This is a genomic window from Acidiferrobacter sp. (assembly GCF_054609335.1).
Window position 1 is genome coordinate 1 of sequence record NZ_JBTRWP010000016.1, and the last position, 55,297, is coordinate 55,297.

Annotated in this window: 59 protein-coding genes, 1 tRNA gene and 1 pseudogene (1 of these 61 cut by a window edge); 16 read left to right on the plus strand and 45 right to left on the minus strand. The window is 63.0% G+C overall.

Translation table 11 applies throughout. The features are described from left to right. Positions 1-115: 115 nt before the first annotated feature. The 21 genes from ACYCTF_RS05860 to ACYCTF_RS05960 all read right to left on the minus strand — a co-directional run bounded on the left by ACYCTF_RS05860 (position 116) and on the right by ACYCTF_RS05960 (position 19,862). On the minus strand, positions 116-676 hold the full coding sequence (locus tag ACYCTF_RS05860) for an NUDIX hydrolase (RefSeq protein ID WP_461283637.1): 561 nt from the start codon (positions 674-676) through the stop codon (positions 116-118). 3 nt (positions 677-679) lie between these two features. Further along, on the minus strand, positions 680-1,294 hold the full coding sequence (locus ACYCTF_RS05865; protein WP_461283638.1) for a BMC domain-containing protein: 615 nt from the start codon (positions 1,292-1,294) through the stop codon (positions 680-682). 122 nt (positions 1,295-1,416) lie between these two features. After that, complete coding sequence (locus ACYCTF_RS05870) at positions 1,417-2,220, minus strand: CbbQ/NirQ/NorQ domain-containing protein (RefSeq protein WP_461283639.1); 804 nt, start codon at positions 2,218-2,220, stop codon at positions 1,417-1,419. A gap of 39 nt (positions 2,221-2,259) precedes the next feature. Then, the gene (locus ACYCTF_RS05875; RefSeq protein WP_461283640.1) at positions 2,260-2,586 is read right to left on the minus strand and encodes a P-II family nitrogen regulator; all 327 of its coding nucleotides are present in this window, start codon (positions 2,584-2,586) and stop codon (positions 2,260-2,262) included. A 2-nt stretch (positions 2,587-2,588) separates the two neighbouring features. Further along, the gene (locus ACYCTF_RS05880; RefSeq protein WP_461283641.1) at positions 2,589-5,738 is read right to left on the minus strand and encodes a DUF2309 domain-containing protein; all 3,150 of its coding nucleotides are present in this window, start codon (positions 5,736-5,738) and stop codon (positions 2,589-2,591) included. Continuing rightward, positions 5,735-6,502, minus strand: a complete 768-nt coding sequence (locus tag ACYCTF_RS05885; protein ID WP_461284652.1) for a hypothetical protein — start codon at positions 6,500-6,502, stop codon at positions 5,735-5,737. The genes ACYCTF_RS05880 and ACYCTF_RS05885 overlap by 4 nt, the downstream gene beginning before the upstream one ends. Before the next feature lies 1 nt (position 6,503). After that, the gene (locus tag ACYCTF_RS05890; protein WP_461284653.1) at positions 6,504-8,195 is read right to left on the minus strand and encodes an NADH-quinone oxidoreductase subunit 5 family protein; all 1,692 of its coding nucleotides are present in this window, start codon (positions 8,193-8,195) and stop codon (positions 6,504-6,506) included. Between the two features lie 15 nt (positions 8,196-8,210). Further along, on the minus strand, positions 8,211-10,565 hold the full coding sequence (locus ACYCTF_RS05895) for a nitric oxide reductase activation protein NorD (RefSeq protein ID WP_461283645.1): 2,355 nt from the start codon (positions 10,563-10,565) through the stop codon (positions 8,211-8,213). An 80-nt stretch (positions 10,566-10,645) separates the two neighbouring features. Continuing rightward, the gene (locus ACYCTF_RS05900) at positions 10,646-10,849 is read right to left on the minus strand and encodes a hypothetical protein (protein WP_461283646.1); all 204 of its coding nucleotides are present in this window, start codon (positions 10,847-10,849) and stop codon (positions 10,646-10,648) included. Next, positions 10,846-11,469, minus strand: coding sequence for an AAA family ATPase (locus ACYCTF_RS05905; protein WP_461283647.1), 624 nt, complete (start codon positions 11,467-11,469; stop codon positions 10,846-10,848). Before ACYCTF_RS05905 ends, ACYCTF_RS05900 begins: the two co-directional genes overlap by 4 nt. 8 nt (positions 11,470-11,477) lie before the next feature. Continuing rightward, a complete protein-coding gene (locus ACYCTF_RS05910) occupies positions 11,478-11,753 on the minus strand; it encodes a hypothetical protein (RefSeq protein ID WP_461284654.1) in 276 nt (91 codons plus the stop codon). Positions 11,754-11,765: 12 nt separating this feature from the next. Then, on the minus strand, positions 11,766-12,203 hold the full coding sequence (locus ACYCTF_RS05915) for a ferritin-like domain-containing protein (protein ID WP_461283649.1): 438 nt from the start codon (positions 12,201-12,203) through the stop codon (positions 11,766-11,768). A 13-nt stretch (positions 12,204-12,216) separates the two neighbouring features. Next, a complete protein-coding gene (locus ACYCTF_RS05920) occupies positions 12,217-12,552 on the minus strand; it encodes a BMC domain-containing protein (protein WP_461283650.1) in 336 nt (111 codons plus the stop codon). Between the two features lie 106 nt (positions 12,553-12,658). Beyond that, positions 12,659-12,955: a BMC domain-containing protein gene (locus ACYCTF_RS05925; protein WP_461283651.1), complete on the minus strand. Its 297-nt coding sequence runs from the start codon at positions 12,953-12,955 to the stop codon at positions 12,659-12,661. A gap of 52 nt (positions 12,956-13,007) precedes the next feature. Further along, positions 13,008-13,304, minus strand: coding sequence for a BMC domain-containing protein (locus ACYCTF_RS05930; protein WP_461284655.1), 297 nt, complete (start codon positions 13,302-13,304; stop codon positions 13,008-13,010). Positions 13,305-13,343: 39 nt separating this feature from the next. After that, positions 13,344-13,589 carry a carboxysome peptide B gene (locus ACYCTF_RS05935; RefSeq protein WP_461284656.1) on the minus strand — a complete coding sequence of 82 codons (246 nt, stop codon included), beginning with the start codon at positions 13,587-13,589 and terminating at the stop codon, positions 13,344-13,346. A 1-nt stretch (position 13,590) separates the two neighbouring features. Further along, positions 13,591-13,842: a carboxysome peptide A gene (locus tag ACYCTF_RS05940; protein ID WP_065972137.1), complete on the minus strand. Its 252-nt coding sequence runs from the start codon at positions 13,840-13,842 to the stop codon at positions 13,591-13,593. Next, positions 13,839-15,413: a carboxysome shell carbonic anhydrase gene (locus tag ACYCTF_RS05945; protein WP_461284657.1), complete on the minus strand. Its 1,575-nt coding sequence runs from the start codon at positions 15,411-15,413 to the stop codon at positions 13,839-13,841. Before ACYCTF_RS05945 ends, ACYCTF_RS05940 begins: the two co-directional genes overlap by 4 nt. A gap of 54 nt (positions 15,414-15,467) precedes the next feature. Beyond that, positions 15,468-18,005, minus strand: coding sequence for a CsoS2 family carboxysome shell protein (locus ACYCTF_RS05950; RefSeq protein ID WP_461284658.1), 2,538 nt, complete (start codon positions 18,003-18,005; stop codon positions 15,468-15,470). A gap of 66 nt (positions 18,006-18,071) precedes the next feature. Beyond that, a complete protein-coding gene (locus ACYCTF_RS05955; RefSeq protein ID WP_461284659.1) occupies positions 18,072-18,404 on the minus strand; it encodes a ribulose bisphosphate carboxylase small subunit in 333 nt (110 codons plus the stop codon). Positions 18,405-18,443: 39 nt separating this feature from the next. Beyond that, positions 18,444-19,862: a form I ribulose bisphosphate carboxylase large subunit gene (locus tag ACYCTF_RS05960; RefSeq protein WP_461284660.1), complete on the minus strand. Its 1,419-nt coding sequence runs from the start codon at positions 19,860-19,862 to the stop codon at positions 18,444-18,446. 411 nt (positions 19,863-20,273) lie between these two features. On the opposite strand from ACYCTF_RS05960, the gene ACYCTF_RS05965 reads away from it, so the two are divergent. The 3 genes from ACYCTF_RS05965 to ACYCTF_RS05975 all read left to right on the plus strand — a co-directional run bounded on the left by ACYCTF_RS05965 (position 20,274) and on the right by ACYCTF_RS05975 (position 23,325). Continuing rightward, positions 20,274-21,194, plus strand: coding sequence for a LysR substrate-binding domain-containing protein (locus ACYCTF_RS05965; RefSeq protein WP_461284661.1), 921 nt, complete (start codon positions 20,274-20,276; stop codon positions 21,192-21,194). Between the two features lie 289 nt (positions 21,195-21,483). Beyond that, a complete protein-coding gene (locus ACYCTF_RS05970) occupies positions 21,484-22,983 on the plus strand; it encodes an outer membrane protein assembly factor BamB family protein (RefSeq protein ID WP_461284662.1) in 1,500 nt (499 codons plus the stop codon). 78 nt (positions 22,984-23,061) lie between these two features. Continuing rightward, on the plus strand, positions 23,062-23,325 hold the full coding sequence (locus tag ACYCTF_RS05975) for a hypothetical protein (RefSeq protein WP_461284663.1): 264 nt from the start codon (positions 23,062-23,064) through the stop codon (positions 23,323-23,325). Positions 23,326-23,455: 130 nt separating this feature from the next. Here the strand turns inward: ACYCTF_RS05975 and hflX are convergent. From hflX to ACYCTF_RS06005, 6 genes and pseudogenes are all read right to left on the minus strand, one after another. After that, positions 23,456-24,739 (minus strand): annotated as a pseudogene (hflX, locus tag ACYCTF_RS05980) (ribosome rescue GTPase HflX); the annotation flags it as partial. A 40-nt stretch (positions 24,740-24,779) separates the two neighbouring features. After that, the gene (hfq, locus tag ACYCTF_RS05985) at positions 24,780-25,046 is read right to left on the minus strand and encodes an RNA chaperone Hfq (RefSeq protein WP_461284664.1); all 267 of its coding nucleotides are present in this window, start codon (positions 25,044-25,046) and stop codon (positions 24,780-24,782) included. Between the two features lie 53 nt (positions 25,047-25,099). Then, positions 25,100-26,035 carry a tRNA (adenosine(37)-N6)-dimethylallyltransferase MiaA gene (miaA, locus tag ACYCTF_RS05990; RefSeq protein WP_461284665.1) on the minus strand — a complete coding sequence of 312 codons (936 nt, stop codon included), beginning with the start codon at positions 26,033-26,035 and terminating at the stop codon, positions 25,100-25,102. Further along, complete coding sequence (gene lysS / locus ACYCTF_RS05995; protein WP_461284666.1) at positions 26,032-27,537, minus strand: lysine--tRNA ligase; 1,506 nt, start codon at positions 27,535-27,537, stop codon at positions 26,032-26,034. Before lysS ends, miaA begins: the two co-directional genes overlap by 4 nt. Positions 27,538-27,547: 10 nt before the next feature. Then, positions 27,548-28,646, minus strand: a protein-coding gene (gene prfB, locus ACYCTF_RS06000) for a peptide chain release factor 2 (RefSeq protein WP_461284667.1) whose coding sequence is annotated in 2 segments (ribosomal slippage) — positions 27,548-28,570 and positions 28,572-28,646 — 1,098 coding nt in all. Because the reading frame shifts where the segments join, the coding sequence is not laid out codon by codon here. A 118-nt stretch (positions 28,647-28,764) separates the two neighbouring features. Continuing rightward, the gene (locus ACYCTF_RS06005) at positions 28,765-29,343 is read right to left on the minus strand and encodes a cytochrome P460 family protein (protein WP_461284668.1); all 579 of its coding nucleotides are present in this window, start codon (positions 29,341-29,343) and stop codon (positions 28,765-28,767) included. A 308-nt stretch (positions 29,344-29,651) separates the two neighbouring features. On the opposite strand from ACYCTF_RS06005, the gene glnK reads away from it, so the two are divergent. Both glnK and ACYCTF_RS06015 read left to right on the plus strand, forming a co-directional pair. Continuing rightward, positions 29,652-29,990 carry a P-II family nitrogen regulator gene (gene glnK, locus ACYCTF_RS06010; protein ID WP_461284669.1) on the plus strand — a complete coding sequence of 113 codons (339 nt, stop codon included), beginning with the start codon at positions 29,652-29,654 and terminating at the stop codon, positions 29,988-29,990. A gap of 63 nt (positions 29,991-30,053) precedes the next feature. Next, entirely contained in the window at positions 30,054-31,382 is a 1,329-nt protein-coding gene (locus ACYCTF_RS06015) for an ammonium transporter (protein ID WP_461284693.1), read from the plus strand. Here ACYCTF_RS06015 and ACYCTF_RS06020 read toward each other — a convergent pair. After that, entirely contained in the window at positions 31,370-31,642 is a 273-nt protein-coding gene (locus ACYCTF_RS06020; protein WP_461284670.1) for a hypothetical protein, read from the minus strand. The genes ACYCTF_RS06015 and ACYCTF_RS06020 overlap by 13 nt on opposite strands. Positions 31,643-32,097: 455 nt before the next feature. After that, positions 32,098-32,679, minus strand: coding sequence for a DUF4337 domain-containing protein (locus tag ACYCTF_RS06025; protein ID WP_461284671.1), 582 nt, complete (start codon positions 32,677-32,679; stop codon positions 32,098-32,100). A gap of 405 nt (positions 32,680-33,084) precedes the next feature. Between ACYCTF_RS06025 and ACYCTF_RS06030 the strand changes: the two genes are divergently transcribed. Genes ACYCTF_RS06030 through ACYCTF_RS06040 form a run of 3 tightly spaced genes read left to right on the plus strand, consistent with a single transcriptional unit; the run spans position 33,085 to position 35,527 of the window. Further along, the gene (locus ACYCTF_RS06030) at positions 33,085-33,990 is read left to right on the plus strand and encodes a hypothetical protein (protein ID WP_461284672.1); all 906 of its coding nucleotides are present in this window, start codon (positions 33,085-33,087) and stop codon (positions 33,988-33,990) included. Positions 33,991-33,993: 3 nt separating this feature from the next. Continuing rightward, complete coding sequence (locus ACYCTF_RS06035) at positions 33,994-34,368, plus strand: copper resistance CopC family protein (protein ID WP_461284673.1); 375 nt, start codon at positions 33,994-33,996, stop codon at positions 34,366-34,368. 4 nt (positions 34,369-34,372) lie between these two features. Next, the gene (locus ACYCTF_RS06040) at positions 34,373-35,527 is read left to right on the plus strand and encodes a copper resistance D family protein (protein ID WP_461284674.1); all 1,155 of its coding nucleotides are present in this window, start codon (positions 34,373-34,375) and stop codon (positions 35,525-35,527) included. A gap of 204 nt (positions 35,528-35,731) precedes the next feature. Here the strand turns inward: ACYCTF_RS06040 and ACYCTF_RS06045 are convergent, their stop codons facing one another. The 4 genes from ACYCTF_RS06045 to ACYCTF_RS06060 all read right to left on the minus strand — a co-directional run bounded on the left by ACYCTF_RS06045 (position 35,732) and on the right by ACYCTF_RS06060 (position 37,521). After that, positions 35,732-36,214 (minus strand): SRPBCC family protein, encoded by a 483-nt coding sequence (locus tag ACYCTF_RS06045; protein ID WP_461284675.1) that lies wholly within the window; start codon positions 36,212-36,214, stop codon positions 35,732-35,734. Between the two features lie 573 nt (positions 36,215-36,787). Further along, complete coding sequence (locus ACYCTF_RS06050; protein ID WP_461284676.1) at positions 36,788-37,018, minus strand: hypothetical protein; 231 nt, start codon at positions 37,016-37,018, stop codon at positions 36,788-36,790. Continuing rightward, on the minus strand, positions 37,015-37,248 hold the full coding sequence (locus tag ACYCTF_RS06055; RefSeq protein ID WP_461284677.1) for a hypothetical protein: 234 nt from the start codon (positions 37,246-37,248) through the stop codon (positions 37,015-37,017). Before ACYCTF_RS06055 ends, ACYCTF_RS06050 begins: the two co-directional genes overlap by 4 nt. Beyond that, positions 37,249-37,521, minus strand: a complete 273-nt coding sequence (locus ACYCTF_RS06060; RefSeq protein ID WP_461284694.1) for a site-specific integrase — start codon at positions 37,519-37,521, stop codon at positions 37,249-37,251. A 155-nt stretch (positions 37,522-37,676) separates the two neighbouring features. Between ACYCTF_RS06060 and ACYCTF_RS06065 the strand changes: the two genes are divergently transcribed. Further along, positions 37,677-37,997: a hypothetical protein gene (locus tag ACYCTF_RS06065; protein ID WP_461284678.1), complete on the plus strand. Its 321-nt coding sequence runs from the start codon at positions 37,677-37,679 to the stop codon at positions 37,995-37,997. Next, positions 37,998-38,327, plus strand: coding sequence for a hypothetical protein (locus ACYCTF_RS06070; protein WP_461284679.1), 330 nt, complete (start codon positions 37,998-38,000; stop codon positions 38,325-38,327). It abuts the gene before it with no gap. Positions 38,328-38,353: 26 nt separating this feature from the next. Here the strand turns inward: ACYCTF_RS06070 and ACYCTF_RS06075 are convergent. Beyond that, positions 38,354-38,429: transfer RNA gene (locus tag ACYCTF_RS06075), tRNA-Glu, on the minus strand. A 536-nt stretch (positions 38,430-38,965) separates the two neighbouring features. On the opposite strand from ACYCTF_RS06075, the gene ACYCTF_RS06080 reads away from it, so the two are divergent. Together ACYCTF_RS06080 and ACYCTF_RS06085 are read left to right on the plus strand one after the other, a co-directional pair. Further along, a complete protein-coding gene (locus ACYCTF_RS06080; RefSeq protein ID WP_461284695.1) occupies positions 38,966-39,301 on the plus strand; it encodes a UDP binding domain-containing protein in 336 nt (111 codons plus the stop codon). Positions 39,302-39,396: 95 nt separating this feature from the next. Then, positions 39,397-41,754 (plus strand): glycoside hydrolase family 15 protein, encoded by a 2,358-nt coding sequence (locus tag ACYCTF_RS06085; protein ID WP_461284680.1) that lies wholly within the window; start codon positions 39,397-39,399, stop codon positions 41,752-41,754. A 138-nt stretch (positions 41,755-41,892) separates the two neighbouring features. On the opposite strand, the gene ACYCTF_RS06090 is transcribed toward ACYCTF_RS06085, so the two are convergent. The 3 genes from ACYCTF_RS06090 to ACYCTF_RS06100 all read right to left on the minus strand — a co-directional run bounded on the left by ACYCTF_RS06090 (position 41,893) and on the right by ACYCTF_RS06100 (position 44,707). Then, positions 41,893-43,191, minus strand: coding sequence for a cation:proton antiporter (locus ACYCTF_RS06090; RefSeq protein ID WP_461284681.1), 1,299 nt, complete (start codon positions 43,189-43,191; stop codon positions 41,893-41,895). Positions 43,192-43,477: 286 nt separating this feature from the next. Next, positions 43,478-43,888, minus strand: coding sequence for a YccF domain-containing protein (locus tag ACYCTF_RS06095; protein ID WP_461284682.1), 411 nt, complete (start codon positions 43,886-43,888; stop codon positions 43,478-43,480). Positions 43,889-44,020: 132 nt separating this feature from the next. Next, complete coding sequence (locus tag ACYCTF_RS06100; protein ID WP_461284683.1) at positions 44,021-44,707, minus strand: glutathione binding-like protein; 687 nt, start codon at positions 44,705-44,707, stop codon at positions 44,021-44,023. Between the two features lie 100 nt (positions 44,708-44,807). On the opposite strand from ACYCTF_RS06100, the gene ACYCTF_RS06105 reads away from it, so the two are divergent. Together ACYCTF_RS06105 and ACYCTF_RS06110 are read left to right on the plus strand one after the other, a co-directional pair. After that, positions 44,808-46,709, plus strand: a complete 1,902-nt coding sequence (locus tag ACYCTF_RS06105) for an ATP-binding cassette domain-containing protein (protein ID WP_461284684.1) — start codon at positions 44,808-44,810, stop codon at positions 46,707-46,709. Between the two features lie 321 nt (positions 46,710-47,030). Then, on the plus strand, positions 47,031-48,542 hold the full coding sequence (locus ACYCTF_RS06110; RefSeq protein WP_461284685.1) for an ATP-dependent DNA helicase: 1,512 nt from the start codon (positions 47,031-47,033) through the stop codon (positions 48,540-48,542). Positions 48,543-48,578: 36 nt separating this feature from the next. Here ACYCTF_RS06110 and ACYCTF_RS06115 read toward each other — a convergent pair whose 3' ends face one another. From ACYCTF_RS06115 to ACYCTF_RS06125, 3 genes are all read right to left on the minus strand, one after another. After that, a complete protein-coding gene (locus ACYCTF_RS06115; protein ID WP_461284686.1) occupies positions 48,579-48,968 on the minus strand; it encodes a hypothetical protein in 390 nt (129 codons plus the stop codon). Beyond that, on the minus strand, positions 48,965-49,324 hold the full coding sequence (locus ACYCTF_RS06120; protein WP_461284687.1) for a hypothetical protein: 360 nt from the start codon (positions 49,322-49,324) through the stop codon (positions 48,965-48,967). The genes ACYCTF_RS06115 and ACYCTF_RS06120 overlap by 4 nt, the downstream gene beginning before the upstream one ends. Positions 49,325-49,405: 81 nt before the next feature. Continuing rightward, a complete protein-coding gene (locus ACYCTF_RS06125; RefSeq protein ID WP_461284688.1) occupies positions 49,406-49,792 on the minus strand; it encodes a C40 family peptidase in 387 nt (128 codons plus the stop codon). A gap of 370 nt (positions 49,793-50,162) precedes the next feature. Here ACYCTF_RS06125 and ACYCTF_RS06130 point away from each other — a divergent pair, with 370 nt between their 5' ends. Continuing rightward, positions 50,163-51,182: an AI-2E family transporter gene (locus ACYCTF_RS06130; protein WP_461284689.1), complete on the plus strand. Its 1,020-nt coding sequence runs from the start codon at positions 50,163-50,165 to the stop codon at positions 51,180-51,182. Here ACYCTF_RS06130 and ACYCTF_RS06135 read toward each other — a convergent pair. Both ACYCTF_RS06135 and ACYCTF_RS06140 read right to left on the minus strand, forming a co-directional pair. Then, complete coding sequence (locus tag ACYCTF_RS06135; RefSeq protein WP_461284690.1) at positions 51,118-52,425, minus strand: ATP-grasp domain-containing protein; 1,308 nt, start codon at positions 52,423-52,425, stop codon at positions 51,118-51,120. The genes ACYCTF_RS06130 and ACYCTF_RS06135 overlap by 65 nt on opposite strands. Continuing rightward, positions 52,410-52,817 (minus strand): HesB/IscA family protein, encoded by a 408-nt coding sequence (locus ACYCTF_RS06140; protein WP_461284691.1) that lies wholly within the window; start codon positions 52,815-52,817, stop codon positions 52,410-52,412. Before ACYCTF_RS06140 ends, ACYCTF_RS06135 begins: the two co-directional genes overlap by 16 nt. Positions 52,818-52,942: 125 nt before the next feature. On the opposite strand from ACYCTF_RS06140, the gene ACYCTF_RS06145 reads away from it, so the two are divergent. Then, the gene (locus tag ACYCTF_RS06145; RefSeq protein WP_461284696.1) at positions 52,943-53,203 is read left to right on the plus strand and encodes an oxidative damage protection protein; all 261 of its coding nucleotides are present in this window, start codon (positions 52,943-52,945) and stop codon (positions 53,201-53,203) included. A gap of 801 nt (positions 53,204-54,004) precedes the next feature. On the opposite strand, the gene acpS is transcribed toward ACYCTF_RS06145, so the two are convergent. The 3 genes in view from acpS to recO are tightly spaced (each overlapping or abutting the next) and all read right to left on the minus strand, a layout consistent with a single transcriptional unit that may run on beyond the window. Then, complete coding sequence (acpS, locus tag ACYCTF_RS06150) at positions 54,005-54,385, minus strand: holo-ACP synthase (protein WP_461284302.1); 381 nt, start codon at positions 54,383-54,385, stop codon at positions 54,005-54,007. Beyond that, positions 54,382-55,107 carry a pyridoxine 5'-phosphate synthase gene (gene pdxJ, locus ACYCTF_RS06155; RefSeq protein ID WP_461284301.1) on the minus strand — a complete coding sequence of 242 codons (726 nt, stop codon included), beginning with the start codon at positions 55,105-55,107 and terminating at the stop codon, positions 54,382-54,384. The genes acpS and pdxJ overlap by 4 nt, the downstream gene beginning before the upstream one ends. Next, positions 55,104-55,297, minus strand: the 3' end of a protein-coding gene (gene recO / locus ACYCTF_RS06160) for a DNA repair protein RecO (RefSeq protein WP_461284300.1). It continues 520 nt past the right edge of the window; only the last 194 of its 714 coding nucleotides appear in the window; the start codon falls outside the window, past its right edge; the stop codon is at positions 55,104-55,106. The genes pdxJ and recO overlap by 4 nt, the downstream gene beginning before the upstream one ends.

The window sequence follows — 55,297 nt, forward strand, 5'->3', positions numbered from 1 at the left end:
ACCCCTTGCATTATCTAGGGGATGATGTTTTGGCAGCGAGCCTAAGGTCTAGCGGAAAACCCCTCATGCCATGCGCGAGCCCGGGCACCAAGCCCGCGCCCGCGGGGACCGGCCCTCAAGCGAGGCGTCTATGCCAGAGCGCGCTTTTGACAACCAGCCGATGAAGAGAACGTTCGCGGTTATAGCGACCCACCTCACGCAACGGCACCCATCGAAGTTCATACGACTCCTCGTTCCCGACAAGCGGTAGGGTATCGTCTATCTCCACTACGAAGCGAATATCGAGATGCTCGTGTTCGGGATCTTGGCGCATGGCCGGTATTCTATGGATATCGATATCAAAGACCTCGGGGCAAAGAAACCGGATACCCGTGATCGGGACGCCCGTCTCCTCGCTGCACTCCCTGACCGCCACGCGCTGCACATCCTCGTCGCCATCGGCGTGGCCGCCGGGTTGGAACCATTGATCGAGCTTGCGATGGAGTACGAGCAAGGTAGCATCGCGCCGCGGATTCAGAACCCAGGAGGAGCCCGTCACATGCAGACCCTCGGCCTCGCGATCGAAGCAGTGCGGCGACTCCGAAAGCAGTCGGCAGGCACGCCGTGCGTAAGCGCCCTCCTCAGGAAAACGGCTACGGTACCGGCAAAGTGCGTCTTGCAGCTCGCGGCGGTCCATGCTTCAGGTCCAGGAGGGGTTCTGTATCGCGTGCACCGCCGCGGCCGCCGCCTCGTCGATGTCCGCCTCGCGCCCAGCGATAATCATACGCCCGTAGGCACCCACCGCGCGCACGTCGACCAAAGTGATATTCGCGGCCTTTTCCGCCTGGTTAGCGGCATAGATGATATACCCCGCAGGCTCGGTCTCCAGGATGAACATACTCTGTTCGGGGAGGATCATGGACCCACGGCGGTTCTGCCGGTTGATGAGCACAGTATGGTCCGGCATCATGCCGCGTATGATCTCCCTCCAGGTGATCCGGCAGGCCTTGCGATCCTCCTGACCCGCACCCAGGCGCGCCAAAACCGCCTGCCCTGCGTCTCGGACATCGCTCTGATCGCGATGATGGATGACCATAGCCCCGAACTCGCGCTCGATCACAAGCTGCGAGAGATGCACCCTCGTTGCCTTCAAGGCGATGTCGGTGAGCCTATGCACCGCCATGCCCGGCGACACCTCCACCCACAGCGCCGCATCCCCAGGCACGGGCAGGAAGCCCTGCGAGACGCTGCCTATATAGGCTGCGAGCTGAGGCTGGAGCGAGTCGATATAAACGTAGGTGCGAAGCTGGATCATAGGTCACACAAAACAATCGAACGATTTTAACAGATACCGATATCCCGGACTATCGCAGCTCCGTGGGCCGCAATCATCGCGAGGCGTCCCGCCTACACACCGACCCACCTGAGACCGACTCCTCAGAAGAAGGTCCCCACCGCAGCGTCGAGGGCGTCACGCATGTCTGGATCGTCGGTCATCGGCCGTACCAAAGCCATGCTGCAAGCGGCGAGCGGGTCGACGCCCTTTTGCATCAAGGATCCCGCGTAGATCAACATGCGCGTGGACAACCCTTCGTCGAGCCCGTGGCCCTTCAGATTCCGCGACCGCTCCGCGACCGATACGAGTTTCCCCGCCACATCGATCGACACTCCGGATTCGTGGGCCACGATCTCAATCTCGATCTCGCGATCGGGGTAATTGAAATCCAAAGCCCCAAACCGCTGCTTGGTCGACTGTTTCAAATCCTTCATCGCCGCCTGGTAGCCGGGATTGTAGGAAATGACTAACTGAAAATCGGGGTGCGCGTGGATCAACTCACCCTTCTTGTCCAAAGGCAGGTTGCGTCTATGGTCCGTGAGCGGGTGGATGACTACCGTCGTATCCTGACGCGCCTCGACGACCTCATCCAGATAGCAGATGGCACCCAGTCGCGCAGCCGTCGCGAGCGGGCCGTCCTGCCATTTGGTGCCATCCTTGTCAAGCAGAAAACGCCCCACGAGGTCCGACGCGGTCATATCCTCGTTGCACGCGACGGTCACGAGCGGCCGCTTGAGCCGCCAAGCCATATATTCAATGAAACGCGACTTGCCGCAGCCCGTGGGTCCCTTCACCATCATGGGCAGACGCGCGGCGTAGGCGGCCTCGAAGAGCGCAACCTCGTCGCTCACCTCCTTGTAATACGGCTCTTTCTCGATGCGGTACTGCTTTTCCAGATCAGACATGGGAGACCCTCTTTAAGTGGAATCAGCGACGGGCGACCGTCAGCTCTTGAACTTCACGAGACGGCTGACCTGAATATCGGAGACGAACACCACCCCCGTATGCTGCTCGAAAAAGGGCGCGAAGCCCTCGAGGATGGGCCGCACCAGCTCTTCGCCCACCGCGGCTATGATCATGATGAGCGCATCGTCTTCGTTGAACATGACATGGCCTTCATACATGCCATGGCTGCCCTTGCCCGAGAGGTTGCCAACGATGGTGTAGCCCTTCAAGCCCGCGCGATCCAAAAGATCCGTCGCAAACTCTTTGTGGACACCCTCAAGAATGATCTCGAGTTTCTTCAAAGGACTGAGATTCAAGGATTTCATGATTAAGCCTCCAAAACTGGGTTCGTGGACGGCGCCTGCACACTATGCGCCGTGCGCGGGTGGACGGTGAACGCGCCATCGTCCAAGACATGCACCCGATAGTCGTCCTCGGGGTCGAGGACCAAAAGCCGCACCCAGCCGCCCTTAATGAGAGCCTGCACCTTGGCGATGCGCCCGACAGTCCGCTGGGCAAATTCCAGAGGCGCCTCCACCAAGGCAATGAGCCGCAGCGGCTCATGATACGGTTGACCGTCTTTGAGTACGGTCTGGGTCGGGAGGCCCGTGCGTAGGTCGCTTTGATTCCCGGTCATCACCGCGAAACGTCCGGCGACGTTATGGTAGACCTTACTGCCACTCCCGTAGCTTTCCGTGTCGACCACTGAAAAATAGTGTTCCAGATTGATCCACTCCCCCACCACCAAGGGGCCCGTGAGAATGTTCTCCAGAAGGCGGCCACGCGGATCGAGACGATAATCATAGGACTGCAAGAAGGAGCGGCCGTCCAGATTGACTCCCTCAGTAAGACTGCGCCGACCGACGATGGCGTAGACGTTCCGCGAAAGCCCCCACTCCGGGCGCACCTGCGACCAGTCGTGGGCTTGACGTTGCGCGAGCGCCGCCGCCGCCAAAGGATCCGCTGCCAGCCGCGACCCGATCCCAAGTTGCGGCATGCGTTCCGCGGCGCAGCGGCGGCTTGCGGCGTTCAAACCGCTGCGCAGCCGCTCGAGATAAAGGAGGTGGCGTGCCGGCAGGAGATCGAGGTCATGGAGCTCGATCTCGTCGGTGGTTGTATTATGGATGGCCGGCAGGAACCACGTGTCCTCGGGGATCACGATACCGCGCTCACGCAAGCGGCGCCGAACCTCCGGCTTATTGGCCATGGTCGCCAAGGCACGGGCATTGGGCAGCCCCTTGCCACCGCCACAAGCGCCGCAATCCAGCGCTGATTCGTAGGGGTTGTTCTCGCTCTGGCTCATATGGGCGATCAAGAGCACGAAGCGCGAGAAATTGCGATCGAGGCCTATCGAGAGCAAGGCCTGGGTCACATATCGCATCTGCTCTTCAATGCTAAAGCCGATGCGCCCCAAACGTCCCATCTGCAGGCTTGTCACCGCACGATCGATGCGGTAGACACCGCGCAACTTTTCCAGGAAGTCGCGCTCCGCGGCGTCCGTCATGCCTAGCCGTTGGGCGAGCGCGCTCGGCCCCTTCTCGCGGCCTAGAGCCACCTCTCGCAGGTTCCGCACATCGTCGTCGGTGACCGTATCGCGCGGGATGCGCAACTCGCGCGCCAGCGCCCGCACGATCATGGCCCGCTGCACGGCGCGGATGATGGAATCGCCCTGTTCAGGACTCAACTTATCGAGCAAGAGCCGCGTGACGGGCTTGCCGGCGTGCAAGCGTGCGCGCCAACGATGGTAACCTAGGGGGGCGAGTGTACGCCCCACCAGGCCTAAGCTGAAGAGCAAACCCACCGCCTCCACCGCCACAAACGGCGAAAGTACCGAGGCCTTGAGCTCGTGCAAGACGTGCTGCAGGGCGTCATAGAGGGGCTCTTCCTCCAGATCCAGTCCTGCCGGTATCTCAAGGACCAGATTCTTCGGAGTCTGCATTGCCGGACAGAGATGCGCCTCGCTGCCCTTGCCAAACTCCAGATAGCCAAGCGGTATCCCAAAGAACCCCGCGATCCCAAAAGTCTGGTAGTCCCCCAAGGCCTCCAGGTGGCGGCGCATAGGCTCTGAGCGCACGTCGATGCAAAACAAGGCCTGCGCGAACGGCCGGCGATCGCTGCGCTCTTCGCTTCGGGGCCGATGGATATTGGCGACAAGCTCGTCGATGTAGTGCGACTCCATGGCCTGCAGCCACATATAGCCCTCGGTGTCCTCCCAATCCTGCAACAGCGTGAGCAAGCCATCGAGATGCGCCGAGTCGAGTGACTCAAGCGTCGCTTCCGCGCACCCGCCGACACCGCGCGCGAGTGCGCGCAGCGACGCGCCAGCGCGCTCGTTCTCCCATTGGGTGCGTGCGGCGACATAGGCCGTGGCCATGCGCGCGATCCGCGCCGAGCGCCCCCGCGCCAGGGCGTCGTCGATCTTGTGCGCCCAAGCGGGCAGCACCGTACCGCCGTGAAGCGCGTGGCGCAGGTAGGCCTGCCGTGGTTCGCTATTGAGGAGCGAAGTGACCTCGGCGGCGGAGGCCGGCGTGCCATGATGCCGGCTTCCCTCCTGAAGGAGCGCAAAGCCGAGCACCATGCGCACCGCAAGGAAGTCGACCAGGTCCGCCGGGTAGCGCTGTGCCCAATAATAATGCTGCGCACTCATGCGGTAACGAATGAAACCGGCCCACCCATGCATGCGCGTGAGCTCGTGCGTAATATAACCCTGCCACGCCTCCTCCGGGACCTCCAGCCGCCGCAGGATGTAGGCGATCATGCCCTCCGCCGTCTCCTCCTCGGCAAGCACTTGGCGCAGGTGCAAACCGCGCAGAAGAAATCGCGCATTACGGCGCGCCAGCTCCTTCCACGCCTGATAGAATCCCGCCTCGCGACCCGGTGCCTGCCACGCCGACTGCCCCTCGTCGAAGAAATCAAGGCAGCTCTTTGCGAGCAGATCATCCAGGGTCGCCCCGATCGTCGTGCCAAAGAGCGCATCCACATGCCTGTAGACCGGCGACTCCGGCGAATAGTGATGCGCGAGGATGCCCCGCAAAGACTGATCGATATCTACCTCGGACACCACGACCGCCTCGCCCTTAAGGGCGGCGGCAAGCCTCGAGCCGTTGACCCAATCCCCACCTTCCAGGCTCCTCGCCTTCTTGCAGGCGGTCGCCATATGCCAAAGCCAGGCCTCGAGATCGAGTTGCGCAGAGACATCAGCGCGAGAGGCGAGGAAATCCGCGATCCGCCGGCGCAAATGCCCATCATCGACCTTGCCCTCACGGCGATAGCGTTGATATTGCGAGCGCTCCAGGTAGCCGCGGGCGTGAAACAGGCGACTCCCTTCTGCCACCGCCTCGGGGAAGGACTTGCCCTCCAGACCATAAAGCGGATTGTGGTGTATGAAGGTGCGCATGGGCCAAAACCGTGGTATCGGCTCGCTCGCGACATATACCATGGCGCGCACCTTCAAACGGTCACCGAGCGTCAGTGTCATAACGCGCCCCCGTTCGCCGCGAAGCTCAAAGCCACGCTCGCCACAAACACCAAGGCGATCAACACGACCCCCGCGCGCCCGATGTCAGTCACCGGCTCACCACGGTAGTCGCCAAAGAGCAGATCTTGAAAGAGCCGCCCGGCGGCCCATCCCCACAGAAAGATGAGCGGTAACCAAAATGGAAGCCAGGCTACAGAAATCGATCCAAGCCCCCTCCACAGCGCGAAAAACGGCGAAAACACAGGCGTCGCGGTCAACGCGAGGACCGCAATCACGAGGCTTACCGTCATGCGCGGCATCACCGCCACCAGGCCGCCCTGCAGGCCTATATAGGCACCCCCTGCGCGTCGTACCAATACGCCGGTCAGCACCAAGGCCACCGCTGCCGGCAAGCTCCAGCCCAGCGCCATCACGCGTAACACCGAAATCGGCGCCCCCGCCCACCAGGCGAGCCATATAGTTGCAAGACCCGAACTCAAGACCAATCGCGTCCAGATACCGAGGTCGCGAGCACTCAGGGCGCGCACGGCGTAAAGCAACGCCGATACCGTCGCCACGACCATCCCCCCGTCGCGTTCCATACGCGGCCAGGCTTGGGCCGCCGGGGCCAAATGCAAGAGCGCAAGCCCGAGCTGCGGCAACAACAATGCCGCCCCCCCTTGGATGGCGCCGACGGGCAAGCTCGCCACCGCGCGATTGAAAAGCCAGCTCAATGGAAAAAGCGGCAAAAACGCGGCGGCAAGTACACACCACATCAGGCCCATATCAGCACCACCCAAGCCAAACGTTCAAGCGCCGCGACCCGTGCACGACGATCTGGCCCAGCCGCTCGTAGATATCGGCCACGTAGAGCTCGCGCGACAAGAGTGCGTAGATCCCTAAATAAACACTCCGCCCACGGCCGCCAAGATCGCGCCCCAATTCAAACGAGTCCGCGAAAAAGGTGAGGGCCCAGCCCCCCACGAACATCGCCGCCAAAAAAAGCACGAGCGCATCGAATGAGAGGCGGTGAATGCTCGCCGCATTGTAGAGCGCGAGGGTCATCTTTTCGTCGGGATATAGAAAATTGCCGAAATAATGACTGATCAGCGTATAGCCAACCACGATCACGACAAATGAAGCCAGGATGCCAAGCATGAGCCGCCAGGGGTCCTGTCGGGACATCTTGTGGGCCGCGAACAGCGCCTGCGCCCCCGTGACCCAGCCGAAGAAGAGCAGCACCACGACCCCTTGCTCGAAAAAGAGATGCTCCGCGACGAAGAAGTGCGAAAGACTCAACACCACGACCGGCACGAGCACGGTAAGACTCGCCGCCACGAGCAAAGGTAGCCGCGATGGTTTGGCCGGACGGCGCTCAATCACCGAGGTATAGATCGGATCGGGTGGAACGCCATCATGCGCCCGCGCGTCGCCTATAACATCGCCTGCCCCAAGAAACAGCGATGCCTTGAAGAAGCCGTGGGCAATCAGATGGAACACCGCCAAAGAAAAGGCCCCGAGCCCGCACTCCATGACCATGAAACCCATCTGGCCCATGGTTGAGTACCCAAGCGAGCGCTTGATGTCGTTCTGCATGAGCATAAGCCCCGACCCTATGATCGCGGTCGCAAGGCCCACCCCAAAGGTCCAATGCAGGGCCCACCCGGCGTGTTCGAACAAAGGTGCGAAGCGATTAAAGAGGAAACCGCCGGCGTTGACGATGCCAGCGTGCATCAAGGCCGAAACCGGGGTCGGCCCATCCATGGTATAGGGCAGCCAGATATGCAGCGGAAATTGCGCCGAACGCGCGAAGGCCGCCGTGGCGAGCAAAAACCCCGTGAGTTCGGGTACCGGTATCCCCCAGAGCTGCACATGGGGCGCGGCTTGGATGCGTGAAAAGATGACAGGCAGCGAGGCACTATGGTAGGTGTGGATCAGGATCAAGGCCGCGAACCATAAAGGCAGATCGCCAAACCGATATGTGATCTGGGTCCAGAACGCATAGCGTCCGGCGGCCGCCCGCCTATGGTCATGACCCAGGAGAAAATACAACAGGACGCCCACCAGGAACCACGCGACGACCAAGGTGAGGAGATCCGCTGCCGAGACCATGACCAAAATGACTGCGGTCATAAGGTCGAGGAGCGCGAAAAAGCGCGCATACCCAGGCTCTTCAACCATATAACGCACCGAATAGATGTGCACTATGAGACTGATCCCCGACACGAAAGTCCAAAGAATGAGGCTCAAAGGATCGATCCAAAGACTGCCGAAGGCCCCCAGGGGCTCGACCTGAGCGGCGCTGCCCGCGAGAATGTGGTGCACAAGCAAGGTCAGGGCAAGCACCAAAGTGATACTCATCGCAGCCACGCTCAAGCGCGCCGCAGGCCGCCTGCTGGCCCGAAAGAATGCCAACACTATGGCAGCCGAGACCATCGGCAAGACCGGCACTAAAATCGCGAGCAATCCCGTAGCCATTACGTCCTTCCCTACTTATTTCGTCATTGCTATGTAGAGCTGCGGCAGCTTCTCCGGCAACCGGTCCACGTGATCCATAACGAGGTAATTCCGCGCCCCGAAGATCCGCGAAACATATTCGTCCGCATAGGGGTCCAAGGACAAGCAGAAGGTGCGGATACCCTTGCGCGTCAACTCCTCGACCGCCTTCTTGGTGTCGAAGCGTAGATATTGCGGATCGCGTACATCGTTGTCCGCAGGCTCACCATCCGTCAACAGAATGACAAGCTTCTTTTGGCTGGCGCGCCGGTCCATGATCGTGCCCGCGTGCCGCAAGGCCGCGCCCATGCGTGTCGAGAGCTGGCCCGTCATCCCGGCCAGACGCCCCTTCACTTTATCATCGTAGGGCGCATCGAACTCCTTGAAACGATAGAATTCCACGTCATGGCGCCCGTTTGAGTCAAAACCACAGAGCATGAACGGATCACCGATGCGCTCCAGGGCCTGGGCTAACAAGGCCGCCGCCTCGCGCGCCAGCTGTAAGACCGTGACGTCACCCTCGGCGCGCGAACGCAATGTGTCATTTGTGGATTCCGACAGATCGATCAACAGCATCACCGACAAATCGCGGACGTGGAGCCGGGTGCGGATGCCGATGCGCGGATCGGGCTGCTGACCCATGCGGATGTCGCTCAACGCAAGCACTGCCGCGTTGATATCGATATCGTCCCCGTCCTCGACCTTACGCTCACGGACTACACCTTGAGGCTGCACCGCCTCGATCAGTTTCTTCAAACGCTGCACGAGGGGTTTTTGCTGCTCGAGGAAGCCGTTCACCACCTCGGGATCGCCCATTTTCGCGCGCTTCTCATAAAGCGTCACCCACAGGGGCCGCTCGAGCTGCGTTTGGTAATCCCATTCCGAATACGTCATGGGCTGGGAGATCGGTATCTTCCCCTCGCGCTCATTCAGGGTCACCCCATCGTCTTCGTAGAACTCGGTCGACAAAACCCAGACCTCCTGGGCGTCATCGCCTGCGTTTTCCACGTCAACCGTGTTGATCATCTCCATGATGCTCACATACTTACGCACCTGCGGCTGACCACCGGCGAGTGGGTCTCCGAGGCTCGCGGAAACCGGCGGAGTCCATAGGTAGCGGTTGTCGTCGCGATAGGGGATCAAGCTCGTCTCGACTGCCGGCGTGTAACGTAACCCCTCCGCCTCCGCCTGCGCGGCCAGTTCCACGGCCGCCCCCACGATGGGCGTATAACGATCGCTATCATCCTCCGGGAGGCGCCCAAAGGCCTCGCGCACCCGAGCGACCAGCGGGTGATCGTCCTCATAATCCGCATCCAGCAAGGCACGCGCCGAGCGCGCGAGGACCTGGGCAAGATCGGGCTCTGCGTCCCTATCGACCGAAACTTGTACCGTCGCAAGTTGACGCCACAGGGGATAGAGCCCCGGGAACTTGCCTATGGCGCGGCGCTCCACCCACGCGTCTTCGAGTAGACCGATCCATGGACGCTGGGCGGCCGGCGCAAGCTCGAAGCGCGCGTCGAAGCGCGAGAACACCACATGTGCGCTCGCGTGCGCGGCCGCCGCGCGGAACAACTCGAGGGCCGCAGTCCTCTCCCCCTGACCGTTTTCCCAATCGTCGTAGGCATCCGGGACATAGATGAAGTAGTCCTCGATATAGGGTCGGTAGCCCTCACGCGTCTCGAAATCGCCCGATGTGGGCCTCAAAAAGAAATCGCGCCCCCATAGCGCCCGTAGGTACATTACCAGGCGACGCTGGATGTCGATGAATAAGACACCGCGCCGTTCCTTCTGCATCACGGCCTGCGCCTGCGCGCTCGCCAGTCCGAAAAAGTCGGCTTGCGCCGCGAAGTCGTTGCGATAAGCCGAAACGCCCCACATGGCCCAGCGGCGCAGGCCGCCCAGGGTCATCTGGTCGAGCAAGACGTCGATCTTGCCGAGCATGGGCCGTACCCCTTGCGGGGCCTGCGCGAGGAGTTGATCGATGAGGAGCAAGTAACCGCGAAAGAGCTCAATCTCACCGAGCCTGCGGGCCACCACTGGACCACTTGAGAAAAACAGCGATAAGACCTGGGCGCTCGTCTTGGAATACATGCGGATGGCAGTCGAGAGCATCTCGAATACCGCTTGCTCGCCGATCTCGCGCGCCACTTGCGGTGCAGACTCGACAAAGGCGACTACGAGATCACTCCCCCGACCGAGGGCCTTCAGACTACTTGCGCCCTGGAGATAGGCCTCGAGCCCACGCGACGTGAAGACACGCGCCGCCTCGTGCCAATTTGCCTCCAGAACCTCTTTGGCATGATCGCCTAGGTCCTCGAGGAGCTCCGGGTAGTCTACCAACTGAACAGCCATGACTCTGCATCCCGTATCTTCGGTGATCAGCCTCCACGGCGCTTACGCCCGCGCCTTCCGCGGACCGCGCACGTTCCCCTTCAGTCGGGCCAGATACGCGGCGGGTTAGGGCTGCGACCGCCCCCTGCGTTCAAGTCGTCCTCCTGGGGACGCGCTTTCTGATCCCGGGGCTTTTCCGCGTGCGGCGCCGCCTCGCCCTTCTCGCCTCCGCCCGGCTTGTTGGTACCCGGCCGCCGCCGCTGGGTCTGGATGCTCGCGCTCAGTTTGTCTTCCAAGTTGCTCATTTCAGGATCTCCTCGATCAGTCGTTCGATCTCGTCCATCGCCGCCGTCGCGCGCTTGCCCATGTGGTAGACACTCAAGCCTTCCAGTGCCGCGCTACGATACACCGCCCGGCGGCCGATACACGCCGACAATACCGGCAGACCCATGGCCGCGATAGCGGATTGCGAGGCCCGCGACAGCGCGCTGTGCGCCTCGACTTGGTTCAGTACGAAATAGGCCCGCAAACGCGGCCGTTGCTCCTGCAAGTCCTGCAGCAATTCCGCGCTACGCCGGCTCGCCCAGAGGTCCAGAGGAGACGGTAACACCGGCAGCAACACGATATCCGCCTGCCCCAGAACCGCCTGAATCTCTTCTTCCCCAAGGCGCGGTGGGCAGTCGTACACTCGGTACCGATGGTCGTCATGCGTGCCCGCACAAAACGCCGCCCAGTCCTTAAACGCGATCGCGAAATGCCCCGCGCTGTCGGCCCAATTCACCCAGTCACCGAGACTGCCCTGCGGATCGGCATCCACAAGCAAGGTGGGTTCGCGCCGCGCAAGCCCCATGGCTACATTCCACGCAAGCGTCGTCTTGCCGCAACCGCCCTTACCATTGTACAAAGCGATCGTAAGCGGCGTCATGGCGGGCGTTAGTTACGCAGCCGTTGGGCGCACAGATCTGCGTTGCCCGCGAATTCCCGCAATCGGGCATCCACTTCTTCGCCTTCGAACTGAATCGTCACGACCGCGTGCGTGCGGGCGAAATTGAGGTTCGGGTAGTAACCGCTACCCTCCGACACGGTGGCCAAGCAGTCGAGAAAGGCCCTTGTTTGCGCGTAGTCCGCGAAATCGAAGCGTTTGTTCCACGTCAAGGGCCGCTTTTGCTCCGTCCAGCCCTCCGGCACCAAACCGTCATTCGTGCCCATACCTTCCCCCCCTCACCGGCGCGCCGGCAACGATGCGTAAAGCTGCTGCAAGTGGCGCAAATGGCCCTCTTCGTCAGCGCGCAGCCGTTCAAAGAGCGCGCCCGCTTCAGGGTCGCGAAGGCGCGCCGCGACCGCCGCCGCCTCCGCATACAGATCTACCGCCGCCTCCTCAAGATAAGCATCTTGCGTCAACATCTCGGCCAGGTCACGCCCCGGCCGCGGCGGCCGTAGCTGCCCCGCGCCCGGCGCGATCCCGGATAGCAAGAGGCGCTGGCTCAAGAGATCCGCATGCCCCAGCTCCTCGCGCGCCTCGTGCCGGAAACTCTCCGCCCAGTCGCCGAGGCCCCACAACGTACAGAGGCTCGCTTGCGTCAGGTATAGCTGAACCGCACCGTACTCGTGGTTCAGTGCCTGATTCAGGAACCCTATGACGCGCGGATGGGTACGCATGGCGCCTCCGCGCTCAGCTCAAGTTCCCGGTCACGTCACCGTCGCGCCCGCCGCCGTCGCCGTCAGGACGCTTAGGCAGGATGTGCTCCACCTCGGAGTGGACGCGCGCGATGATGTGGGCCGCCACTAGGCCATCTCCCACTCGTTCGCAGGCGTCGGCACCGGCACGCACTGCCGCGTTCACGGCACCCGTCTCGCCGCGCACCAACACCGTCACGTAGCCGCCGCCCACGAACTGGCGGCCGATGAGGCGCACTTCCGCCGCCTTGGTCATGGCATCCGCCGCCTCGATCGCCGGCACCAAGCCACGCGTCTCGATCATGCCCAATGCTATACCCGTCAGTGCCATTCCTGTTCTCCTCGAAGGTCTCGAACCATTCGCATCAACTGTCTCGACATCCCGTCACCAGAGCCAGGCGGCGCGTGCAGAATCTGCCAAGCCGCCTCGAGCTATATTAAGCGCTCGGTGCCTTAGGCAGGATGTGCTCCACCTCAGAGTGGACGCGCGCGATGATGTGGGCCGCCACTAGGCCATCTCCCACTCGTTCGCAGGCGTCGGCACCGGCACGCACTGCCGCGTTCACGGCACCCGTCTCGCCGCGCACCAACACCGTCACGTAGCCGCCGCCCACGAACTGGCGGCCGATGAGGCGCACTTCCGCCGCCTTGGTCATGGCATCCGCCGCCTCGATCGCCGGCACCAAGCCACGCGTCTCGATCATACCCAATGCTATACCCGATACATCTGCCATTTCCGAATCTCCTTCAACTAAACGCCATTAAAAGCCCGGACCGCGACGCCTTTTAGGCGCTCGGGGCCTTAGGCAGGATGTGCTCCACCTCGGAGTGGACGCGCGCGATGATGTGGGCCGCCACTAGGCCATCTCCCACTCGTTCGCAGGCGTCGGCACCGGCACGCACTGCCGCGTTCACGGCACCCGTCTCGCCGCGCACCAACACCGTCACGTAGCCGCCGCCCACGAACTGGCGGCCGATGAGGCGCACTTCCGCCGCCTTGCTCATCGCGTCTGCCGCCTCGATCGCCGGCACCAAGCCACGCGTCTCGATCATGCCCAATGCAATACCCGTCACCTCTGCCATTTCCATCCCTCCATACAGACCATAGCCCAAAAACCCGCCTTACGGCTCCCAAAAATCGATAATCCCACCGATGGTCAGGTCGGTATGGACCTCGAAATCCCCTTGCGCATACCGCGCCGCCGACCCTGATACCGTAAAGACCCATTTCCCGGGCGGCGCCCCCACGGGATCGGTGGCCACACTCAACTTGCCCAAACTGTCCTGAAGCACCCGCAAGGAGCTCTGCTTCAAGCCGGGCCCGCGCCGGGTCACCACTAAATCCGAGACCACGCGCATGATCTCCATGTCACTCAGGGCTCCAGTTGTCGATGATCCCAACGATAGTGAGATCTGAGGGGTATTCCTTGCTGCCCGCCGCCTCACGCGCTGCCGACGACCCCACGCAAATCACCCAATCCCCCGGGATGCATCCCACCGCGTCCACTGCCACCGACCGCGGGCCCCCTTCCTTGTCCTGCACAACCAGCAATGGCCTATGCCCCATCTCACCGATGCGGTTGGTGGACACCAATGTCTTCTCCACCCGCATGATCTTCATCTGAGCGCAACCTCCTCCAAAGCACTTCCTGGCTCTAGATCCTGAATGCTTCCATGCAGATGCAAAAGTCCGTCCTCTGCCAACCGTCCATAACGCGCACGTATCGCCTCGGCCACACGCTGGATCTTGCCTTCCACGCGCCTGCGGCTCCCAGGAACCCTCCCGTCGAAGTGGTAATGCAGCGCTACCGGGATCGGCAAACCGCGCTCCACATTCAAGTGCCGGAAGATCTTCACTCCGACATCGAGATCCGCCACTCCCTCCTCGACCGTATCGATGCGCGCGTAGTAGGCGATATTCCGAACTTGCACCGCCGGAAACCCGTCCCCTACGCTCACGAAACGCTCCCCGTGACCGTTATCCCCATACCAACCGCCGTGATACTCGGCGACGTACTCGATCTGACTCATATTGTTCACAAGCAAGGTCGCGATAAGCCTGCGCATACCGTCGTGCGGCATCCCTTCACCCTTGCCCCAGCCGTCGGTCGCGCTCGCAGCCTCGATCGCCTCGTACACCGCAAGCCGCGCCCGATCCGCGTCAAGTTCCAAGGTCCGCCGGTACAACTCCGCGTTGTCGATCGACCGATATGCGCTCAAATCGCCCTTCGCGTCCGGGATGTGGATGCGAATCGCATCCGTGTCCGTGTCCACCCCAATGAGCAGGAGGTCGGTTCCGGCCCCGCAACAAAATTCGTTCTCTATCGCAGCCCGGAACTCATTCAATCGCTCCAAGGCCGCCTCGGTCGCCGCGTGCTCGCTGCTCCCATGCGCCGCGCAGCCTTCGTGCGCCGGATCGAGCGAGCTCGTGTGATACACGGCCACCTTGAGATAGCGAGTCTGCGCATCAGCCGTGGTCGGAAACCCATCCCGGAACCGCCGAAGCTCACTATGTTCCCAATGCCGCACATCCTCTTCCACATCGAATAATGTGCCGGCGAAGGCGCTGCTGCGCACCAGGGCCGACGCGGGCATGCGCAGGATATAGGGAAAAAGACCCTTCAAGCGCCCATCCGCGCAGGCCGAGACGTTCATAGCGTGGAACCCGCAATCGACCAAGAGCCCATCCCATCCCTGACCCGCCGCGAGCTCCTCGCGGATCTGATCCGAAAACCGCGCCACCGCCAAAGACAGCGCCTGGAATACCGCGTGGGCGTACAAACTGCCCATATCCGCGCCGCGCACCCAGGCACGATCCAGCACCGACATCGGCAATTCAAAGCCGAGTCGCTCGCGCGCCACAGTCTGCGCGCGCCCTGCGAATTCCGTCCCCCGGCCCAGCGCCGCGATCTCCTGCAACGCCGGCACGATCCCGTCGAACCGCGCCTTGGTTTCCTGCTCGCACCCGAAAAGCCGTGCGTTCTCCACCCGATCCACGAGCGCGTGGCGGCACGTCCGACCCGGCAAGGTATCGCATGCCGGGTGCGCAACACCTAAGGCTTCCGCACGCATCGCCCCCGAGCGCGGCCACGTCACCTGTGACCGGGCCTGCGGCAAGCGACCCGCAGAGACGCCTGCGCCGTCGCCGCCGTGCCGCGCGCGGCGCAATAGAGCGGATTTGCGCGTGTCCATGGCGCTAGCCTCCGTGGCCGCGACGTACGACCGTCGCCCGCGGATTGGGCGTCATCATCCCCGCGCCCCGCCCGAATAGGTCACGAGTGAACCCTTACCCGTGTTCCCGCTGCTGCCTGTGACTTTGCCCTCCGGCACAGGCACGGCCAATGGCCGTTCACGGTTGCCCGCCGCCGACATGACACAGGTGCGCGCGGTGCCACGCTGCGTCGGGTTGCGGCCTTGCGCCCAGTGACCCTCGGTACCTGTCACACGACCACCACGACTCCAGTCGTCGCCCGTAATGCGCCAGGCTCCGGCGGCCGGAGGCGTCGATTCTTCGCCCGCCTCACTTGCCACAAGCTTTGGGGCCGCCTGCGCACTCAGGGCCATGGTGTCACGCGCCCGGAACTCCGGAGTCCCCGTGACCAACCCACGTGCCAAATTGATAGGCCCCGTAATGCGCGCGCCATGGTCCGCGGCGTTCCCCGTGATCCGGGAACGGCCTTCCTGTGCAGGAGCCGCCACGCTGAAGCCGCCGACCGCTGGCGGCTCCTGTACCGCCCGCGCCTCCGGGAAGGTCGCAGCGACAAAACGGCCGCTCGGCATCACGCCACCGCCCGCGGTCGACCCGACCTCGGCCTGCAACTCGCGCACGCGATTCTCAAGCTCCTCAAACCGGCGCTTGCAACCGCAGCCTCCGCCGCAACCTGCAGACTGCGTCCCGTTTTCGGCTTTTCCTGTCATGGCCGCCGCCTCATATCCGCTCATTGCCGACTCTTCGCGTCCAGCATAGGGCGTACCGGTCACGGGCAAATGCACACCCGCCTCGTTACCGGTCACAGCCTCGTCGGCCCCCAACAACGGGCCGCTCACCAGATGACCCTTGTCCGTCCGCGTCAGACCGACCTTACGCGCTCCCGCCTGCGGGGTGCTTGCGCAGGGGGCGTAGTGCTCACGCCCGTGATATACCGTTCCGGTGACGGGCCAGCACCCTCCGCGCTCGTCACCTGTCGTTTTTGGGAGTCGGTCCATCCCCGTACCGGTCACCGTCCCGCCTCCGACACCCGTCATGCGCTGCACCTTGTCGGCACCGCCGCCACAGAGTTGTGGACCGTTGTAACCCGTACCGGTCAGGCGCTGGCACGAACCAGGCTCGTTCCCTGTCACCTTTTCCGACCGATCGACGAGATTGCCGGTGATGCGTTGCCGCTTTTCCGTGTAGCTCTCCTCGACCTTCGGCGGTTCGGTGGGCTCGGGACGCGTCCCGCAGACCGACGTGAAGCTCTCGTGGCTCAAATACTCAGTGCCGGTAAGCGTGCGGCACGTGCCGGCATCGAGCCCCGTGATCTTGGTGGTTTGATCCACCGCGGTCCCCGAAACAGGCCGTCCACTGATCGTATGCGTCAAGGCCACCTTCTTTGGCGCACCGTTGATCGTCATGCGCGCCGCTCCGCCGTCGGCATACTGCGAGCCCGTGATTTTCGCGCTCTCACCCACTTCCGCGCCCGTCACCCGATTGGCCCGCGCCTCGTCGCTGCCGCTTACCGGGAGCTCACGACGCGCCGTACGGCCCACCGCGACCTTAGGGGCCCGCGTCGGCGCTTCGATCTTGCACACCGCCTGAAAGTCATCGCTACCGACATACTCGGTCCCGGTGACGGGGCGGCAAGTTCCCGCCTCATCCCCCGTGACCGATCCGACCCGTCCCATATGGGTGCCGGTCACATCCAAGTCGCGCCCCGTACGACCGACGCGCACCTTGGCCGGGCGCGGCGCCGGGCGCGCCTCACAGAAACCTGCGTAGTGCTCCGACCCCAGATACTCGGTCCCGGTAATCGTCCGGCAAGATCCTGGCTCGATGCCCGTGATGGCCCGCGTGCGATCCACCTGAGTGCCCGTCACCGGGCTCCCAGATAGTGTCGTGCCGACTTCCACCTTGGGCGGGGCTTCGGGCTTGCGTCGCCGCCCACTCGGCCGCGCCGGTTGCGCCGCGCCACGACCGTGGGTGGCTAACTCTCGACGATGCAGGCGCGCGAATTCGCGTGCGTTCCCCGTCTCGAGATAGTGCTGCCGAGCCGCCGCCGAAATGAGCCCATTGCGCACCGGGATCGCGACCTTGCCACGCTGCGCGACTGACCGCCGCCGCGCCTTGCACAAGGCGCGCACGCCCGTCTCACGCCACCCAAGCGCCTCCGGATTGCCCTCCGCGACCTCGCAGATCGAATCCATCAACGCCGCTTCCTCGCTAGGCGCCACGACCTCGGTCTCCTTCGGCTTCTCGGGCTTCGGGTCCTCGGCTGCGGGCATCGAAGCCGGAGCAACGCTTGCGGCCCGCTCCTTGGGATCCGACCAACACTGGGCCCCCGCGCAGCGCGCCGCGCGGCGCGCCCGCGCCACCTCGCGCCCACGGGGCTTAGCTGCCTGCGCCTCGAGCGCCACCGGTTCCACGGCGGTCGCCGGTGCGACCCTCCGGTTCACCTCCGGCTTCGCCTGCTGCGCCCGGACCGCCGCCTTTCCCTGTCCGCGCGTCTTCTGCTCGGCTTGGCGCCGGCGCATCTCCTGCGCTAACGCCCGGCCGTGGAGTGGCCCGGATGAGGATAAATCAGACATAGTGTCCCCCTATGCGGCCCAGAGTCCGGCCAATGCCCGGACCTGGCCCACTGATCTCATCGTGTCTCAGGAACCCCTGTGCACCACGAACGACAAGCCCTGGCTCTGGGTGTAGTTGTCGTACCCGATCAACCGGATCGAATGGTTCGGGTACTCCCGGCGACAAGCCTCGATCTCCGCGAGCACCACATCGGCGTTGCGTTCACCGAACATCGGCAGCTTCCACATATACCAGAAATACGTAAAAGGACGGCCCGCTTCTATATGCTCAACCGCCGGATTCCATCCTTGCGCGATCATGTACTGGATCTGCGCACGGGTCTGCTCCGCGGAGAACGGGGGGAGATACGAGAACGTCTCGTATCGACGAGCCTGCTTGTACTCTTGCACATCGGCCATAGCGACCTCCTTACTGAATAGCGTGTCTGATCCCGAAAATTAGCGGTTCTGGACGTCGAGTTTATCGACCGTGTCGAACTCGAACTTGATCTCCTTCCACGTTTCCAAGGCGATCTTGAGCTCTGGCGAATGACGCGCCGCGTTCGTCAATATGGTCTTTCCTTCCTTCTCGATCTCCACGCCGCGGTTACGGGCCTCAACGCAGGCCTCGAGGGCCACACGATTGGCCGCCGCACCCGCCGCGTTACCCCACGGATGCCCCAGGGTGCCGCCGCCGAACTGCAGGACCGAGTCGTCCCCGAAGATCTTGACCAGAGACGGCATGTGCCAGACATGGATACCGCCCGAGGCGACCGCGAAGGCGCCCGGCATAGAGCCCCAATCCTGATCAAAGAAAATGCCACGGCTGCGATCTTCCGGAACAAAGGATTCGCGCAGAAGGTCGATCCATCCAAGCGTCGAGGCGCGATCGCCTTCGAGCTTACCAACCACGGTGCCGGTATGGAGGTGATCGCCGCCGGACAGGCGCAAGGCCTTCGTCAGCACACGGAAATGGATACCGTGGTGCGGGTTACGGTCAATCACCGCATGCATGGCGCGGTGGATGTGCAAAAGCACGCCATTCTTGCGGCACCAGCGCGCAAGCCCGGTATTCGCGCAGAAGCCGCCCGTGAGGAAGTCATGCATGATGATCGGCATGCGCAACTCCTTCGCGAACTCGGCGCGCTCATACATCTCCTCCGGCGAGGGCGCGGTGACGTTCAGGTAATGCCCCTTACGTTCGCCGGTTTGCGCCTCGGCGTTATGGATGGCATCGGCCACAAAGAGAAAGCGATCGCGCCAGCGCATGAACGGCTGCGAGTTGACGTTCTCGTCGTCCTTGGTGAAATCCAGACCGCCGCGCAAGCCCTCATAGACCGCGCGCCCGTAGTTCTTGGCCGACAGGCCAAGCTTGGGCTTGATCGTGCAGCCGAGCATGGGACGCCCATACTTGTCCATCTTGTCGCGCTCGACCTGGATGCCATGCGGCGGACCGTTGCAGGTCATCACATAGTGGAGGGGGAAGCGTACATCTTCGAGGCGCAGCGCACGCACGGCTTTGAAGCCAAACACGTTACCGACGAGGGACGTGAAGACGTTTACCACCGACCCTTCCTCGAACAAGTCGATCGGGTAGGCGATGAAGGCGTAAAAGGCGGTATCGTCTCCTGGAACGTCTTCGATCCGGTACGCGCGACCCTTGTAGTAATCGAGGTCGGTCAGCAGGTCTGTCCACACGGTCGTCCACGTACCCGTGGATGACTCGGCCGCCACCGCCGCCGCCGCCTCTTCCCGGTCAACGCCGGGCTGCGGCACGATCTTGAAACACGCTAAAATATCCGAGTCCAACGGCACGTAGTCCGGAGCCCAATACGTCTGGCGGTACTCCTTGACGCCGGCTTCATACTTTCCAGCCATAATCCCTCCTCAAGTAACGATCAATCCGACCTGCAAAGCGGTATTGGGCGCCCAATGTACAAAGGTCGAGCCATAAGGCCAAGTAAAAAAAACTTAATGTTATCTTTTACTAAACCATAGCCCTGCCTGCCGGGACATCGCGTGTCGAAGGCGCGCCCCCAGACGCCCCAAGGCGGGCGCCTCGGGACCAACCGCACTCGGGGGACACACAGAAAACAAACCCTGCTCCCTGAATCCCTCGCTCAAAACCCCCCGCTGCGGGCCCTGAGGTGATGTAAGGGGCAAAGCCGCGAGGCCCGCGCCTACGCCCCGGGATATCGTCAGCGGCCGGACTGGGGACCAACTTTACAGAATCCGCGCTATTTATTATTATTAAACGCACAATCTCATACGTTAAGATATTCTATAGACATGCTGCTGCGTCGGGTCACGCTGCACCAATTGAAGATCTTCCTGTCGCTCGCGCGCCATTTGAACATGACGCGTGCCGCGGAAGAGCTGCATATGACGCCCGCCGCCTTATCCATCCAGATCAAGCAACTGTCGGGCACCGTCGGGGCGCCGCTGCACGAACAGATTGGCAAGCGACTTTTTCTGACCGAAACCGGACGACTCGTCTACGCGGCCGCGCTCGATGTCTATGATCGTCTGGAGCGCCTGGCGACGGAAGTTGCCGCCGATCGCGCCCTCGAACGCGGGAGCCTGAGGCTATCCATCATCACCACTGCCCAGTACTTCGCTCCACACTTCCTTGGGGCGTTCTGTAAAAAGTATTCAGGAATCGAGGCGACCTTGGAGGTGGCGAACCGCGACCAGCTGATAGAGCGCCTGAAACAAAACCTGGACGATCTCTATATCATGGGCCAAGCCCCCGATCATTTGAGTGTCGTCGCACGCCCCTTCATGGAAAACCCGCTCGTGCTCCTCGCACCCGCCGATCACCCGCTCGCCTCGCAGCGAGACATAGAGCCCGAGCAGCTGGCCCAGGAGCCTTTCATCATGCGCGAGCCGGGTTCCGGCACGCGACTCGCGGCTGAGCGGTTTTTCGAAAAGCACAACATACGTCTCAAGATCCGCATGACACTCGGCAGCAATGAAGCGGTCAAGCAGGCGGTGGCTGGAGGACTGGGCTTATCGGTCTTGTCCGGACACACCCTCACCCTCGATGCCGCCTCGGGCGCGTTTGCGGTCCTTGATGTGCGCGGCTTCCCCCTGCGACGCCAGTGGTATGTTATCTACCCGGCTGCCAAACAAATCTCGCCCGTGGCGCGGGCCTTCCTGGACTACATCACCAAGGAAGGCGCCTCGCGCAGCCCGGCGACTGGAGACTGAGCGGCGTCTCCGGACAGAGCGAGCACAAGAGGGGTCCAGCGGGCTTAACGGGCAGGCTCAGAACCCAAACGCCAGACAGGAAAGAGCCTTTCTGGCCGCCGCCCATCCCGCCTGGGCGCAACACCTGTTTCTCGCGCCGAGCGCCCCTTTCGGAAGAGCCGGCTGCAGGCGCCGTGAGATCGCCCGGCAAAGCGCCACTCCTGACTACCCAGCCCCTGCTGCCCGGGCTTTCGTCTCGTCCGCGATGACTTGTCATACGCTACCGTATGGCAAGTCATGGAGGACCACTATGTCGAACACAATGCGATTCCTCACGGGCCTCGCCGCCTCCACCCTGCTCCTAGACCCGACAAGCGCAACGGGCGCGCTCGTCCCGGGCTCTGGGCACGGCCCTTATGCGCGCGTCTTCTATCCCAAAAACCTGCCTCCCCCGGCCGATCGCGTCGGTTTCCCGCAAAGATGGACACACGCCTATGGCAATCCTCGCCACAACGCCGCCTACCCCGTCCCGACCGGCGCGCCCGCCTGGCTCAAAAACGGTGTCACCTGGCACTATGCGGAGGCCAGAGCTTGGCCGCTGTCCCGCCACGAGCCGTACGGCGCCAAGGTCTACGGTGAGCGGCTCGCACTAGCCACCATGACACAGTTCTACGGAAACGCCCTCGGTGTCTCGGCGGTTGACGGCATCATCTACGCCGAAAGTGATGACCAGTTCGTCTATGCGCTAAATGCCCGCACGGGTCGATTGATCTGGCGCACAAGTCCGGTCGGCAACACCTTTATGGGTGACCCGTTGGTATCCGGCCATATTGTCTACGTGACCGTCGGCAATGTCGGTTTCAACTTTTCGAATGTTCAGCGCTACTCCCAGAAAACCGCAGCACGCGGCGCGGGGGTGAGCTATAACGGGGTCTACGCTCTCGACAAGACAACCGGGAAACTCCTCTGGCATTTTGGAACGATGGGCGCGACCATGCCCACACCCGCCATCGCAGACAATAGGCTCTTCATCGACACGGGCTCGGGCGACATCTATGCGATCAACGCACAAACCGGCCACCAGATTTGGATCAAACGCGCCGGAGGCATCGCCAACATGTCGAATCCGGCCGTCTATCACGGACATGTCTACGTTGCCCTGTCGGTCATACCCTATCTGTATTGCCTGTCCGCCCAGAACGGGCATGTTGCCTGGAAGGCCACGATCCGCCGTGCGACCAAACCCGGTCTAGGCGACGTGTCCCCGGCAGTCGCGCGTGGCGTGGTCGTCATGGACGCCGTGGGGGTCGTCCCGTCGCACGGCGGCCACACGACACTCACGACTATAGTGCGCGCCTATAACGCCGAGGACGGGCATGTATTGTGGACCCATGTCATGGGTCCGGGCCCCAAACCTCCAGCCTTCAAGGGCGGCGTGCCGATGATTCACAAGAACGTCGTCTACATCGGCACGCCGGTCAACAATATCTACGAGGCCTATAACCTGCACACGGGCCGGGTCCTCTGGACGTGGCACATCCCCAAGGCGGGCGCCGCCGGGGCCGGCCGCGGGCCCGCGACCTACTATGACCACAAGCTCTTCATCAGCACGGGTCCGCGCCTCTTCGTCCTGAACCCGCGCACCGGCCGCCTGATCGGTCAAAAATATCTTGGCGGCCGCTTCGGCATCGTAAACCCGGTCATCGTCGGCGGCACCCTATATCTCGACAACTCCTGGGACTGGGTCATGGCCCTCCCGGTAGCGTCCGTGATCGGGCACAAGCCCGTACATCGACAGCTGTCGCCTTAACCTAAGGGTTGACGCGCAATTGCGGAAAAAAGGCTATGCTTTTATGGCTTGCCGTAAACACTCAAGAGAGAGCGCACGATGACTCATGAGATATTGGAGAATGACCACGAGGTGCCAAGCCGAAGCCCGCTTCCCAACGCCGTGAACTGGGCGCTCTTTCGTAGGCGTCGAGAGGCCGAGGACTACCTCGCGCGCGTCCGCCTTAATGCCGGTCACGAACTCATAGGCGGACATAGCCAAGACAGCATAGGGGATTACTGGTGGGTCGGGGTGCGCGTCCCCTCAATTTCCACATGGGGTCACCCGCAGGCGGTCAATAAGCACGGCCGTCACGGCGACTGACACGGCGAGCTAGAAGCGCGCGTCGCCCCGTCGCACCGCACAGGCCCGCCTACGAGGGCCCGAGCCGAGAGGTTCGATGTGTCGGAGAAGCCCCGTTAAACCGATGGGCGTCACGCGCGAGCGCGCGCACTCAAGCGTGCCCGGCGCACACGGGCTCGCCCTTCTCCCCGACCGCAGGGATGTACGTCACTTCGGCACCTTGCTCGGCTGCGATCCAACGCCCCGCTTCGCGCGACATCTCAAGCGTCATGAGCAAGCTTTCCCCATCGACCACCTCACTCAATACCGTCCCGGCACCATACAGACGAGACCGCAGGCGTCCCTCGGAGAGCGGGATGCGGACCTGGGCGCGCACGCGCTGCGGACCAAGCCTTTCACGAATGGCGTCCAAAAGGAGATCGAGCCCGACCCCGGTGCGCGCCGAGACGAACACGCGCGCAGCCTGCCCGAACCCGTCGCGCTCCAAGCGCGGCGCGTCATCCAAGACATCGACCTTATTCATGACGATGAGTCTCGGCACATCCTCGGCCCCAATCTCGGCCAACACCCGATCGACCTGCTCCACATAGGCGTGATGCTCCGGATGGCTCGCGTCCACCACATGCAGCAAGAGGTCGGCAAACTGCACTTCCTCCAGTGTTGAGCGGAAGGCGGCGACTAGGCCATGGGGGAGGTGACGAATGAAGCCTACGGTATCGGCGAGGATCATGGCGCCCGCCTCCGGGAGCTCCACGCGCCGCATAGTGGGATCCAAAGTCGCGAACAAGCGATCGGCAGCGTAGACATCCGCACCGGTCAAGACGTTGAAGAGTGACGACTTGCCGGCGTTGGTGTAGCCCACGAGTGAGACCGTGGGGACCACCGAACGCTGACGAGCCCGACGACGCATGAGGCGTTGCCGGCGCACCTTATCGAGCCGTTTGTGGAGAACGCGGATGCGCTCGCCGATCATGCGCCGATCACTTTCGAGCTGGGTCTCGCCCGGACCGCGCAGGCCGATACCGCCCTTTTGGCGCTCAAGGTGCGTCCAGCCGCGTACAAGTCGAGTCGCGAGATGCTCGAGCTGTGCGAGCTGCACCTGCAGCTTACCTTCATGGGAATGGGCGCGTTGCGCGAAGATGTCGAGTATGAGCCCCGTGCGGTCGAGCACGCGCGCGCCTACCACCCTCTCCAGATTGCGCTCCTGGCCAGGCGACAGCGCCGCGTTCACCAAGACCAGCTCGGCGCCCATGACAGCCACCAGCTGGCGCACCTCTTCGGCCTTGCCGGAGCCCACATAGGTCGCGCTATCGGGCTGCTGACGCGCGCCTTCCACGACCCCCACGATCTCCGCGCCCGCCGAGACTGCGAGCAGCCTCAGCTCCTCGAGGTCTTCCTGCTCCTCGGCGTCCGCTAGCCGCAAATGCACCAAGACGGCGCGTTCACGGCCTTTGGCTTCGCCGAGGCTTTCGAGATTACTCGTCGCCTACCCCCTTGTCCGCCACCGCCTCGTCCATATCGAAACTGAACTTGACCGGTCGGCTGGGAACGACCGTGGAGATCGCATGTTTGTAAATCATCTGGCTCACGGTGTTCTTTAACAACACCACGAACTGATCAAAAGATTCGATTTGCCCCTGTAACTTGATACCGTTCACCAAAAAGATCGAAACGGGTACATGCTCCTTCCGTAGAACATTCAAATAAGGGTCTTGTAAAGCCTGCCCTCTATGCTGACTCATGACAGTTCTCCTGTTCTTCTGTAGTAACGTTACTGACGCGTTGGCCGACCCCTTCAGGGGTCGCCGCACAGCTTATCCACTGCATCCCGGATCGCCGTCGCGCAGATCTCTGGCCCCCGGGACCCGTCTCCGTCTAACCACTGCACCGCCGCATCCGCCCGCAACCACGTCAGTTGACGCTTAGCGAGCTGCCGGGTCGCGGCGCTACCCTGCTCGATGAGTTCATTATACGGGATTTTATCACGGAGGTATTCTCCGACCTGGCGATAGCCTACAAGTCGCAGCGTAGGGGCCCCCGAGGGTAGACTCTGTCCAAAGAGCCACATCCCCTCATCTATCAAACCGCGCGCGATCATGCGACGAAAACGGACTGCGATGCGCTTATGCAAAATCGAGCGATCGCGCGGACTGATCGCGAACTTGAGGATAGGGTGCGGCCATGGGGACGAGACCACCTTCTCCGGCACCCGCCCCACCGTGCGCACGATCTCGAGCGCCCGCACGATACGCTGGGGGTCGGTCGGCGCAATGGCCGCGGCCCGGCGTGGGTCGCGTGTGGCAAGCTCGGCGTAAAGAGCGGCCAAGCCCTTGTCGGCCAACTCCGCCAACAGCGCTGTCCGCAACGCTTCATCAGCCGGCGGCATGTCGGGCAGCCCATACTCCAAGGCGCGAAAATAGAAACTGCTGCCCCCGACCAAGACCGGGACGCGGCCGCGTCGCCAGGCGGCATGTATCAACCGACGAGCGTCATCACAAAAGGCCGCCGCCGAGTAGCTCTCGGCCACGGAGCGGATGTCGATCAGATGGTGCGGCACGGCGCGCAGTTCGGCAAGCGAAGGCTTGGCGGTGCCGACATCGAGACCCCGATAGATCTGCGCGGCATCCACGCTCACGACGTCGATCGCCAGGAGACGGCTCAACGCAAACACGGTGGCCGTCTTCCCCGCCCCTGTCGGCCCCATGAGGAACACGACAGGGCTTTGCGTCATGAACCCTGGGGCCGCATGTGCGGAAACAGAATCACGTCGCGTATGCTGGGGGCGTCTGTGAAGAGCATAACCAGGCGGTCTATGCCTATGCCTTCACCCGCGGTGGGCGGCATCCCGTATTCAAGGGCCTCAACGTAGTCAGCGTCATAATGCATGGCCTCCTCGTCGCCGTCTCCGCGCCGTTCGACCTGGGCCTTGAACCGCCGCGCCTGGTCCTCGGGGTCGTTCAACTCCGAGAAGCCGTTTGCGATCTCGCGGCCGCCTACGAAGAACTCGAAACGATCGGTCACAAAGGGGTCTTCATCATTGCGTCGGGCCAGAGGCGAGACCTCCGCGGGATAACCCGTGACGAAGGTCGGCTGCGACAGTCGCCCCTCGATGGTCTTTTCAAAGATCGTCATCTGAAGACCGCCAGCCTCGAGACCGGGCTCCATGGGTAGGCCCTTGGTGGCCAAAAAGGCCTTGAGCGCCACCATGTCGCGTAAATCAGCGGGCGCGTCGGGGTGATAGTGGTGGATCGCCTCTTCGATCGAAAGCCGCGCGAAGGGGATGCCGAAGTCATAGCACTCACCTTGATAGGAAAGCGTGGTCGTCCCCAGCACATCCTCACATAAGCCGCGCAATAAGGTTTCGGTCAAGCCCATGAGATCACGATAGTCGGCGTAGGCCTGATAGAACTCCACCATCGTAAATTCCGGATTGTGGCGCGTGCTCAAACCCTCGTTGCGGAAATTCCGGTTGATCTCGAAGACGCGGTCGAAACCTCCCACGACGAGCCGCTTCAGATAGAGCTCGGGGGCTATGCGCAAATAGAGTGGGATGTCGAGCGCGTTGTGATGGGTCACGAACGGCCGAGCCGTGGCACCCCCCGCAAGCGGTTGCATCATCGGCGTCTCGACCTCACTGAACCCCCGATCCTTCAAGAACGTCCGCAGATAGGCCACGATGCGTTCACGCCGCTCGAAGATCGCGCGGGTCTCGGGGTTTACGATAAGATCGAGATAACGCTTACGGTAGCGGGTCTCCTGATCGGTCAGGCCGTGGAACTTCTCGGGCAAAGGTCGCAGGTTCTTCGCAAGCAGCCGAAGCACGGAAGCACGCACACTCAACTCCCCGGTCTTCGTACGAAACAGCCGTCCGGCCACGCCGACGATATCACCCAGATCCCAGCGCTTGAAGGCCTCGTAGGCCGGGCCCATGGTGTCGCGCTCCACAAAGACCTGTATGCGTCCAGTCGCATCCTGGATGTGGCAGAAGCTCACCCGCCCCATCACGCGCTTGGTCATCAACCGACCGCCCAGCCGCACCTCCCCCACGGCGTCCAGATCCCCCTCTGGTGCCTCGCGGTAACGCGCCAATAACGGCGCGGCCTGTTGATCGGGGCGATAGTCGTTCGGATAGGCCTGACCCTCGGCGCGCAACGCGTCGAGCTTCTCACGCCGCTGCGCGATATGCCGATCCTCGTCCCCTGCGGCCTCTATACCGCCCTGCCCTTCTTCCACACCCGCCCCCTTACAAACCGCTCTTCAAACTCGCTTCGATGAATCGATCCAGGTCGCCATCCAACACCGCCTGGGTGTTGGCAATCTCGACCCCGGTACGTAAATCCTTGATGCGCGACTGATCCAGGACATAGGAGCGGATCTGGCTCCCCCAGCCGATGTCCGACTTGCCCTCCTCAAGCTTTTCCTGCGCCTCACGCTTCTTCTGCATCTCGGCCTCATAGAGCCTGGCCTTCAACATCTTCATGGCCTGCGACCGGTTCTTGTGCTGTGAACGATCAGTCTGGCACTGAACCACGATACCGCTTGGCACATGGGTAATGCGCACCGCCGAATCCGTCCGGTTCACGTGCTGGCCGCCTGCACCGCTTGCGCGATAGGTATCAACGCGCAGGTCCGCCGGGTTTATCTCTATCTCGATCGTGTCGTCGATCTCGGGATACACAAACACCGAGGCAAACGAGGTATGTCGGCGATTGCCGGAATCGAAGGGCGACTTGCGCACGAGCCTGTGCACCCCCGTCTCCGTGCGCAGGTGGCCGAAGGCATAGGGGCCTGAGTACTTGACCGTGGCGCTCTTGATGCCAGCCACCTCGCCGGCCGATACCTCGACGATTTCGGTGGCAAAGCCCTGGCGCTCGCCATAGCGCAAGTACATCCGCAAAAGCATCTCCGCCCAATCCTGCGCCTCGGTCCCGCCCGACCCCGACTGGATATCCAAGAAGGCATGGGCAGAGTCCATATCGCCCGGGAACATGCGCTGGAATTCGAGGGCCTCTAGCCGCTTCTTGAGCCCCCCCACATCGCGCGCGATCGACTCGGTCAGGGCCTGATCGGCCTCCGCGCGCGCCATGACGAAAAGCTCCGCGGCCTCGGCAAGCCCGGTCTCTATAATCCGGATAGCGCCAACGGTCTCGGCGAGCCGCGCCCGTTCCCGCCCAAGCTCCTGGGCGCGCACCCGGTCCGCCCAGACCTGTTGATCAAGGAGTTCACGCTCGACTTCGACTAGCCGCTCCTCTTTGGCATCGATGTCAAAGATACCCCCGAAGCGTGGCAGTGCGGTCGCAAAGCTCCCGCAGAGTCTGCTCAATACTGCCCTGATCTTCCACGGCTGCCCTCCAAAAAGTCCGCAGGATACCCGAACCCTTGCGGAAAAACGAGCAAGAGGCGAGCCCCTGCGCACACCGCTCCCGACCGAAACGGCCCGCCGTGGCCCGCCTCACTCCCTCAGGATGGGCCGTGCGAGGCGAGTGCCGCGCGATAGGCGGGCGAGATCGGCTGGCCCGGGAAAAACTGCCGCACAGTGGCGATCGGAAGATTCGTCCCCGGCGCGAAGGTGAAATCGGTCTTCGCGGCAAGCGTGTGGCAGGAGATGCAACTTTGCACACGGCCGTAAGCGATCAGGTGGCCATTCGGCTTGTAGGCGGCCATGACCCAATCACGGTCCGCGGCGTCATAACCCGGCACCTTCAGCATGGCGGTCACTGTCTTCAGGACTTTATGAATGTCAAAATTTTCCTTGATGTAGAGGCTTCCGGCCGGGAAGCGCGTGACGCGCGCGACCCCGTGGGTCGCCGCCTTCACGGCGATCGCGTTGGCGCGATCGATGGTGTAGTAATCGGCCATGCGCGAGCCGTGCATCCACAGGTGGCTCCCGGGGAGCAGCGCGCCCCCATGCTCGAGCGCCTGTACCTCCTTAAAGAGTGCGGCCGGGCCGGGGTCCTTGTCGGCCCAGGCGACAGCCAAGGGAATCAGCAGGGCCGCGCAGGCCGCGCCCAGCAGTTTCTTCTTATGAGATATTGACATTGGGACGCTCGTATGGATGCCGAAGATCGCATCATCACGCCGCGCCCTCCGTCTGTCAACGGCCGCACCTTACCCGTTGCGCCGCCGCCCCAAACCCGTGCGTCCAGGGGCCTGTGTGTAGTGGTGCACAAATCTTGTGGCCGATTGCTACCCATTTTGGCGCAGTTGATGCACCATCCTGGTGAGAGTAAAGTCGCGCAGGCCCATGAGGGGCCGGGGTTTGAACTGGTGACACCGAACAATACGCCATCGCGGATCGATCCATGCAATCCGGGTGCGCCGTGACCCGACGGGAGATCTGCCGCTATATGAAACTTGTCGTTGCCATCATCAAGCCATTCAAGCTCGAGGACGTCCGCGAGGCGCTATCGGAATTAGGCGTCAAGGGCCTCACCGTCACGGAGGTCAAGGGCTTCGGACGCCAGAAGGGACATACCGAACTCTATCGCGGCGCCGAGTACGTCGTGAACTTTCTGCCGAAGGTCAAAATCGAGGTGGCTATAGAGACCGAGATGCTGGATCAGGTCATTGAGGCGATCAGCCGCGCGGCGCGTACGGGCAAGATCGGGGACGGGAAAATTTTTGTGCTGGCGCTGGAGGAGGCCGTGCGCATCCGCACTGGCGAAACCGGCAAGGGTGCGCTTTAAGGGGGAATCGCGGTGCGTAATCTGTCGTTGGTCTTGCGGGGCCTAGCGGTCGCCGCCCTAGCCATGCTTGTGCTCGTCCCTGTACAGGCTCTCGCCGCCACACACACGGGGGCCGGACAGCTGGTCGCCCAGGCGCCGTCGGCGACCACCGTCTCCAGTATTCAGCATAGCGCCATCAACCACGGCGACACCGCTTGGATGCTGGTGTCGACGATCCTCGTCCTTATGATGACCATACCGGGGCTTGCCCTCTTTTACGGGGGCATGGTCCGCGAAAAGAACGTTTTGAGCACGCTTGGGCATAGCTTTGCCACCACCTGCCTCGTGACCCTCCTCTGGTATATCGTGGCCTACAGCCTGTCGTTCACCGACGGCAACGCCTTCATCGGTGGGCTCGGGCGCCTATTCCTCCACGGCATGGGCCGCGACACGATCTCGGACCGTTCCATGGCCGTCCCGGAAACGGTCTTCATGTCCTTCCAGCTCACGTTCGCCATCATCACCCCGGCGCTCATCTCCGGCTCGTTTGCGGAACGCATCAAGTTCTCGGCGGTGCTCTGGTTTAGCGCCCTTTGGCTCTTGTTCGTCTACTCACCCATCGTCCACTGGATCTGGTCGGAACACGGCTGGCTTGCACATCTGGGCGTCCTCGATTTCGCGGGCGGCACGGTCGTCGAGGTGAACTCTGGTGTCGCAGGCCTCGTCACTGCCCTCGTGGTAGGGCGACGCGTAGGCTATGGCCGCGAGGCCATGGCGCCCCATAATCTGGTCTTGACCATCCTCGGGGCCTCACTGCTCTGGGTCGGCTGGTTTGGCTTCAACGCCGGAAGCGCGGTGTCCGCGGGCGGTCTTGCCGGCATGGCGATGGCCACCACGCAGATCGCCACCGCCGCAGCGGCCATGGTCTGGATGGGCCTCGAGTGGACCGCACGCGGCAAGCCCAGCATCCTCGGCATGGCCTCCGGCGCTGTCGCAGGCGCTGTTGCCATTACACCGGCCTCCGGATTTGTGGACCCAAGCGGCGCGCTCATCATAGGGCTTGCGGGCGGGGCTGCCTGCTTCTGGGCCGTCACTTATGTGAAAAACGCCCTGGGCTACGACGACTCGCTCGATGTGTTCGGCGTCCATGGCATCGGCGGCGTCGTGGGGCTCATCCTAACCGGCGTGTTTGCCGTCAAGGCCATAGGCGGGACGCCAGGCGCGCTCGAGGGCAATATCGGCCAGATCGGCAAACAGGCTATCGCCATAGCGGCAGTGGCCAGTTATGACGCCATCGCGACCTTCCTGATCCTGAAACTCATCGATCTTGCCATAGGCCTGCGGCCGAGCCACGAGGAAGAACGCGAAGGTCTGGACATCACCCAGCATGGCGAGCGCGCCTACAGCGAATAACCTACCAAAAAGCGCCGCAGTGCTCCGCCTGTAACCGCGTCGCGGTTCCGGGGGGTGGTGACCGGCCATGCGGCCGGCAATGCCGGCCATGCCCCCACGAATCGGGGGTTGTCCACGGCCGGCAATGCCGGCCATGCCCCCACGAATCGGGGGTTGTCCACGGCCGGCAATGCCGGCCATGCCCCCACGAATCGGGGGTTGTCCACGGCCGGCAATGCCGGCCATGCCCCCACGAATCGGGGGTTGTCCACGGCCGGCAATGTGCGGCGCTATCGCCTGCATGGCGATCGTTCTGGCCTTTCCTGTTGCTCAATATATTGTTTGAGAACAGACAGTGGCGCACCGCCCGCGGCGAGAATGCAGCAACAGCGACTCCAGAATACCGGCTTACCCCTATAATACCGTTTCAAATGATCGGCAAAGTTTTTGCGCCGCGATGGGCTGGTGACCAGGTCGCTGCGATGTGGGTAATGACAAGCCCTATCGGGGATGGGATGGGATGGGAGGGAAAAAAGGCGTCCCGCAATATCGTCCTTGCCAAGCTCTTTCGACACTATAGGACCCGCTTGTTGACGGGACTTGGCCCGGAGCATGGTCACTAGTGTCATCGTCGGCGCCCGCAAATCGGGCGCGCGCGAACCCCTCGGGCTTCAGCCCAAAACAAATAGGGGCTGTGTGGTGGCGGGGACTCCAGTCACCCCCTCCACGCAGCTATTTAGACCAACCACAAGGCGTAGCCCCAAAGTCCGGCGCCCAAAACGGCAGCCGCGCCTGCTGCGATGAACAGCCACTTGCGCCCAGTCAGCGCGGTGATCGACGCAAGGGAAATGGCGATCTGGATAAAGATGAGACTCAAGGCCATGCCAGTGTGCGGACGATCGAGTCGCGCCGATTCGCGGTCGGCTTTCCGTGAGCCTGCTTCCAGCGCCTCGGCCCTGGCCTTGATCACCTTCTTCTGTGCAATATATTTGCGAATCTTCTTTCGAAAAGGCACAGCCTTCTTGGGGGCAACCAGGGCAACGGCCACTTGCATGATGTGCGCTTTGGTACTGACCGCTTGATAATAGCTCCATTGGTCCGTGGCGTGGGTCTTTTGCAGAATCGCGTCGTTCTTGTAGAGGAGCACATCATTCATGATGCGCGTCCCCTGGTAACTCACAATGGCCCCAATAGAAGCCAGGATGGCCGTGAAGATCGCCACCCATTGGTTTAGGCTGTGGTGCTTGTGGTGACCGCCCGCGGCCTCGTGAATAAACTCTTCGTGAGGCGCATGGACATGGACTCCTCCCTCGCTCATATCCCCTCCATCGCTTTAAAAACCGCACTCGGCGCACCCTCCACGCCCTCTTGGGTCGCAGACTGGCGGAGCCAAAGATGCGCCGCACGGATTGAACCGTGCCTGGACGCGTCGGTGCCCATCTGGAATCCGCCTGTAGCCATGATGTTTGCGGCCAAGGCCCATAGGCCGCCGCCGCTCCCCATAGTATCAGGGAGAACGACAGGACCGTCGACTATGTGGCAACCATTGCCACGCCCGGCGCCCCGCAAGAACCGATCTTCTCCCCCAACATTCCCAAAGCCGGCCGCAGCTTGCGGTCTCTCGCTTCATGGGCCAAAATGCCCGAGCTTGCTCCCCGGACAGCATTATCCTGGCATACGGCGAGTCGGTATTGAGCAACCTCCACCAAAATGGTTCTGTGCTATGTCCTTGCGAAAAAGTGCGACCGTCCTCGGACTTGCCCTCTGCGCCCTATGGACCACGGCCTACGCCCACGCCATCGTCGGCATGCGAGTATTCCCAGGTACGCTCACCTTCGCCGACCCCGGGGTCACCGATGAATTCGACCTAGGATGGGGACGCGCCGCCCTGAGCGGGACACCCGGGAGCCCCGCGCCCTATGTCTCGACTGCATCGCTTGCCGAATCAAAGACCATTACGCCCAATCTCGCGCTGACCATAGGCGACGCCTACCAGGGCCAGAGCGGCCCCGGCACGGTGGCCGGCTTCGGTAACGTCGCCATAGGCGTTGATTACGGGCTCTGGAAGAGCGACAGCGAGGAGACCTTGATCACGGGCGCCCTGAATGAGGCCCTGAACCATACCGGCAGCGGTCAGGTCGCCGCGCCCTACTCGGTCTTTTCGCCCACACTCCTGTTCGGCCGCGGCCTTGGTGACCTGCCGAGCCACCTTAGGATGCTGCGCCCACTGGCGGTCACCGGCATGATCGCGGCCAACATCCCATCGATCGCAGCCGTCCCGCGGTCTCTCAGCTGGGGGCTCTCCGTGCAATACAGCCTCCCTTATCTGCAAACCTATGTGCGCGACATCGGGCTGCATGCCCCCTTCAACAATGTCGTGCCGCTCATTGAATGCGCCATGCAGACCTATACAAGTGGACCCTTTGCAGGGCACACTCTCGGCACCATCAACCCAGGCTTCGTCTGGCTCGGGCGTTACGGGCAGGTTGGCCTAGAGGCGACCCTGCCGGCAAACCGCGCAAGCGGCCGCGGCGTGGGGGTTATTGTGGGCGTAGGGTTTTATCTGGATGACATCTTTCCCCATACGCTGGGCGCGCCCCTCTTTGATGCCGGCCCCAGGGCTTCTTAACCCATGTCGATACTAGTAAAGAGATCTATAACCGTAAGCCTCGCGCTCGCCCTGCTCCTCCCATCCGGAGCTTGGGCGCACGCCTTCCCTGATCGCTCGCGGCCCCAAGTCGGGGCGACGGTGAAGACATCACCGCACCATGTCCGTATTTGGTTCGACGCTGGACTTGAGGCGCTCTTCTGCTCGCTCATCGTCAAAAGCGCGACCGGACAGGTCGTGAGCTTCGGGCACGGACATGTCGTCCGAGGAAGCCATGACCGGCTTTTGGAGACGACCGTCAAGCGCTTGGCCCCCGGCAAATACCGCGTCTACTGGAGCGTCATCGCCTTGGACGGCCACCATACCGAAGGGCATTACATGTTCCGAGTCCGCGGCTAAGCACATGTCTGCGCACGCTCCCTATATTGCGGTCAGCGCCTTCGACATTATTGCCCTTGTCCTCGTCATAGGTCCCCTCGCGACTACGCTTTGGGTCCTGCCCAAAGAGGCGCGTAACGCCTTCCAGGCCCGACTTTGGCACTTCACAGGAGCCGCGCTGGTCGCGCTCACCTTAAGCAGCATGACGCTTCTGGTCGGTCGCACCTTGGAGATGAGCCGACAGGGCCTAAGCAAAGTCGTACACTGGCTCCCCCTGGTCCTGCGGGAGACGCCCTTTGGTCGTGTGTGGTTGGTCCGGCCGATCATGCTGGTCCTGGCGTGGGCGGCGTGGTATATCGGTCGCAACCTCGAACGGCGGCGGGTTGCCGCCTCCTTTCTATTCGCGGCGGCGGCCGTGATCGCGTTTACCCGTAGCGCCACCGGCCACCCCGCCGACCAGGGATCCTGGACCCTTCCGGAATGGGTGGACTGGATTCACCTGGTCGCAGTTTCGGTGTGGGCCGGCGTCGTATTCACGATGTCCGTGGTCATATTCCCGCGCCTACCGCAAGAGCGGGTCTCTCCCTCTGTGCGCGCCGATCTCATTACGCGCCTCTCGTCGGTGGCGACCGTCGCTCTGATCGGTATCCTGGTCACAGGCGTCCTCTCGGCCTACCATTACGTAGGAACTTGGACGGCGCTGCGTGACTCCAGCTACGGGCACGTCCTGCTCGTGAAACTCGCGCTTGTCGCCGTCGCCGTCGCCCTGGGTGCGGCCAATCGCTTTCTATTCGTGCCCCCCATCCGCGCCGCCGCCTCGACCCCAGTGGGGCGTGGCGCCACCACGCACGACCTCAGTGAAAGGTCTCTCAGGCTCTTGATCCGTTCCGTGAGGATCGAGGCGCTCTTTCTGCTCGCCGCGCTCGCAGCTGCCGCTGTCCTGCTGCACGGCATGCCACTGCGCGAAATGGATCACGCCATGGGCGGCACAATGGCGCAAAGCCCCCGCGCAGATCACCCCGCGAGGGCGCGGCGTGTCACGATGCGCAGAAACGACGCGCGCCAGCCACACGTGCAACAGCTGATATCGACCATCTGTTACGGCATCCTTTCCACACGGCCAGTGCCGCCAGGTGACCTCTACCAACCGCGGGAAACCTCCATCGGGGCATCGCTTTAACAGGACCGCGTAACACCCCTTCCACGAGCCCGTCCCGGCCCAACCGCGAGCTCCAGCGAACTGAAAACAGTTCTCCGGCGCGCCACGTACGGCGCTGAGCCCGAATTGGACAGGATCACCGAGCGCCACAACCGGAAAGCAAAACGCGCCGCGCGCACCTAAGGCTCTTACAAGCTCGTATCATCCCAAATGGCAGTCTGGTCCTCAGGGCATCGCCGCGACATGCTGCATAAGGTTATCCAGCTGGTACTCCCAGCCGCGACTACTCATGCGGAACGCCTCCAGACGGCGGTGTGGGGGCACAAGGTCGAACCCGGATTCCACCACCGCAAGCAGAGTACTGTTGCGCGGGGCATCCGTTAGCGTGAATGTCACGAGCGTCGGCTGCTCGGTCGTGTAATCCACGGACGGATCAACCGCATAGGGATGCCAGCGGTAGGAGAACAATTCCATCACCTCGACCCGCTCGACGACCACATCAAAAACGATGTGCTCGTATCCCGGGTAAACCAGCGACCCGCGCGCGCCCCGCCCGCCTTCGAAGGCTTGGCCTTCCAGGTTGACACCGAACCAACGCCCGAACTCTTCAGCGGTCGTGAGCGCACGCCACACGCGCCGGCGCGGGGCTTGGATGACAATGCTGCGCTCGATACGGTCGGAGTCTCCTATACTATCGGTGTTATCCATGATTCAGTCGACTCCTGATATCAATGTGTGTCTGATTTCGCCAAATCCGAAAGCGATGGAACACAGCCGCCCTTTCCGAATGACGGAAGGCTGCCTAAAAGGCATTGCGACTTGTGCACCCGGGTGACGAACGTTCTTGAACAGGCTTCTTCCGCATACAGACCCCCTGAAAGTCGTACACGGAAGATTCGTATCCCATACATCAGAATGAAACGCAAGATATTATTATCACTCTATGAGTGTATGCAAAGAGTTGTGGGTAATTGTAAGGTCTATGCAGCGCTTACCATAAAATGATCCTCACACCAAAACGCCCGCCGGGTCGGGCTGGAAAAAACGAAAGGCGCACGAAGGCGCCAGCTTTGGGCCGGATTTTTTGGGCGCAGAAAGGCGCCTTAGGGTGAAGCCATTTTTTGGGGATTTTTCCAGGACAGATCTGTCCTCGGGGCCCTGAACTCTGTCCGGATTTAGGTCAGAATCAGAACTTTTTGCTGCTGCTCTTGTACGCGCTCAGCTGGCGCGAGGGTTACCCCCGAAAGTAAAGATTAGTACATCCCCGCCAGGAGTCAAGTGTTACTCTTGTGTTAATGCCTCGTGCAGCCGATGCGCCCCGGATTCCTGAATACTGATGGGCTCAAATAGGTCCGCCGGATAAAGATAATCCTCGCCGCTATCGTCGTAGATGCGCACGAAGCCGTGCTCGTCTGGCTCTACCAGGACCTCATAGGCGCGCCCCAAGGTCAGGTCATCAAGTGATAGGCCGCCACGGGATTCCGGTTTCGAAACACAGATCATGAACGTCATAGCCATCGCTTCACCTTTATCTTGACCTTGCCAATGCCGTGGGCCTCATACCAATGTACCTCGGCGAGGAAGGAGACGCCATCCCCACGGTCCACCCACGCAACCCCCTTCTTTTTCTTCCAGTGGCCGTTACCGTATCGCTCACGCAGATTAGCCAGCTCACGAATCGACGACCTTTCGGCTATGGTCTCGGCCTGTTGGATCGGTCCTGTTAGCTTTGGAGCGGCCATTTAGCCCAGCCGCCCCACCAAATCCTCAGCCCTTAAATGCGTATACCGCTTGAGCATCTGCATGGTCTTATGCCCGGTAATCGAGGCCACCTCCATCAGCCCCAAGCCCTTCTCGAACAGCCGTGAGGTCGCCTCATGCCGCAGGTCGTGGAAGGTTAGGCCCTCGATGCCGGCGGCCTTGCATGCCTCTGCAAAGGCTCGACTTATAGATGCTGCATGAATAGAGAAAACCCGACCATCGAGCCGTTGGAGAAGCCCGTCCAGGACCCCCAGCGCGGCCGTGGAGAGCGGCCCCGCCGGGGCGTCCCAGTCTTCGTCTCGGGGATTAGGAGCACCTGGGCCCGCCGGTCCAGGTTTTCCCAGCGCATTGCCGCGATCTCCCCGCGACGCATGGCGGTCTCGATCGCCCAAATGATGATTGGGCCGATATGGCCCCCCGCCTGAGGGGTCGAGCCACCGTAGGTCTGCGCGGCGGCCAGGAGGCGCGGCAGTTCGTCGCCGACCAGACGGCGGTCTCTCTTGTCGTTGACGCGGGGGCGGCTCAGCAATCGTACCGGGTTGCCCCACGGCAGATGGATGTGCCATTCCTGCGCGGCGACCGTAAAGACGTGGGAGAGGACATTCAGTTCGCGGTTCAGAGTGGATCCCGCCACCACCGCAAGGCGCCGATTCTTGTAAGCCGTCAATTCCCTGCCGGTGATCCGCGCAACGAAGCAGCGGGCGATAGGATCTTGGCCGATCACCTTTAGATGGGACCGCTCCATTGCGGCCCCGCGCTTTTGTGGGGCGATCTCGCCCTCATACCGGTCAAGGATCTCGCCCAGCGTCGTGGACTCGGCCTCGACTCGCGAGACAAAGACCCCACGATCCATTTCCGATTCGATCTGGCGCGCCCAGGCCTCGGCTTTGGTATCAAAGGTTTTGTATTGCCGGTCGTGGCCACGCCGGATGATCTGCGCCTGCCAGGCGGCACGACCGCCAGGACCCGGCCGTTTGCGGAATGTCGCCATGCCTGCCCCCCGTTTTTTGCCATACGCGTTATGGCAGGATTACGGCATTTTCGGGGCTGTGGCCGGTAGGGTTGCTTGTAACTCGTTGATGTTATTGGCGTCCCCAAGGGGATTCGAACCCCTGTTACCGCCGTGAAAGGGCGATGTCCTAGGCCTCTAGACGATGGGGACCTAGCGTGCTACGCGGCTCCTTGCGACCGGTCGGGCGACCGGGCTGGCAACGGGCGTTGAAGGCCCGGTACTCTAAGGGCAAGATGCCCCAAAAGCAAGCCCGCCACGACCGCCCTCTGCCCAAGGCCTGCGGGCACGTCACGCCAGGGCATGCGGTAAGACTCCGACCGGTCTGGGCGTTTCGGTCACCCTGACCTCAATCGAGCCCATACTTTTTGACTTTATACCACAAGGACCGCTCGCTTATGCCTAACTGCGGCTCCAGAATACGGGTTTATCTTTTTCAAATGGTCATCGATGTGGTCGAGGCCGCCAACGATGCCCAAAAACACCTTCTTCTGGACCGCCTCGTCCACTACTTCGGACCGGACCCAAGCTGGCGCCGATCGCGATATGAGGCCTGGCTTCCAAGCCGAACACCGACGATATACGCGAAGCCCCGAGCCGCATCCTGCTCGAGGGCCTCTAGGGCCAAGGGGCACGCGTCATCGCCTACGACCCGGCCACCGCTCAGGAAACTCGCCGCATCTATGGCGATGCACCCCCGTCTGACACTGGCGGAAACGCCCATAAACGCGCTGGAGGGTGCCGATGCCCTGGCTATCGTCACCGAATGGAAGGTCTTCCGCGGCGCGGACTTCAATGCCATAAAATCCAGACTGAGGAGCCCCGTGATCTTCGACGGACCAACCCCCACGGCCCCGGCGGGTACAGGCGGCTGGTCTCACCTATTCCAGCATGGGGCGGTCCTAGCCCCCAGGTCTCGCCGGGGACTCACCGGTTCCCGGCGGCTGCCTTCATTTGGCACACCCGCCCACAAAGAAAGGTGTCGCGTGCCCGCAAGCGGGCCTTCGGCCATATATACTCAATAGATGCATACCGACGACAGGGAGTCCAGAGTGGGGACGATCACTATACGGGCGCTGGAGCGCGAGCGGCGCCCGGCCCCATCGCAGGCTTCAATCGCGTGAGCACAGACCGTGCGCCAGCCGCTCGTGTCCGCAGGCCCGTCTGGTCCACGGCGCGCAAAGACTGCGTCGGTACCGCGCTCGGGTCGAGCCGACTGTGGTTCACCGTAGGTTCCGGGATCATCACCGAGGTCTATTATCCGCGCATCGACACCCCTCAGATTCGCGACTTGGGCTTCCTCATCGCGGACGACGAGGGGTTCTGGCAAGAGATCAAGGCCACCCCAAACCCGATCGTGGAAATCGATGACCCTCGCACCCCGCTTCCTTATGTGCGCCACCACCACGAACGCTTCGAATTCACTTTCCAGATCTGCGCGGACCCGCACCGTGACGTCCTGCTCGTGGATTTCGAGTTAAAAGGGGAGGCGCGCCTGCGGCCTTATGTACTCTGCGCGGCGCGCCTCGGGGCGGATGCACGCAGCAATCGCGCCTGGGTCGACACCTGGAACGGGCGACGGATCGTTTGGGCCGAACAAGGGCCCTATGGCATGGCCATCGCCTGCCGCGATGCCGAGGGCCACGCCGCGCTTGGCCCCTGCTCCGTGGGAGAGGTCGGCACCAGCGATCTTTGGCAAGACTTCCGCGCCCACGGGCGCATGAGCTGGCAGTATACCGAGGCCGGGCCTGGCGAGGTTGCGCTCGCGGGCACCTTGCCGTGTTGCGGAACGCTTGCGCTTGGACTGAGCGGCTCCAAGGAGGCGGCGGCGAACATCGCTTGGTCATCCCTGAGCGAAGGGTTCCCTCGCGCAGCCGACACCTATGCGCAACGTTGGCGCAACTGGCACGAGGGGCGTCGGCCCTCCCACGACCCATCCCATCAGCTAGCCCCCGACCTCGCGGCGCTCTACACGCGGTCGGCCACCGTCATCAAGACCCACGAGGATCGCACCTTCCCGGGCGCGGTGGTGGCGAGCCTCTCGACCCCGTGGGGAGAAACAAGCGACACCCTCGGCGGCTACCACCTCGTATGGTCGCGTGACCTCGTCGAGTCGGCGGGGGCCTTGCTTGCGCTCGGCGCACACGAAGAGGCGCGGCGGGTCTTGGCCTACCTGATCGGGACCCAGCAGACCGATGGCCATTGGCTGCAAAACCAGTGGCTCGGCGGCACGCCCTTCTGGAACGGCGTGCAACTCGACGAAGCGGGCTTTCCCGTCCTGCTTGCAGGCGCCCTCAAGGCGCACAACATCCTCGGTGACATGGCAGTCAAAGATATGGTGTTCAAAGCGCTCTCCTTCATCATCCGGGAAGGTCCCGCAACCGCCCAGGATCGCTGGGAAGAAGACGCTGGCGTCAACACCTTTACGCTGGCCGTGGCCATAGCCGCGCTAGTCGAGGGCGCGGCCTTCCTCGACGGCCCGGCGCAGGCCTGCGCGCTCATGTTCGCCGACTACTGGAATGCGCAAATCGAGGATTGGACCTATGTCGATGGGGACGCCCTCTCGCTCCGGTTCCAGGTTCCGGGCCACTACGTCCGCATGGCCCCGCCGGATATCCTCACCGACCCCCGCGCGGAGCAAGAGGTGCTGCCCATCAAAAATCGGGCGAATGATCCGCGGCTTCTGGCCAGCAGCCAGATTTCCAACGACTTCCTGCAACTCGTGCGCTACGGCCTGCGCGAGGCCACCGATCCCCGCGTCAGAGACTCGGTCACCGTCATGGACGGCCTCTTGAAGACCTTGACGCCCAATGGCCCGGTCTGGCATCGCTACAATAGCGACGGCTATGGCGAACACAAGGACGGGCGCCCTTTCGACGGAACGGGCCGTGGCCGCGGCTGGCCCCTCCTTGCGGGCGAACGTGGCCACTATGCCATCGCCGCGGGCGAGGACGGGCTCCCCTATCTGCGCGCGATGGCAGCCATGACCGGCCACGGCGGTCTCTTGCCGGAACAAGTCTGGGAGAGCGCGCCCATCCCAGAATACGAGCTCTACCCCGGACAGCCGACCGGCTCAGCGATGCCGCTTGTGTGGGCGCACGCGGAATTCGTGAAGCTCTGTCAAAGCCAGATGCTCGGCATCCCGGTCGATCGACCGGCAGAGACCTGGAGGCGCTACGGGGGCCATCGTCCCGATCCAGGCTTTCGGATCTGGCAAACCCACCAACGCCCGCGCTTCTTACGCGTCGGCGAGGCGTTGCGTGTCGCGCATAGCACGCCCTTCATCCTCCACTTCGGCGTAGATGGCTGGCAGCAGGTCCACGATACCGCGTCCCAGGACCTGAGCTTCGCCCATGTGGCCATCGTGCCGCCTGAAGCCTTACACGGTGCTCAGAGCCTGCAATTTACGCTACGCTGGCCGACGGGAGATTGGATCCGTGAAGACTTTCATATCGAGATCGTGGCGCAGGCGCCGTGACACGATATCTCTGGCCACACCCAAGCGCGCCAGGGGTGCCCTAAGAGGCCACCCGCAGGCCCGTGATCGCGCGGGTATCCCCCCACAGAGCAAGCGGCGCTGGGGCGCCGACCTCCGACGCGAGCGCGGCACGACGCGCTAGGCGTCGACACCCTCGGGGATCGCATGGCCCATCTTTGGCAACAACACGCGCAAGACCGGCCCCGTGATGACCGTAGTCGCAATCGCCATGACAACAAGCAGTGTATAGACAATGCGGGGAATGAAGCCCGCGCTATAGCCGATATTGATAACGATAAGTTCCATGAGCGCGCGAGTGTTCATAAGGACACTCACGACTCCGGCGGCGTGGGAGTCGAGGCCGCTTATCCTTGCCCCAACATAAGCCCCCGCGCCCTTACCGACCGTGGCGAGGATTGTGATGCCTATGCACCAGAGCCAGAGCGCCGTTGTGTCTATCCCCGTCAAGTCGGTCCGCAAGCCCGCGAATGTGAAAAAGATCGGCAGGAAAAACACGGTCACGAAATCGCCCACCGTCTGGCGAAAGCGGTTCACGAACTCGCTGTTGTCGTGCACCAAGACCCCCATGACGAAACCGCCGAAGATCGTAAACACCCCAATCTCGTAGGTCATGATTCCCGACACAAACACGGCAAGAATGGTGATCGCGACGATAGAGGATGGTAAGCCCGGCTCATCCGGCCATGAGACCCGCGCGAGGGCGTAGCGGATGAGCGGCTTCACCCCACCAAAGCACACCACCAGATAAAGACCGAGAAAGCCGAACCGCCAGAGCATATCGGTCACCGAGAAACGGGCCGCCGCAAACGCCGCGACCGCGAGCAACAAGAGCCAGCCGACCACGTCATTGATGGCCGCCGCACTGATCGTGATGGCGCCGATGCGCGTACGGGTCAATCCATACTCCCTCAAGATCCGGCCGAGGATGGGGACGGCCGTGATGGCAAGCGCCGTCCCGACAAACAGGCTATATGGGATAATGGCGATGGTCGGCGCAAGCAGCGGTTGCGAGAATACGCCGAGCCCAAGACCCAGGACGAAGGGCGGCACGATCGAGCCTGCGGCAATAATAGCGACCGCGCGGCCGTTGGCAGGCTCATTCAGATGCGAGAAATCGAAGCCCATACCAATCTGAAACATCAGCAAGGTAAGCCCGATCTGACTCATAATCACAAGCGGTAGATGCGAGGCGCTGCCAAAGACATAGGCCGAAAGCCCAGGCGCGAAGTGGCCGAAAAGCGAAGGCCCGAGACAGAGGCCGGCCATGATCTCCCCCACCGACCGCGGCTGACCGATCTTTCTGGCAAGCGACCCGAGAACGCGCGCTGCCGCAATGATCAGTACAAGCTGCAGCAAAACGAAATACAAAACCCGCTCGGGCGATTGGGCCGCAGCACCCAGATGTGCACTCGTCATTACTCATATCCTTCTAAGTCGCGCCGCCTTGGCGCCGCGCGATCCTCTCTGGGAGGTGCCCCAAGCGGCCCCGCGCAAGCTTATCCCGGGACCTCCCCTGCGCCAAGGGCTGGGCCCGCTGCCAGCCATCGTGCCTGCCTTCATGCGCCTAAGTCGCCGCCATTTTCCGCAGACGGACCCCACTAGGCTCGCGCGCAGCGCGGAAATGGCCCATGCCGCTTCTGCGCAGGCGCTAGTCTACCGATACAGCGGGCGGGAAAGGGGACGGGGGCGGCGATACCCGCCGTCAAAGGCTCTTGCGTTTGTCGACAATGGTCATCCCGATCGGTGCCATCGCAATGACTGCAAGCTTCAGGTGTTGGATACCAAACGGGATGCCGATGATGGTGACGAAGTTGGCAACGGCCGACACGATATGGCCGATCGCAAGCCATACCCCGAACAAGAGGAACCAGAGGACATTACCGATGAGCCCGAGGGGGCCCGTCCCGATATCCGAGCGACCGCTCACCGCGCTGCGGCTCACCGCCTCGCGCCCGAAGGGGAAGAACGTGAACTGGCCTATGACGAAACACGCGCGCGCCCACGGGATGCCGACGATGGACACAAGGGCGAGGAGGCCCGCAAGCCACCAGGCGAGCCCCATGACTGCGCCCCCCAGAACGAACCACAACACATTACCGATCAAGGAAAACATCGCAACTCCAATTCACGCCCTTCACGCATGCGCCTGGAGACCCAGGCGACCTGCAGACACGCCGCTTGGCCCGACCGCAAGCGGACTGTCCTTCGGGACATAATTGCCTTCGGGGCCCCATCGTCCTTAATGTCAGGGGCGCGTGTCCTGGCCAAAAAGATGGCGCCGGGCCTCCTCGTCCATCCCACCCCCCTGCCCTATGCGCGCGCCAAGGGCATAGGCCCGCTCTACCGCTGGCCGTGCCGCTATCTCCTCGAACCAACGCTTGAGATGCCGAAAGGTTCCGAGATCCTGCTGCTGATCACGATGCGGGACGATCCAAGGATAGCAGGCCATATCGGCAATCGTATATTCCGCCCCGCCCACGTAGCGACTTACCGCCAAGCGCTTGTCGAGCACCCCATAGAGCCGCCGGGTCTCGCGCACATAGCGATCTATGGCATAGGGGATCTTTTCAGGGGCATAGCGGCCGAAATGATGGTTCTGACCGGCCATGGGCCCGAGACCCGCCATCTGCCAATAAAGCCACTGGAGGACCGTAAATCGCCCACGAACGTCGGCCGGAAGGAAACGTCCGGTCTTCTCGGCTAGGTACTGCAGGATGGCCCCCGACTCGAAGAGGCGGATCGGCTCGCCGTCGACATCGGGATCCACCAAGGCCGGCATGCGATTATTGGGGGCGATCGCCAGAAAATCGACGGCGAACTGCTCGCCACGACCGATGTTGACGGGAACGATCCGGTAAGCGAGCCCCGCCTCCTCCACGAAGATCGTCACCTTGTGGCCGTTTGGCGTAGGCCAATAATACAGGTCGAGCATACATTTCTCCCCATGCTGGGTGGCACGCCGTTGTCTCGTGCGCGTAGACCTGCGATTATAGCGGCCTTTCCCGGCCCATGCCGTACCAGCCAGTCCTTTCATGCCCCTATTGCGTCTTGATGATATCAGTCTCGCCTACGGCCACCACCCCTTGCTCGACCACGCCTCGCTTGCGGTCGAGGCTGGTGAACGGGTCTGCCTTATAGGCCGTAACGGCGAAGGCAAATCCTCGCTCCTGCGCATCGTCGAGGGTGCTATCAGGCCCGATGCCGGTACGCGCGTACTACAGCCCGGGGCGCGCATCGCCACCCTTGAGCAAGAAGTGGCGTGCGCCGATACCGCAAACGTCTACGAGATCGTCGCAGGCGGCCTTGCTGCGCTCGGTGCCGCGCTCGCCGAATACGAACGACTAACGGAACGCCTCTCCGAGGGCGCGAGCGATGATGATCTTGCGCGCCTCGGGGCCGTCCAGCAGATCCTCGATAACCAGGACGGCTGGCGATTCCAGCAGCGCGTGCAGACCGTGATGACAGATCTCGGCCTAGACCCCCATGCGCGCATGGGTGAACTCTCGGGGGGATGGCGGCGGCGCGTCATGCTCGGACGGGCGCTCGTGGCCGAGCCCGACCTCCTGCTGCTCGATGAACCTACGAACCATCTCGACATCGACGCCATATTGTGGCTCGAAAATTACCTCGCGAGCTTTGGAGGCGGGGTCCTGTTCGTGACCCATGACCGGGCCTTCCTGAAACGTCTCGCCACCCGCATCGTCGAGCTCGATCGGGGCACCCTGTCCTCATGGCCCGGCGGCTACGAGGATTACGTGCGGCGCAAGGCCGAGGCGCTGGCCGCGGAGGAGACCCGCCACGCCCTGTTCGACAAACGCCTCTCCGAGGAGGAGAAGTGGATCCGCCAGGGCATCAAGGCCCGGCGTACGCGCAACGAAGGCCGGGTGCGCGCCCTCGAGGCCATGCGCCGCGAGCGGCGGGCGCGGCGTGAACGCACGGGCCGCGCGGAGCTGCGCCTGGATACCGCCGACAGCTCCGGCAAGCTTGTCTTTGAGACCGAGCACCTCACCCTCGCCTACGACAGTCGGATCATGATCCACGACTTCAGCGTGATCGTGCAGCGCGGTGACCGTATCGCGCTCGTCGGCCCAAATGGCGCCGGGAAATCGACCCTCCTGCGCGCCCTCTTGGGCAACGAAACCCCGCGGAGCGGGTCGGTGCGACGCGGCACCAAACTGGAGATCGCGTATTTCGACCAACAACGCGAGCAACTAGACCCCAACGTCACCGTCATGGATAGCGTGGGCGAGGGCAAGGTCACGATTGCGATCGGCGGCCGTCAAGAACACGTCGCAGGCTATCTGCAACGCTTCCTCTTCCCGCCGGAGCGCCTGCGCTCCCCAGTCAGCATGCTCTCGGGCGGGGAACGCAACCGCCTGCTGCTCGCGCGGCTCTTCGCCAAACCGGCCAACGTCCTGATCCTGGACGAACCGACCAACGACCTCGACGCCGACACCCTGGAGCTCCTCGAGGAGACCTTGATGGAGTTCGCGGGCACCATCCTCCTTGTGAGCCACGACCGCGCCTTCATCGACCACGTAGCGACAAGCACATGGTTATTCGACGGTCGCGGTGGCGTTCACGAGTACGTGGGCGGCTATAGCGACCTTCCGCCGTCCTCGTCCGCGCCACCGTCGGGCGAAACGCCAGCACGCGCTGCTCCGCAAGCGCCGCCCCCGGAGGCGGCGCGCACAGCACCTCCAGCCGCAAACCGCCGCAAGCGCTCGTATAAAGAACAGCGGGAGATCGACGAGATGCCCGCACGCATAGAAGTCCTCGAGCGTGAACAGGCCGCGCTCCAGGCTGCGGTGGCCGACCCATCTCTTTACGAAAATGACCAGCTCGAGGTCGCGCGCCTCTTTGAGCGCCTCGCAGTGATCGACAAGGCGCTCGCCGAATGCTACGCCCGCTGGGAAGGGCTGGAATCCTCTTGAGAGGGGGTACCGAGGAGCTCCCAGGCACGCGACCAGGCGACCGATAGCGCCAGCACCCCCTATTGCTGCCTGGAAACGGTGGGGTCGCGCGCGAAGGTACGAGCGGCGCGCACAGCTCCTCTTCGCGACACACAAGCGGGAGCCCTAGATCTTCGGGCCGGCGTTCTCCAGCTTTTTTGGGGACCCCGCCCATGCTAAGGTAGCGGGCGCCCGGAAGGCGGCGACGATGCCGCAGAGGCCTTTTCCCATAATAGATCGCCGTCCATAATGCGCACGAAAAGCGCGCTCAAAAAACGCCTGACATGCCCGAAAGGGTCCACCTTGAGTCAGCGCCGGGCGTTTCTGGCCCTCCACGCCTTTTGTCTTGATCCCGGGGAAGCCGCGGGGCTGCGCGTGCTATGCGGCTATGCAGGCACCGGCAAGACCTGGCTTGCCGTACATCTCATCGAAGCGGCGTGCGCGAAGGGCCTCCGGGTCGCTTTATGCGCGCCCACGCACAAGGCGGTCTCGGTCATGACGGCCAAGCTCGCGCGCCCTACGCGTACCAAGGTCTGGTCCGGCACGCTGCATGCGCTCCTTGGCCTCAAATTGCGCGAAACCCACGAGGGCGTGATGCGCATCACCTTGGATCGCTACCCGAAGACCCTCTATTTCGAGTCCTATGACCTCGTATTTATCGACGAAGCGAGCATGGTAGGGCCCGAACTCATGTCATATATCGAACGATTCGCGCAGGGCGCACGCACGCGCGTAATCTACATAGGGGACCCGGGACAGCTCCTACCGGTGGAGGAAAAGACCCCCACTACGGACCCGCAACAGGATCTCGCCTTGGCTGATCCCGCGGGTCGCGAACCGCCAGTGTTCACCCAGGGCAGTTCGCGGCACGACTTGGTCGAAGTGGTCCGCCAGAAATCCACCGGCCGCCCGCACCCCATCATCCAATTCGCAGGAGAGATACGCCGCTACATCGAGGGCGAGGCCAGCGGGGTGTTCAATGCCGATAGCATTCGCCGCTACCTCGCCGAACACGCAAGCGAAATGCAAGGTGTCCATCTCGCGCGCGCCGCCTTTGCGGCGGAAGGGGCCGTAAGCCTGCGGCGCCGCCGACCCGCCAAAGACATACGCGTGATCGCCTGGCGCAATCGGATAGTCGACGAGCGCAACCGCTTCATCCATCGGGGGCTTGCGGCCCTCTACGGACGCGGCGAGCCGGAGGCACTGGATACCGCGCCGTTTTGGCCCGGCGAGACGCTCATCGCCCGCGAAACGGTCTACGCCTTTCGTTCTGCGGCGTGCATCCAGGAGCGTGGGGTGAAGGTTTGGGAAGAGGCCTTAGCTCCTATCGAAGGATCCCGGGGCGCCGAGGGCGCGGAGCGCGAACGGCGCGATGCCCTCGTCGACCTTGTGCCCAACAACACCGAAATGATTGTCACTGCCTGCGAGGCGCTCCATCACCCTTATCTCGACATCCCAAGCTGGCGGATCCAGGCGAAAGCGCCGGGACAGGATGAGGCGGTCGAACTCTTCGTGGCGCACGACCCGTCCGAGTACGAGCGACTCGTGCGCAAGACATGGACGATGTACAGGAGCACCGAGAGCCGCGCCCCCGAGGACTTCCGGCGCGCGTGGGCCGTGACACGGGCATGCGCCCCGGTCATGCACGCCTATGCCATGACCGCCCACAAGGCCCAGGGAAGCACCTTCCACTACGCCTTGGTGGACGTGGCCGATCTCTACGGGATGGTCGCGGGCGGCAAGGTCGACGACTACCATCGCGCGCTCTATGTCGCCGTCACCCGTGCCGCCGAACAGGTGTGGCTCTGCCTTTAAAGAGATCTGCCGCAGCGCGTGGGCGCCACTCCATCGCTACCAACCGAAGTCGCCGCAAAAGCCGCCGCCACGGTAATCGATTGTGACCCAGCGCGGACGGAATGCGTCACGCCGCTCAAGTGGAAAATCCATGAGCGGGAGTTCGTCCAAGACGGCATCGTTCGGCAGCGCACAATGACGCGCCATAACCGGACGGAACCACACCACGAGGCGCGGATGCGCGGAAGACGCGCTTGGCGCGACCTCATCAGGGGGCGCGACACCGAAGCGTAGCCGCTTGCGGATGAGGCAGCTAAAGAAAAGCTCCATCTCCACCAACAGGGGCTCGGCGCGAGCGTCGAGCGCGCGACGCGCCGATGCGGTGAGCTCCACGCGCACATCCGCCTCCCGCAAGGGTCGCGCCGCCGTTTTCGTCGCCGCGATCATGGCGGGCCACCGCGGCCGGGAGGGACCACGCGCAACCAACCACTCGGACAATTGGGTACCCGGGGGTAGTAGCCCTCCGGACGGCGGCAATAGTAGTAATAGGTAGGCCGCGCTGGCCGCGGCGGCGGATAGTAATCATGCTCTATAATGACTCGCCGCCGCGGGGCAAAGGCCCGGAAACCGAACCATAACGGGAACCAGTCGCCGCCACCGTCGTCGCCCTCATCGTCATCGACGCGCACGACATGCGCATGGGACAGAGGCATTACACGCATCGCATACACCTCGCGCGCCGCCACGGTAAACAGACTGCCTGCCAATATGGCTGCCATGACAAAGCGGTGTTTTATGGCCATCTCCGTTCCTCACGAGACACCAAGCTGCGCCTAGGATACCGCATCTGCGGGCGCAAAAAATCGTCCCCCTGCGTTTTTCTCCTAGCGCAAAACGACGAACGCACCTGCCACGGCGACCAGCGTCCAGACCCAGAGCTGCGGACTCGACGGGCGCCCATGCACCACGTAATGGGCGGTGTGTTCGCAGTTGTTGCGCCACAGGTGATAGCCGCGCGGCGCCCTTAAGACCTTCATGCCATTGGCGAGCACGTGTTCCCGCCGCACCGCCGCTGTCGGCCGCACGCGCACGGGCCGACCCGCAGCGAACTCCTCAATACTCGAGAGATGCTCGCCACGAAAAGGGCTGTTGTGCAGCACTCGCCCGTCGAACCACGCAACGCCTACGTGATCGTGCAAGCCCTTGTCGCGCTTCAGGAAATCCCCAGGACGTATAACCGTTACCGGTGTCGGCACGAGACCTTCCTCCATTGGGGCCTCCCTGCCCTTTGCAACGCCGCCCAGGCGCCTCTAAGCCGTCAGTCGGGGCCTGCCTGTTTTAAGCCCCCGCCTCGATCGCCCCTAGTGACGTACCCATAGGCGCTCGCCTCGCTAAGCCTAGCCCAGCGGTTTCGCGAAATCCACGGGTCGGGACGCGCTCAAGCCCCCGCCCAGAGTCACGACCGCCCCCCGGGCCCGAAATCGACGCGCACCCGGACGCGCACGATTGACTTCCCGACCGGGGCCCCTATCATGGGCCGATGCTGAGCCGACTTAAGCCTTGCACGCATCGCGCGCCCCAACCAAGCGTACCTCCCTGCACGATGATGCTACGAGGCGCGCAACACGCAGGGGCCCGCCCATGACGCGCGTACGCTATGGAGAGATCGCGCTCGCGACTCTGTTTGTGATAGGGCTCTACCCCTTGACGCCCTATTTCGTGCCGCTCTTTATGGGGGCCGTGCTGTGCACCGTGGGTTGGCGCGTGCAGTTGGCTGTGGAACGTGACTTGAACCTCCCGCGCTTCGCCGGCGCGATCCTGCATGCGCTGTCTTGGCTTGCCATCATCGTGCTCCCGTCGTGGCTCGTCATAGACACCCTCGCCGCCAAGCTCGCACCCGAGATCGCGCGCTGGAAGAGTGGCGGACCGCTCGTGCACGTCCCGCCGCAACTCGCCCATGCGCGCTTTATCGGCCCATGGCTTGCGGGTCATCTCCATAACCTGAACGCCAAGGTGCTGGTCCATTACATCGGCCACCACTCGGACTTCATCAAGGCGAGCCTAGGCCACGTCTGGGTCTTTCTGTTGCATACGATCATTGCCGCCGCCGTGGTCTTTTCACTTGCCCTACGGGGCGAGAAGATGCATGCCGAACTCATATGGATTGCCGAATCCCTTTGGGGCGTACGCGGGCAGCAGGTCCTCACCGCCGCCGCTCAATCGGCGCGCGCGGTCATGCTCGGTATCATCGGCGTGGGGCTCGTGGAGGGCGTACTGATCGGGCTGAGTTACGGCTTGGCAGGCATGCCCTTATGGTCGATCTGGCTGATCGCCACGGCACTCCTGTCCGCCATTCCGTTTGGGGCGGGGGCGGTGCTTGGATTGGTCTGTGGGTGGCTCATGCTGACAGGTCACGTCTTCGCCGGATTGCTCACGGCCGCTTGGGGGGTCGCGGTCATCACGGGCGCCGACCTGCTCCTGCGGCCGCTCGTCACCGGTAAAGAGAGCTCTGTGCCCTTCATGGCCCTCTTGCTCAGCATCCTCGGCGGGGCCAAGGTCTTTGGGCTCGTGGGGGTCATCGCAGGCCCCCTGCTCATCATGCTGGCGGCATCCCTCTGGCAGGCCTGGTTTCGCCAACCACAACCTCCCCCTGCGGCATGAGGGCCGGCCGCCACACGGGTGCGAGCACGAAGCGCAGATGGCCATGGGCGGTCTTCAGTGCCTCATGGACCGCTGCAGGGTCCGGACCTTCCGCGAAGATGAAACCGAGATAGCTCGCCCCCTCCGGCAGCGGCACAAGCTCCTGCCCCTCGCGCGCATCGATCACGACCTCGATCACCCCTGGCACGTGGTCAGCGGCCCTGAGCCCCTCCACACGCTTCAAGAGGCCGAGCCCCGGAATCGGGATCATGAGCACGCCCGCCGCCCCTGTCCGTGGCGCCACCACGATCGATTCCCCCAAGGCGTGACGCACGACAAGCTCTTCCAGGGATAGCCCCGTACCGAATCGCAACAGGCGCCCGCAGAGCCCCCCTATGGTGCGCGCTGCGATCTCGATCACCCACACCCCCTCGGCATTCAGGCGGCACTCGGCGTGGATCGGACCCTCCCGCAGCCCATAGGCACCCGCCCCGCACTCGACCTCGCGGCGTACCGCCTCGCAGGTCGCGGCATCCAGCTGCGAGGGCGTGATGTAATAGGTCTCCTCGAAAAACGGGCCATTGAGCGGCTCCGGTTTGTCGAAGATCGCCAGCGTCTGGAGGACGCCGTCGGTAAGCAGGCCCTCGAGGGCGATCTCGGCACCCGGCACGAAGCGCTCCACGAGCGCCCGCTTCCATACCGCGCGCTCGTCGCGCCCGAGGATGGCGGCGAGCCGCACAAGCGCTTTGCGCAGGGCCGGCGCGTCATCTACGCGCATGACGCCGCGACTGCCCGCCAGGGCCACCGGCTTCAAGACCAGGGGGTAAGGAAGATCATCGAGCAGCGGCAGCGGGGCATCCAGCGCCAGCACCTGGTGCCAGGGAACGCGCACGCCCGCCGCGCTCAAAACGGCGCGTGCATGATCCTTGCGACGCGCAAACTCCAAGGCCTGGGGCGGATTCCCCGGCAGACCGAGCCTCGGGGCCAGAAGACCCGCGACCTGCGCGCCCCAATCATCGAGGCCCAGAATCGCCTGAAAAGGCCCGCCGCGCCCGATCTCCTCGCGCAACGCCCTCTCGCAGCCATCTAAGTCATCCAGCGCGAGACGCAGGCCCGGAAGCCCGCTACGGACGATATTAGACGTCCCCTCGCTCGCTAAAACGACCTCCGCCCACCTCTCGGCGGCGGCCAGGAACGGCGCCGTCCGGTAGGAACCGAACGGCGCAACGAGCAGCAGTCGTGGCTTCTTTAGTGCGCCCCGCACCCGCCGCCGCCGCCGCAACCCCCGCACGCCCCGCCGCCCCCAGAACGGCTAAACACGTTGCGAAACAGGAAACGCGGCTCGCCGTCTTCGGTGTAATCGATCTCGGCGCCCTCCAGATAACTCAGGGCCACGGCGTCCACGAAGATCTTGAGCCCCCCCTTATGCCAGACGGCATCGCGGGCGCTCTCGGCCTCGGCCATGACCATGCCGTAGGTCATGCCACTGCAACCGCCGCCTGAGACAAAGACCCGAATGCCAATGACACCGTCCGCCGCCGCCTGCGACACGATCTCGCCAAGCTTGGTCTGGGCCGACTCGGTCACATGAATCTCGTCTACGAGCTGCGCCGGAAACATGGGCGCCGCGCTCGCCACCGCCTGTTCTTGCTGCATGAGAATCTCCTTCGGAAAGTCCCAGTATAGCGCCCCCCGCCGCATCCCGTAAGAGCAGCTTCCTAAGCGCGGCGGAGGTCCGTTATACTGCGCCATCCAACTCACAGAGGACGACCTTCGTGCGCATGGTTCAGTGTCGGGTCTTGAAGCGTAGCGCCCCCGGTCTCGAGCGGCCACCCTATCCGGGCGAGCTCGGCCAACGTATCTATGACGAGGTCTCACAGGACGGCTGGCGCCAGTGGCTGGATCAGCTGTCAGTGCTCATGAATGACCATCACCTGAATACCGCCGACCCCGAGTCGCAAAACGACATCGAGGCCATGATGCGGGCCTTCCTCTTCGAAGGGCGCCCGCCGGTCGTCAAGGCCGCCGGCGGCAAGAAGTAAGTCCCCGCGGGGCCCCTCAGCCCTGGACCCGATCGGTCGACCCGCGGCTTTGGGCCGTTCGCGGCGGCCAATTCCCCTCATCCCATCGCTGGGGCCTTGGCCGCACGTGGCGATGCGCTTGCGCACAAGGCCGCACTATCCCTTTAAGTTACGCCGGCCGCGGGACTGCCGGCGGGCAAGATGCGCCGACACCTCCCGTGGCGTATGCAATAGATCTCTCCGTGGGCCGGTGTCTTGACCGTGGAAAAGAGAACCAACGCTGCGCGCCAAGGAGAGCGCAAGCGAGGGCGCGTAGTCCGCGGGAGGCGTAGGTCCGGGCGGGTGGCCGTAGGCCACCTGCAAGGACATCGATACGCCGTCCAGTTATTGTGGGCGAGCCTGTTGTGCGCCAGAAAAGCGCACGGCTCGCCCGCAGGACGGCCGCGGCATCTCGTAGCGGAGCGAAGAGATCATGAGTTGCGCCGAGATCGAGGGCGCGATGGAGACTTGGACGTCCCATCGCGCATACCGAGAGCCGGCGCACGCTTGGGCATTACTCGATTTCGAAATACAATGGAAACACGATCATGGATGGACGGCAGCTTGAGCGCCTGATCCTTGTCGCCGGAAAGGATCGCCCGGATCCGCGACGCCATTCAGGCATGGTTCACGAGACACCGACAGAGGAGCGCGCCCGCCCGTCTAGACCCGTGACACTCTCAGCCTGCTAAAGTGGGCGCGCTCCTTGTCGATCAAAGACGTGCGCCTCCTGTCCCGCCCCGCTAGGTTCCGCCGCCTGCGATGACGCCGTTGGACAGACGGTCATGCGCCTTCGAGTATCACGAACGCGACCGCATAGTCGGCCTCGTCGCTCAAAGTCAGATGCACCGTCTTCGCGCCGAGTTGGTCGGCGCGAACGCGCGCGCCACCGTGCAGTAAAAGTCGCGGACAGCCGAGCGCATCGTGCGCCACACGGATGTCGCGCAGACCAAACACCCCCCGAAATCCTGTACCCAAGGCCTTGGCCGCTGCCTCCTTGGCCGCAAAGCGTTTGGCGAGGAAATGCGCCTGCCGTGCCGATGCGTTGAACTCGTCCTCTTCGACCGTATCGAGAATGCGCTCGGCGTAGCGCCTACCGAAACGGGCGAGCCCTGCCTCCAGCCGCGCCACGCGCACGATATCGGTCCCTATCCCTATGATCACGGTGACCGTACGCAGCCGACGATGAGCCGCTTCATCTCCGCGACCGCGGGCCCAAGACCCGTGAAGATCGCGCGCGCTACGATCGCATGTCCGATATTGAGCTCGCTGACACCGGGAATGGAGGCCACTGCCTCGACGTTGTGGTAATGGAGTCCGTGGCCGGCATGCACGACGAGTCCCAGTTCGCGCGCGAGCACTACGGCCGCCTGCAAGCGCTCGTATTCCTTCCGCTGTAAGGCGCCCTTGCTGTCGGCATAGGTCCCGGTATGAAACTCCACCACCGGGGCCCCCGCACGGACCGCAGCCTCGACCTGACGGGCGTCTGGGTCTATGAAAAGCGAGACCTGCACCCCGGCATCGGCAAGCCTATGGCAGGCCTCCGCGACCCGGCGCTCAGAGCCTGCCACATCGAGACCTCCCTCGGTGGTCAGCTCCTCGCGCCGCTCCGGCACGAGACAGCAGTCCTCGGGACGCACGCGCGTTGCGATGGCAAGCATCTCGTCTGTGACGGCCATTTCGAGATTCATACGCGCGACCAACATATCGTTCAAGACCATCACGTCGCGGTCTTGGATATGGCGCCGGTCCTCGCGCAAGTGCAGGGTGATGACATCCGCCCCCGCCTGCTCGGCGATGAGCGCCCCCTGCACGGGGTCGGGATAGCGCGTCTTGCGCGCAGCGCGCAAGGTGGCCACGTGATCAATATTGACGCCGAGCTTCATGATGGGGCCTGCATGCTGCGAAATAGGCGACGGGTATAGAGCGGCTTTCCGCCGAGCAAGGGCGCGAGTGCGGCGCGCAAAAGCTGCTTGGCTTCGCGCAACTGTTCGGGAACCGTGAACGTTTCCCGGGCGAGTGCGATCAAGGTGGCGCCCTTGACTACGAGCCCCTCCGATAGGTCATCGGCCACGA

Excerpts from the sequence above, each read along its gene's own strand:
- ACYCTF_RS06140 (WP_461284691.1), bottom strand. The coding sequence starts at position 52,817 with ATGCAGCAAGAACAGGCGGTGGCGAGCGCGGCGCCCATGTTTCCGGCG.
- glnK (WP_461284669.1), top strand. The coding sequence starts at position 29,652 with ATGAAACTTGTCGTTGCCATCATCAAGCCATTCAAGCTCGAGGACGTC.
- ACYCTF_RS05935 (WP_461284656.1), bottom strand. The coding sequence starts at position 13,589 with ATGGAGATCATGCGCGTGGTCTCGGATTTAGTGGTGACCCGGCGCGGG.
- ACYCTF_RS06035 (WP_461284673.1), top strand. The coding sequence starts at position 33,994 with ATGTCGATACTAGTAAAGAGATCTATAACCGTAAGCCTCGCGCTCGCC.
- ACYCTF_RS06145 (WP_461284696.1), top strand. The coding sequence starts at position 52,943 with ATGGTTCAGTGTCGGGTCTTGAAGCGTAGCGCCCCCGGTCTCGAGCGG.
- ACYCTF_RS06070 (WP_461284679.1), top strand. The coding sequence starts at position 37,998 with ATGGGACCGCTCCATTGCGGCCCCGCGCTTTTGTGGGGCGATCTCGCC.
- ACYCTF_RS06055 (WP_461284677.1), bottom strand. The coding sequence starts at position 37,248 with ATGGCCGCTCCAAAGCTAACAGGACCGATCCAACAGGCCGAGACCATA.
- ACYCTF_RS05895 (WP_461283645.1), bottom strand. The coding sequence starts at position 10,565 with ATGGCTGTTCAGTTGGTAGACTACCCGGAGCTCCTCGAGGACCTAGGC.
- ACYCTF_RS05860 (WP_461283637.1), bottom strand. The coding sequence starts at position 676 with ATGGACCGCCGCGAGCTGCAAGACGCACTTTGCCGGTACCGTAGCCGT.
- ACYCTF_RS05865 (WP_461283638.1), bottom strand. The coding sequence starts at position 1,294 with ATGATCCAGCTTCGCACCTACGTTTATATCGACTCGCTCCAGCCTCAG.
- ACYCTF_RS05910 (WP_461284654.1), bottom strand. The coding sequence starts at position 11,753 with ATGGGCACGAATGACGGTTTGGTGCCGGAGGGCTGGACGGAGCAAAAG.
- ACYCTF_RS06005 (WP_461284668.1), bottom strand. The coding sequence starts at position 29,343 with ATGTCAATATCTCATAAGAAGAAACTGCTGGGCGCGGCCTGCGCGGCC.
- ACYCTF_RS05875 (WP_461283640.1), bottom strand. The coding sequence starts at position 2,586 with ATGAAATCCTTGAATCTCAGTCCTTTGAAGAAACTCGAGATCATTCTT.
- ACYCTF_RS06015 (WP_461284693.1), top strand. The coding sequence starts at position 30,054 with ATGCTTGTGCTCGTCCCTGTACAGGCTCTCGCCGCCACACACACGGGG.
- hfq (WP_461284664.1), bottom strand. The coding sequence starts at position 25,046 with ATGAGTCAGCATAGAGGGCAGGCTTTACAAGACCCTTATTTGAATGTT.
- ACYCTF_RS06065 (WP_461284678.1), top strand. The coding sequence starts at position 37,677 with ATGGCCCCCCGCCTGAGGGGTCGAGCCACCGTAGGTCTGCGCGGCGGC.
- ACYCTF_RS06095 (WP_461284682.1), bottom strand. The coding sequence starts at position 43,888 with ATGTTTTCCTTGATCGGTAATGTGTTGTGGTTCGTTCTGGGGGGCGCA.
- ACYCTF_RS06025 (WP_461284671.1), bottom strand. The coding sequence starts at position 32,679 with ATGAGCGAGGGAGGAGTCCATGTCCATGCGCCTCACGAAGAGTTTATT.
- ACYCTF_RS06030 (WP_461284672.1), top strand. The coding sequence starts at position 33,085 with ATGTCCTTGCGAAAAAGTGCGACCGTCCTCGGACTTGCCCTCTGCGCC.
- ACYCTF_RS05950 (WP_461284658.1), bottom strand. The coding sequence starts at position 18,005 with ATGTCTGATTTATCCTCATCCGGGCCACTCCACGGCCGGGCGTTAGCG.
- ACYCTF_RS05885 (WP_461284652.1), bottom strand. The coding sequence starts at position 6,502 with ATGGGCCTGATGTGGTGTGTACTTGCCGCCGCGTTTTTGCCGCTTTTT.
- ACYCTF_RS05965 (WP_461284661.1), top strand. The coding sequence starts at position 20,274 with ATGCTGCTGCGTCGGGTCACGCTGCACCAATTGAAGATCTTCCTGTCG.
- ACYCTF_RS05960 (WP_461284660.1), bottom strand. The coding sequence starts at position 19,862 with ATGGCTGGAAAGTATGAAGCCGGCGTCAAGGAGTACCGCCAGACGTAT.
- ACYCTF_RS06080 (WP_461284695.1), top strand. The coding sequence starts at position 38,966 with ATGCACCCCCGTCTGACACTGGCGGAAACGCCCATAAACGCGCTGGAG.
- ACYCTF_RS06050 (WP_461284676.1), bottom strand. The coding sequence starts at position 37,018 with ATGACGTTCATGATCTGTGTTTCGAAACCGGAATCCCGTGGCGGCCTA.
- ACYCTF_RS05900 (WP_461283646.1), bottom strand. The coding sequence starts at position 10,849 with ATGAGCAACTTGGAAGACAAACTGAGCGCGAGCATCCAGACCCAGCGG.
- ACYCTF_RS05940 (WP_065972137.1), bottom strand. The coding sequence starts at position 13,842 with ATGAAGATCATGCGGGTGGAGAAGACATTGGTGTCCACCAACCGCATC.
- ACYCTF_RS06045 (WP_461284675.1), bottom strand. The coding sequence starts at position 36,214 with ATGGATAACACCGATAGTATAGGAGACTCCGACCGTATCGAGCGCAGC.
- miaA (WP_461284665.1), bottom strand. The coding sequence starts at position 26,035 with ATGACGCAAAGCCCTGTCGTGTTCCTCATGGGGCCGACAGGGGCGGGG.
- ACYCTF_RS06040 (WP_461284674.1), top strand. The coding sequence starts at position 34,373 with ATGTCTGCGCACGCTCCCTATATTGCGGTCAGCGCCTTCGACATTATT.
- ACYCTF_RS05925 (WP_461283651.1), bottom strand. The coding sequence starts at position 12,955 with ATGGCAGATGTATCGGGTATAGCATTGGGTATGATCGAGACGCGTGGC.
- ACYCTF_RS05880 (WP_461283641.1), bottom strand. The coding sequence starts at position 5,738 with ATGACACTGACGCTCGGTGACCGTTTGAAGGTGCGCGCCATGGTATAT.
- pdxJ (WP_461284301.1), bottom strand. The coding sequence starts at position 55,107 with ATGAAGCTCGGCGTCAATATTGATCACGTGGCCACCTTGCGCGCTGCG.
- ACYCTF_RS05945 (WP_461284657.1), bottom strand. The coding sequence starts at position 15,413 with ATGGACACGCGCAAATCCGCTCTATTGCGCCGCGCGCGGCACGGCGGC.
- ACYCTF_RS05930 (WP_461284655.1), bottom strand. The coding sequence starts at position 13,304 with ATGGCAGAGGTGACGGGTATTGCATTGGGCATGATCGAGACGCGTGGC.
- ACYCTF_RS05975 (WP_461284663.1), top strand. The coding sequence starts at position 23,062 with ATGACTCATGAGATATTGGAGAATGACCACGAGGTGCCAAGCCGAAGC.
- ACYCTF_RS05955 (WP_461284659.1), bottom strand. The coding sequence starts at position 18,404 with ATGGCCGATGTGCAAGAGTACAAGCAGGCTCGTCGATACGAGACGTTC.
- ACYCTF_RS05870 (WP_461283639.1), bottom strand. The coding sequence starts at position 2,220 with ATGTCTGATCTGGAAAAGCAGTACCGCATCGAGAAAGAGCCGTATTAC.
- ACYCTF_RS05970 (WP_461284662.1), top strand. The coding sequence starts at position 21,484 with ATGTCGAACACAATGCGATTCCTCACGGGCCTCGCCGCCTCCACCCTG.
- ACYCTF_RS06130 (WP_461284689.1), top strand. The coding sequence starts at position 50,163 with ATGACGCGCGTACGCTATGGAGAGATCGCGCTCGCGACTCTGTTTGTG.
- ACYCTF_RS05905 (WP_461283647.1), bottom strand. The coding sequence starts at position 11,469 with ATGACGCCGCTTACGATCGCTTTGTACAATGGTAAGGGCGGTTGCGGC.
- ACYCTF_RS06125 (WP_461284688.1), bottom strand. The coding sequence starts at position 49,792 with ATGGAGGAAGGTCTCGTGCCGACACCGGTAACGGTTATACGTCCTGGG.
- ACYCTF_RS06115 (WP_461284686.1), bottom strand. The coding sequence starts at position 48,968 with ATGATCGCGGCGACGAAAACGGCGGCGCGACCCTTGCGGGAGGCGGAT.
- ACYCTF_RS06090 (WP_461284681.1), bottom strand. The coding sequence starts at position 43,191 with ATGACGAGTGCACATCTGGGTGCTGCGGCCCAATCGCCCGAGCGGGTT.
- ACYCTF_RS05920 (WP_461283650.1), bottom strand. The coding sequence starts at position 12,552 with ATGGCACTGACGGGTATAGCATTGGGCATGATCGAGACGCGTGGCTTG.
- ACYCTF_RS06105 (WP_461284684.1), top strand. The coding sequence starts at position 44,808 with ATGCCCCTATTGCGTCTTGATGATATCAGTCTCGCCTACGGCCACCAC.
- ACYCTF_RS06100 (WP_461284683.1), bottom strand. The coding sequence starts at position 44,707 with ATGCTCGACCTGTATTATTGGCCTACGCCAAACGGCCACAAGGTGACG.
- ACYCTF_RS05890 (WP_461284653.1), bottom strand. The coding sequence starts at position 8,195 with ATGGCTACGGGATTGCTCGCGATTTTAGTGCCGGTCTTGCCGATGGTC.
- ACYCTF_RS06120 (WP_461284687.1), bottom strand. The coding sequence starts at position 49,324 with ATGGCCATAAAACACCGCTTTGTCATGGCAGCCATATTGGCAGGCAGT.
- ACYCTF_RS05915 (WP_461283649.1), bottom strand. The coding sequence starts at position 12,203 with ATGCGTACCCATCCGCGCGTCATAGGGTTCCTGAATCAGGCACTGAAC.